Source organism: Kitasatospora sp. NPDC059088 (assembly GCF_042738155.1).
In the GTDB taxonomy this organism is placed as follows: domain Bacteria; phylum Actinomycetota; class Actinomycetes; order Streptomycetales; family Streptomycetaceae; genus Kitasatospora.
Window position 1 is genome coordinate 1 of sequence record NZ_JBHYGR010000039.1, and the last position, 48,395, is coordinate 48,395.

Sequence of the window (48,395 nt, forward strand, 5' to 3'; positions counted from 1 at the left end):
GGCCGCGGCGCGCCGCCCCCGCCGCCCCCGCGCCCCCCGTCGTCCCCCCCGCGCGGCCCCGCGCCCCCCCGGCCCGTCGGCGGACGATGGGCGCCATGCCGCACAGCTTCCTCGGCGTCCCCGCCGTCCTCTGGCCCTCGATCGGCTACCTGGCCGGTTACCTGGTGATCGCCGTCGCCGCCGCCCGCGAACTGCGCGGCGGGGTGAGCGCGGCCAACGCCGTCCGGCAGTGGACGGCGGTGGTGTGGACGATGCCGGGGTTCCTGCTCGCGATGGCCGCCAACCCGTTCCCGGACGGCACGGCGGCCCGCTTCCTGTCCGCCACCGCGCTCGGCGCGGCGGGCAACGCGGCCCTGCTGGCGCTCACCGCCCACGCCTTCGGGCTGCGCTGACACCTCCCGCCGAAGTCGGCGCTACCGCGCCTCGACCGGCTCGCCGGTGTCCTGGTCGAGGTTGAACACCCGCCGGTAGGAGTCGGTGACCACGGTGATCCGGGTGCGCCCCGTCCAACTCGCCGTCACCAGCCGGGCGTCGTCCGGGCCGCCGCCGACGTCCGCCAGCAGCCAGCGCCGGGCCGACCAGCCCTGCCCGCTCTCCAGCAGCACCTGCCAGTGCTCACCGGCCTGCGGCCCGGAGCCGTACGAGCGGTGCACCACCACCAGCGAGCGCTCCGCACCGGCCGGCGCGTCCTCCCGGCTGCGGCTCTCGGCCGCCGACACCTTGTGCGCGGCCAGCACGCCGAGCAGGAACACCACCCCGGCGGTCACCGTGACCGCCCGGGTGGCGGCCCGTACGGCGGTGCGGCGGTCGCTCAGCCAGGCGGCCGCGATCAGCGCGCCGAGCGCGCCGCCGAGCATCAGCTCCGGCCGGTTCAGCAGGTCGGCGACCAGCATCAGTCCGCCCGAGCGGCTCTCCCACTGGCCCTCGGTGTACAGCAGGACGGCCGCCGCCCCCGCGGCGAGCAGCAGTCGGGCCAGCAGCCGCCTGGCCCGCGGCGACCGGCGGCGCCGGTACCGTTCGGTCCACTCGTCCATCGTCCCCCCGGTCATGTGCTCACAGCTCCATGAGGAGTTTCCGGCCCTCCGGCCAGTCGCCCAGCCCGGAGTCCGCGTTGAGGTGCCCGTACGCGCCCGGCTCGACGTAACGGGAGCCCCAGGCCCGGGCGAACTCCCGGGCCCGCTCCGGGGTGATCCACGGGTCGTCGGTGGAGGAGACCACGACGGTCGGGAACGGGAGGCGCTCCAGCCTCACCGGCCGGAAGCCCGACACCTCCGGCACGTCGGCGTTGTCCACGTCGGCGGGGGCGACCAGCAGCGCGCCCCGCACGGCGGCGGTCCGCTCGGCGGCCGCACCGGCCGCCCAGTCGGCGGCGGTGACGCAGCCCAGGCTGTGCGCCACCAGCACCACCGGCCCGTCGGCGGCGGCCGCGGCCACCGCCGCGTCCACCCGCGCCACCCAGTCCGCCCGGTCCGGGTGGTCCCAGTCGGCCTGCTCGACCCGGCGGAAGGCCTCCGGGTCGGCGGCCTCCCAACGGGTCTGCCAGTGCTCCGGGCCCGAACTCTGGTACCCGGGGAGAACGAGGTAGGTCGTGCGATCGGTCATGAGCTCCTCCGGGGCGGTTCCGGCCGCGGCCGGTGGACGGCCGGTGGACGGGTCGTGGACGGTCGGTGGGCAGGCAGCACGAGAGTCTAGGCCTCGCCCGCAACCTCCCCACAGCCGGGCACCGCACCCACCGCCCCACCTACCCCCGCCCCGGCGCGCACGGCTTGCGGCCGGCGCGCGCGCCGGGTGGTGCGCCGCCGTACGCCTGGTGCGCCCTGTTGCCAACGGCGCGGCCGGTACGGGAGGTTGGTGCGGGCCCGGGTGCGGCGGCCACCGCGCCCGGGCCCGCACCAGGACCGAGGTTCGATCACGTGGAGGGATGTCGGCGATGACATCGAAGATCCTGCTCGTCACCGGGGACGCCGCCGAGTCGTTGGAGGTGTTCTACCCGTACCAGCGGTTGCGCGAGGAGGGCTACCAGGTCGACATCGCCGCCCCGACCAAGAAGCGCCTGCAGTTCGTGGTGCACGACTTCGTGGACGGCTACGACACCTAGGACGCGTAACCAATCGTGCACCTCCGGGGTGCGGGTTCGCTCCGCACACCGGAAGGTAGAGGTATGGCGGACCAGGAAGCCAAGCTTGTCGACCTGCTGCTTCGGAAGTCGCAGGTCGTCACAGGCGTTGCTACTCAGGAGATCCTCTCGCTGAAGTCTCAGGAGGTGAGAGGCCGGGCCTGGGCGAAGCGCAACGGCTACACCGTGCGCCAGGTCTGGCGGGAGAACCTGTCGGCCTATAGGGCGGGGGTCAAGCGCCCAAATTTTGATGCAGCAGTTCATGCCCTGCTTGAGGGTGAAACGGACTGCCTTTGGGCATATGACACCTCGCGGTACAGTCGAAAAGGTGCCGGGGATGTGTTGAAGATCCTTGACAGTCCTGGCAAGCGTCTGGTCTTCGACCTGAACAGGCTTGACACTGAAATCCCTGAGGATCGCGTTCGGATCATCAGTGACGCCGAGAACGACCGTGAGTACAGCCGGAAGCTCTCGCAGAAAGTCAAGGACACAAAGTCGACGCAGCGCGACGAGGGGAAGTGGCTCGGGACCGCCCCAGACGGCCTCAAGCGCACGAAGAAAGGCAAGCTCAAGGCCGGCAGGCGGTGGCCATATATTGAGCGCATTCACGAGGAAGCGGCGGCAGGGCGATCTCGCGCAAAAATTGTGGAGGGTTTGAACCTCGACGAGATCCCTGCTTATCGGGGTGGCCCCTGGCGCGAGCCGACTGTGGGGAAGATTCTGCGAAACCCTGTTTATCTTGGATGGCAGACGGTTTCGGTTAGGGGAAGGCCGCAGCTTTACCTGAACTCCAAGGGCAAGAAGGTTCGCGTCTTCGCCAAGGGATTTGATGGGATTCCAGAAGAAACGTGGAACGCGCACCGCAGGATCGCCGCTTCTCGATCCGCAATCCCTGGGCTCGTTGCAGCGGTCGAGGCGGCTTCTCGTGTCGACGGCGAGGAGCTGAGCCGACACCCCCTGGCTGGGATCATGTGGTGCCATGGAGGTGGCGTCGATCCCAAGAAGGGCCACCGCGCAAGCTCCAAAGGGAAATCCTTCAAATGCGTTAAGGCATCAAGCGGTCTCGTCTGCGCCAAGCCTTGCAGCACAACGCGCGTGGGGGTGTTGAAGGTAGTTCTTGCGGCTTGGAAGGCAAGGCTTGCCGCGAACGATCCGACCGATCCCACCATGCTCGCGGTCTCTGAGGGATGGGTCGCGCTTTCGCAGCCGGACGAGACTGCCGCGGAGGCCGATGCGCGGGCCCAAATTAAGATCGCGGAGGAGGCCGTTGCCAGGCTCGATCGATTGAATGCTGCCGGAGCCTACCCGGGCCGCGACGGAGAATTCACGTTCGCCAAGCTTCGCAGGGCTGCCATGGAGGATGTGGCGGCTGCACAGGAGATTTGGGAAAGCGTGGCTCAACCGCTCGGAGATATCTCCATCCTGACCGACCCTGAACGGTGTGCGAAGCTCTGGGAATCCTCATCGGACAACTATCGTGGGCAACTCATTCGGCTCGCCATTGAGAGGGTCTTTATCAAAAAGGCTTCCTATACCGGCCAGCGAGTGACACCTGATCGTGTCGTCATTGTATGGAAAGAGCCGCGGGGATGGCAGTCGTCACAGGAACACGATCAGCAGGTCGGGTAGATGGCTTGAAACGCAGAAATGGCCCCCGGCCAGCACTGTTCGCACAGTGCTGGCCGGGGGCCTTCGTGGTGGGTCAGGTGGGGCTCACCATCCGATGTTCTCTATGTCGGTGGCGAGGCCGAGGGCGACGGGCTTTGGGATGGGGACGATCGATCGGGTGAGCTGGCCGGGCGAGGAGTGCTCGGTCTCGATGACGATGACGCCCACGCCTGCGGGGGTGCGGGCTTCGTAGGCGCGGGCGGCCTGGTGGACGATTGCGTGGATCACGGGAAGGGTCACGACTGTCCGCCTTGGAGCAGGTAGTTCGCCATCGCGATGCGCGCGGCCACCCCAGCGTCCGGGCCGAGCAGTTCGGAAGCACGCAGGAACGCGCGCTCGCGGTCCACGGTGCCGTTCTGCGGGAGCATCACGTCCGCGAAGGTCGACGGCTGCGGGGCAGGCGGATGGCCGGCGACAGCCGACTGGGGGGCGGTGAGCAGGTCGGCGAGGACCGGCTGCGGGACGGCGCTGGGCGAGGTGGAGCCGCCGGCCGTGAGGTAGGGCTGACCGGCCTGGCGGGCCTGCTCGGCCTGGCGGGCGGCCTCCATCTCCCCGAGGCGCAGGGCGGCCTCAGCCTCCTCACGGCGCACGCGCTCGATCTCCTGGACGGTGGCGCGGGAGTGGGCGGCGACCTGGGTCAGGGTTTCGCCCAGGGATTCGGCGGTCTCGGGGCTCAGGTAGATAGAGGCGGCGGTCTGTCCGCAGTGGACCAGGAGGCCGATGTCCCCCTCGCCGTCCACGTGAGTGCGGGCGTAGTCGCGGGGCCCGTCGTACTTGCAGGAGAAACGCTGCTCGTCCAGGTGGACGGTGAACTGCTCAGGTGCGGTCGTCATCGGTGTTTCCTCCGGTGGTGGTCAGGTTTTTGGCGATGCACGGGACGGCGCTCACCCGGGCGTCGAAGGCTTGCTTCTGGCAACCCCGGGCCTCGGTGCGGGTCGCCGTGTCTCTCAGGTGAACAGGCCCAGAAACGCCTGGACTTCGCGGGCGGAGTGCCCGCCGTCGTAGCGGACGGTTCGGTCGCCCCGCGTGATCTCCAGGCAGTAGCCGTCGCCGTCGCAGTGGTCGGCGTAGACGCGCAGGGTCGCGCCGCTGCGCAGCTCGTAGGTTCCGACTGGGCTCTTCATCGCGGGGTCCGCTTCCTTCCGTGGGGGTTCGGAACGGTTGAGCCGGGGCGGTTAACAGCGCTCCTCACGCGGCACCGCGGAGCTTCTTGCGGGCGCGCGACCAGGTGGCCTTGACGGTGCCGGGGGTCTTGCCGAGTGCTTCGGCTATCGCGGTGGCGTCGAGCCGGCCGTCGTCGGTGAGCATCGGGGGCTCGCCGTCGAAGCCGAACGCTGCGCGGGCGATGGCGGCCTCGGTCGGGGACATGGCAGCCAGCATCTGGTCGGCCTTGACCTTGGCGGCGCTGGTGAAGCGGGCGGTCGTCTCTGCGTCCGCGGCCCGGTCGATGATCGCTCCGCTGGCGTGCTTGCCGCGCTTGCTGCCGGTGACGCGAACACCCTTGCAGCGCACGGCGTCCCGCGAGATGGCGATCGGGTTGAGGGCCAGGGAGGGCTGGAGGTCGGTGCACCAGCCCGCGGTGGTCGCTGCGGCGACCACCGGCCGGCCGTCCTTGACGGCCACACGCAGGCGGGCCGAGCGGGGAGTGCTGCCGAGCGGGGTGTATTCGACCAGGTGGTCCGGGTCCTGCGCGGTGGAGGCGTCGAGCGTGTTCTCCGGGACGCTGTCCAGAGGCAGGGGCCGGGTGAAGGCCGCGGCGGCGAGGTCGGCCTGCTCGGCAGAGAAACGGCGCTTGGTGACCGGGTGGTTGACCAGTTCGTCCTTGGCCGCCTCGAAGTCGCCCGCGGAGCGCATGAGAGCACCCATGAAGGCTCCTGCGGCATCACGGGATGCGACGGGGGCGATCTCGCGGGTGGCTGCTGCCAGGCCGTCCAGCTTGGCCCGCTGGTACGCGTAGCTGGTGAACTCGGCACGGTTGTCGGCGTCGACGTCCCAGGCGTGGATGGCGCGCCAGAACGACAGGCGCATCTCCTGGGCGATGTCCTGAGCGGCCTGGCGGCTGTCGCCCTCCATCTGCTGGGCGCGCTTGCGGGAGACGGACAGGGCGATGCCCTCAAGTCCGTTCAGGATCTCCTCCGTTGCGACCCGTCCCCGGTCGAGCTTGCCCATGCCGGTCAGGGCGGTCAGCGGCTTGGGGGTCTGGGCCTGGGTGATCAGGGCGGGGGTGATGCAGGAGGAAGGCATGGAGGTTCCTTGGCATGTGCAGAACAATGACCCAGGCGTCGCGCATCGCGGACCGGCGAAGGCGACACGTCAGGGCAGGGCGAGGCCCGCAGTCGGCAGTGCCGACCGCGTCAGGGCATGGAAAAGGCCCCTGTCGAACTCCGGATCAACCGAAGGGCAGGGGCCTGGAGCGACCTGGCGCTAGGTCAGGTCGACATCAGATTCCGCGTCCGCTTCGGCGGAAACCCGAAGCGGAGGCGATGGCGACGTGGCGCGTGAGCAGCGCCATGCAGCTGTCGAGCAGTAGGTGCAGGGCCCGCTCGAAGCGGGCACGAGCCGGTTCGGGGCTTACGACCCTGTGGACGTGCAGCTCCGCCAGGGCCCGGAGTTCGAGCCGGGAGACCTCGCGCGGATCGGCCGCGTGGAACAGCACTCGCAGCCGCACTCCTATGGCGATCGAGAGGCCGAGTGCGGACCGCAACTCCCGCTCGAAGCAAGGGCTTGCGATCGCGGCGACCTGCCGACGGACCCGGGTCAGCCGGCCCAGGAGTCGGCGGGCGCCGACAAGAGCAGCCCACTTCTTTGTAGACACTTCCCGCTCCATAGCTTCACGGAATGCACACATTTGGCGTGATGACGGTACGTGGCGAGCCCGACACGAACAACGCCACTCTCGGGACTTCTGGTCTAGGTCAAGAGTCCTGGTTAAACCAATAACCAGCGGCGTTTACGCAAAGTGAAGGCAAAATGTGACTGAGGCCTCACTTGCTGTACGCGCGAAGATACGCAGCCCCTTTGTCGAGCCGGGTCGAGGAGTCGCCGAAGTGGCCGAGCGCGGAGTTCTCGCCTCGGCACAGCAGCCGTCTGACCGCCTGCCCCTTCGGCTTGTCGTGGTCGTGGTCCACCACCAGGCGGTCCCCCAGGGCTGCCTTCCGCCCGCAGATCGCGCAGCGCCAGCGCTGCGCGCGGCCCATTCGCTCGTACTCGTCCAGGGTGATGCCGTACAGCCTGCGCAGGCGGGAGTCCCGCCTCTTGCGGACCACCTGCGGGTCCTTGTTCGCATTGTTGTTCGCGACCTTCACGCAGGCGCGGCAGATGTTCGCCCGGCCGTTCGGTGTTCGCTTGCGCCGACCGAACCGGACCAACGGCTGCTCGTCGTCGCAGACCTCGCAGAACTGGGTGAACTCGCTCTCGGGAATGCGTACTTCACGCTGCATAGGCCCACTCCTTCGGCAGGCCGTAGCCGTCCGCCCAGCTCGGCCCGTAGACCTCGGCGTCGGTATCCAGTGGGACGCCGAGGAGGTTCATCTTCATCGCGTCCGCGCACGCCTGGGCGACGTCCGCGGTCTCCCTCTTCGGAGCCGTGCCCACCACCTCGTCGTGCACCCACATGGTCAGGTACGGAGTCAGGCCCTGGTCGTCCATCGTGATCAGCGCCTGGCCCATCGTGTCCCGGGCCGTGGACTGGCAGGCGTAGGCGACGGACTTGTACAGCTTGTCGCGGTCCAGGTGCAGCCGCCGGCCGACGACCGTGGTCATCGTGCAGCGCTCGGCGAGGGCAACTCGCTGCATCTTGCGGGCCCACCGCTTGATCCCGGGGAAGGCCCGGCCGTAGCGCTGGAGCGTGTCCCGCATGACCTCGACCGGCTGACCCGTCTGCTTGGCCAGCGTCGCCGCCCCACCCTGGTATGCGGTCCCAAGTCCGGCGATCTTGGCAAGGGTGCGCTGGGCCTTGGTGTAGTCCTCGCCGAACATGAGCTTGGCGGCGTAGCCGTGCAGGTCGTGGCCTTCGGCGATGGCCCGGACCATCCGCGATTCGCCCGACAGCGCGGCCAGCACCCGCAGTTCGACGGCCTGCTGGTCGACCGAGAAGTACGCGTGCCCGCTCTCGGCGACCACGCAGCGGCGTACCTCCCAGCCGTGGGAAGGGAGTTGGGCCATGGCGGGGTCGGAGTGAGAGGCCCGGCCGGTCTGCGCCCCCAGCGGATTGATCTTCGGGTGGATGCGATCGAAGGCGTCGCGGTTGTTCAGCATCGCCTCGGCGTAACTGGTGGACCACTTCCCGGCGCGCTTCGCCCTCAGCACGGCGTCGGCGAGCACGTTGGGCTCGCGCATACCGAGCCGCTGCCAGTCCTGGTCCAGGTCCGCCAGCGGCAGCAGCACCTCCTTGGCCACCGACAGCGCGCCGCTGTCGGTCTTCTCGATCAGCCGCTCGCCCATGCCGAGCAACGCGCCGGCCACCTGGTCGGGGCTGTTCACCGAATCCACGCCGAAGCGGGCCGCCACATCGGAGAAGAGCTTCTTCTCGTCCGCGAGGCGGCCCACCAGGCCCTTGGTGTAGGCCGGGTCGATCAGCATCCCCCTGCGCTGGATCTTGGCGCAGATCAGAGCGAGCCGGTGTTCGTACGGCAGCAGGGCCGAGCGCAGGCCCTCGGCCTTGTACCGGTGCAGCAGCTTCGGCAGTAGCCGGGCGACGAGCAAGGCGTCGAGACCGGCGTACAGCTCGTAGACGGGATGCGAGAGGCTGATGCCGGCCCAGCCGGTCTCCTTGGTCAGACCGAGCCCGTTGAACACCCTGGTCAAGTCGCCCTGTGTATCGGGCGCCTGGGGGTCGACGTACCAAGCGGACAGCGGTTTGAGGGACAGACCGACGCCGCCCTCGTAGTCGTGGCGGCTGTCGAGGAGATGGGCGGCCACCCGGGAGTCCTGGGCGCGGGGGTAGAGGTCTTCGAGCCGGATGCCCAGCTCGGTGTCGACCTTGAGCGCGTCGAACGCCAGGTTGTGCGCGACCAGGTTCGGCAGCTTCGCCAGGGCCTCGATCGTGGCCTCGCGGAAGGCGTCGCCGAGTTCGACAGGGATGACCCACGCGGTGTGGGTGTCGCCGAACTGGGCGAGCCGTATTCGGTCGGTCCAGGCCAGGCCGGTGGTCTCGGTGTCGAAGCCGATCAGCGTGCCCGCGTTGGCGTGGGCGGTCCACCAGGTGCGGAACTCCCGCAGGTCGTCACCGTTCTCGGCGACCTTGATCTCGACTGGCTCTCCGGCCAGCCGGTACGGGTGTACCCGCATGTGCTCATTCCTCGTCGGTGGTATGGAAGATCCCGGGGCCGGCGGCAGCGGTCTCGGCGGCGAAGCGCACGCCGAGCAGCATCCGGCCCTTGTTCATGCGGTGCTGACGGATACCGCGCTCGTCCAGGGCGGAGACGAATCCGCGGCGGGTCCACGCCTTCTCTCCCTGCGCCTCGCACCAGTCGCGGTACGCGTTGTAGGCGTCCTGAGCCGGGACGTACTGAGCGTCGTCGCCGGTCTTCACCAGGACGTCCGTCAGGAACTCCGCCAGGGCGTCCGAGTTCTCCTTGAACGCGCTGGTCGCCGTCTTGATGCAGTCGGGCTCCTTCAAGCCCTCGGCGTACCACTCGACCGCGCCCGCGACGGCCCACGCGGCGATCCCCTCGGCTTCCTCGCGCAGCGTGGCGAAGATCGAGTGGTCCCGCTCCTCCGGCTTGAAGTACCGGTCGAAGCGGATCAACTTCACGCGCCTCCACAGCCCTTCGTCCTGCGACCGGAAGCTGGGCGTGTGGTTGGAGGCCAGCCACAGCAGGAAGGTCGGCTGGTAGGTGAAGAAGTTCTCCCGCATGAAGCGCGCGGTCAGCCGGTCCGATCCGGTCGCCCGCTTCAGCACGGACTCCGACATCGGCTTGCCGGCCTCGCCCTCCGAGGCCATCACCATCCGGGCCCCGCGCAGCGCGGCCAGGTCAGCGGGGATGGAGCTGCCCCGGTCCTCGAACGTCTCGAATCGCGTGGTCTCCGACAGGTCACCGAAGACATGGCTGAGGGTGTCCAGGAACACGGACTTGCCGTTGGCCCCGGTGCCGATCAGAACGGCGAACGCCTGCTCCGCGGTGGACCCGGTGATGCCGTACCCGCACAGCCGGCGGATGTAGTCGACCATCGACGGCTCGGTGGGGAACACCTCCGTGAGGAAGCGACGCCACCGCTTGGCCTTCGCCAGCCGGTTGTAGTTCCAGGGCAGCGACTTGGTCAGCATGTCCGCCGGGTCGTGCGGGCGCATGATTCCACTTGCCAGGTCCACTGTCCCGTTGGCGAACGAGAGCAGGTGCGGCCTGTTGTCGAAGTCGTCCACGCTCACGTGCACTCCGCGCACCGAGGCGAGTTCGCGGATCAGGTCGTCGATCCTTCTCGCCATCGTGAAACCCTTCGCGGCCTTCGCCAGGGGCAGGGCCGAGATCTGCTTCTCGTACTCGGCCTCCAGCGCGTCGCCCGCGAGTTTCAGTGTCAGAGCCTCGCGGATGACCGCCTTCTCTCGGGCCAGCGTCTCGACCATCGCGGCCCCGAGGTCGTGGGCGGCCTGGCGCACCAGCACCTCGTTGCGCACCCAGTGTGTCCCGCTCCACACATGGAAGCCGACGCCGTCGGCGTAGCGGATGCCGCCCTTCATGAACTGCACGAGGGCGTGGGCGTTGACGATGTCGCTCGCCCCGTAGCGGGATGCCGCCTCGCGGTAGGCCGCGACCGCTTCGGCCGGGGGCAGCGTCAGCGCGGGCCGGTCCGGCTCGTAGGGCGTGGTCAGGCTGTCGATGGCGTAGGCCGTCATCGGTTCTCTCTCCATACTGCGTAGTCTGTGAAGCCCTCGGGGAGGGTCAACTGCCGGGCTTGCAAATCCCGTTGGTGGAGGGCACCGAGGATGGTGCGGCTGAACTCCCGCCCGGAGCGGTCGTTGTCGCCGCATACCCGCACGTCGCGCCCCGCCAGTCCGGCGGCGAGGACGTCCAGCGTGGCGGGGTCGTTGTTGAGCAGCGCGGCCCCGCGCACACCCACCGCGTTGTATCCGTCGGCGACGACCGCCAGCGGGTCCGACAGGCCCTCGGCGACCACCCACGGCGCGTCGGGGTCCGGTCCGGGGAACACCCCGTAGCGCTGCCACTCGAAGCCGTCCGGGTTGGCGAGCGAGATCCACCGGCCGGGGCAGCGCCCCGAGAGGTCCCGGCCCTGCGCGCCCCTGGCCACTCCCGCGAAGTCGGCCATCGGCACGACGAGACGGGGATGCCGGACAAACGAGGTCGGGACCCACTCGGGGCAGGGCTGCGGGCCCGGCCACCAGCGCAGGCCCAGCCGGTCCTGCTCGGCCGCCGTCAAGCCGAATCGTTTCTGCGCGTAGCTCACGGCCGGGGCCGCGTCGTCACCGGTTGGCAAGCTGTCCAGCCACACCCGCAGCGCCGCCGTCAGGTACGGGGAGACGGGCTCCGGGCGGGCTTCGGCGACGACGACCAGGCCCTCGGCGTCCACGTTGAACAGGTGCCGGGGCAGCAGGTCCATCCCGGCGACGATGTCCTCGAAGGCGCACCCGGCTCGGCAGGCCAGGCCCACCATGCCGGACGTCTTCAGGTTGATCCACAGCGACGGCTTCCCGTCGTCGTGGGCCGGGCAGCGGGCGACCCACTCACCGGGCTGGTAGTCCCGCCACTCCTCCAGGCGGTCCAGGATCTCCTGCATCCGCACGGCCCTCTCCTTTCCTAGGACGAGCCTCGACTTCCAGTCAGCAAAGCTGCCAGGTGACGAGGCTCAACTTCACTCGTTAGTTAAGACATGAAGATCGTTACACGCCTGATTACCACTGCCTTGGCTACGACGACTGCCCTAGCCGCAGGCAGTGCCAGCGCCTATGCCGCTACCACGTCGGCAGCCGACCTGTACAGGCAGTCACATGTCCATCGGCAAGGCGAAGTCGTGCCTTCAGACGGGCAGGAGCCGAGCGACAGCAACCCGCTCGGGAAGAACCCGGGCGACAAGACCCCGACCGACGAGATGAACCCGGGCAGCATCCCGAGCGCGCCTTCAGACGGGCAGGAGCCGAGCGACAGCAACCCGCTCGGGGAGAACCCGGGCGACAAGACCCCGACCGACGAGATGAACCCGGACGGAACCCTGAGCGGGAAAGACCCAGGCAAATCAACTCGCTAGCCGCTGGGGTGCCTCATCGAGTGGTCAGCTCCCGTGTATGGACTCGTCGCCATGGCAGGTCCACAGGCTGACTGTCTCGCTATGCGCTAGTAACCGGCCTCCCGCAGGGCCTTGACGATCGCCGCGTGGGTGCGGATCGAGGTGATGGCGTACCCCTCCTCGGTTCGTGCCCGGGGCTTCTTCACGTACGCGACCCCGAAGGGCATGCCGGCGTTCCTCGCCTCGGCCTCGGCCTGGCGGACGTAGGCGGCGAGGTCGTACGACTTCTCGGCCTTGCATTCCCCGGCGAAGGGGCGCACCCCGAGGTCGCCGATGTCGTTGACGCCCTCCTGCACCTGGCGGCGGACGTTGTCCGGGTCCAGGGGGTCCTTCCAGCGGACGGCGCGGTCGCCGTCCGTCCAGAACTCGCGGTACTGGCCGAGCTGTTCGTTCAGGTAGTCGGCGACCGCGGTCTCCCACCCGGTGCCTTTCGCCTTGTTGCGGTTGGCCACTACGCGGTCACCACCGTCACGGCCGCACCTCGGAACACGGCGACCGCCGCGGCCTCCCAGTAACGGGCGAAGTCCGGGCGGGCGCGGGCGTCGTGCAGGAAGAGCAGGGTGTCCCTGGGACCGGCGAGGCGAAGGTCGCCGAGGGCCGGGGCGATGCCCAGCCCGATGCGGTAGGTCATGTGTCGCCCTCCCCTTGGCGCGGCTCGCGGAAGTCCGCGGTGTGCGCGGCGTCCGAGGCCCGCAGCAGACGGCGCGGGGACGCGCCTTCGGCGGCGAGCACCCGTGCTCGGGCGTGCAGGAAGGCCCGGCGCTGCTCGGGCGGGACCTTCCACAGCGGAGTGAAGGGGTCGGTCAACGCTCAGTCCCTCTCCGGGAGATGGGCCCAGGAGGTCCGGCGGGCGATGTGGCGGCAGGCGCGTTCGGAGATGTTGAACGCCTCCGCGAGCGCGGACAGGCCGGCGCCCAGGTCGGCGGAGCGGCGGATGGCGTAGACCTTGCGCTCGGTGAGCTTGGCCTGCGAGTTGCGGGTGCCGGCCGATGGCGGGCGCGGCGGCTCACGGAAGGCGGAGCGCATGATCTCCTGCGCCCGGTCGGTGCCGGCCAGGGGGTTGATCAGGCGTGCCGGGATCGGCTCGGCGATGGTCGGGGTGTGCACGGGGTTCTCTCTCCGGGGTATGCAAAGCGGGACCGGCCCCGAAGGACCGGTCCCGCTGGTGTGCTGCTGGTGGCTGGAGCGCCGGTTAGAACGGCGGCTCCTCCTCGACGGCCGAAGCCGGGGTGTCGGTGATCGCCAGCTCGTACGCCTTGATGACCTTGGCCGTGAGCTTCTGGTAGTCCACGTCCCGGCCCGCCTTGCTCGTGTACTGCACGCGCTCATTGATCAGGTGGACCAGGGCCGGGCCACCGACCTTGGCCAGCGCGTTCTTCAGCGCGGGCAGCTCGCTGATCAGGGTCCAGCCGGACGACTTGTAGCGGAAGACGCCCAGGTCCGGGTCGTGCGCCAGCTTGAAGCTGATGCGGATGTCCGGCTTGGGGCCCCGCTCGTCCTTCGCCCGTGCCCGCAGCTCCGCGATGGTGCGGGGGCAGCGGCAGGGCACGCCCGCGTCCTCCGGCGGGCTGAGGAAGGCGCGGGTGTCGCAATGGTGGGCGAGCTTGCCGTTGACCCAGTGCTTCATGTCGAACTCGATCGCCTCCGGGCCGTCGATGACGACCTCGACGCGGTCGGTGTCGGTGTCCACCGCGATGGCGTCCTCGGCCTCGGTCTCCAGTTCGTGCGGCGTGCCGCCCAGCAGCTCCGCCACCGCCTCCGCGGTGGCCGGTATCGCGCTGGTGACGCGCCACTTGTGCAGGGCCCGGGGGAAGCCGCCGGCCGGGTCGGGCTCGTAGGCCCGGAAGGTTCCGGCCACGTCCGGGCGGGCGTTGGCTTCGGCGCGTTCCGCACGCTCGGCCAGGTCGGGGTCGCTGGCGAAGATGTTGTCGAGTGCGTTGCTCAAGGTCTCTCTGTTCTCTTGGGGACGGCGGGCCGGACGGCGGGCCGGGCGGCCCGCCGGGTTCACTGGTGTTGAGCCGGGGCGGTTAACAAGCCCTGGTCAGGCAGCGCGGCGGGCGGTCCCGGTCTGACGGCCGGCCTCGTTGGACCAGGCGACGCGGCCGATGATCCCGGCGTCCGAGGCCCGGTCGTCGGCGAAGCGGCGGCGCAGGGTCAGGAACCGGTCGAAGATCGGCCGGTCGATCTTCACCGGGCGGAACTCCGCCCTCTGCGGGGTGATGTGCAGCACCGCCCCGGCGTCCACCTTCGGGAACACCTGGATCTTGCGGTCCACGGTGATCAGATCGTCCGCGTGGGCGTAGGCCGCGAGCTGCGAGGCGACCGAGGTGTACACGCTCTTGCTGGTCTTCAGGTCGCCCAGGATCGTCTTGCCGTTGATGCGGACGAGGAAGTCGAAGCTGCCCGCGTACTCGTGCTCCCGCGACCAGGCGACGTCTTCGGCGTGCAGCAGCTCGGGCTGGTAGCGGTCGAGCCACGCCTCGATGTGCGGGACGTACGGCTCGACGTCGTGGTGCGGATAAGGCACCTCCTCGCCGCGTAGCCGCAGCTCGAAGTAGTCGTGGACCAAGCTGCCCACGTCGGCGCGGACCTTGGTGTACCTCTTCGCCGCGAACTTCAGGAAGTCCACGGCGGCCTGGCGGTCGCGGGCGGCGATGCGCTGGACCACCTCAAGGTCGGTCACCGCGCACTCGGCTGCCATGCCGGCCGACCAGTCCTGCAAGAAGGGCTTCGCCTCCATGTTCAAGATGGACGTCACCGACGGCGCGAGGTCGCCCGACTCCGGGTGGACGTAGTAGCGGGAACCCCGCTGGTGGACAGTGCGGACGCCTTCGGACATGTAGTCCTCTCTGTTGCGGGGCATGCAAAAGCCCCGACCGTCTCGAAGACAGCCGGGGCTGATGGTTACTTACTTACTTCACCCATGGTCGGATGGATCTATCGCCGCCGGAGCATGGACCACAGCATCGGGCCCGTCATGCCGACCGTCATGGCGGTTTCCATCGGCCAGCCGAGCTGGTGGTGCAGTGATGCGGCGACCAGGGCCCCGTGGCCGTACACGGCGGCGTCCTTCCAGGTGATCGGGCGGTCACCGCGCGAGGGGGAAGCGGGCGGAGGCTGTGACATGATGAGGTGTTCCATTCTGTGGATGCCAGTCCGCACGGAACTCGCGGGCCACTCCCATTGCACGGGGGTGGCCCGTTCCGCTTGACGGCAGCCTACGACCCGTCAGGCCCTATTCCAAATCACACTTGTTCGGCCACGTATTGAGCCAGCTCAGAGGCCATGACAAGGTAATGGGTACCATGAAAAAGACATCGAAGTGTCTTGTCCTCGCCCGGCGGGCCAGCATGCTGGCGCGCCAGCGTGTCAACATGCTGACGATCCATCCATTTGAGCAGGTCAGCCGCCTAGTCGACATCAACTCTGCCCATATTGCAATGAAGCACTATGGGTCAACTCATAGAGTTAAGCAATGCGCAGCGGAAGTTATATAACTTCCGCTCGAATAGCGTCTATGTACCAATGCTCAAAGAGCTTTTCTTGCCGCTGCCAGATAAATCCGACAGCGTCCAAAATAGCAGCTTCTGAGCCATCGGGCGACAGTTATCGGAACAGTGGCAGGGTTTCCGAGAAGCCGGGCACCTCCGCCTCGACGCGGGCGTGCGCGGCCTGTTCGTCGGCCTCGCGCTCGTCCGCAGTCAGCAGGTCCGGCACGGGGGTGTAGATGAAGACGACGTTCTCGATCGCGGTTGCGGTGCGGTCGATCGCGTCGAAGCGCTCGCGCAGTGTCATTGGGCCTCCAGGGCTTCGCGGACTCGGGCGTGGAAGGCGGCCAGGGTGCTGGTGTTCGCCACGATGAGGTCGGCGTGCTCGGGTCCGAGCTGTTCGCTGGGGTGGTCGCCATCGGCCCCGCACCGGTCGATGAACCAGACCGTGAACCCCGCCTGCCGCAGGCCGGCCACCTCGTTGACGAAGCGTACGTCGGTGACCACGACCGGCCCCTGCGAGGCGGCGGCGGCACGGCGGCACTGGTTGATCCAGAAGTTTGGGTCCACGTGGTGGCGGATGCCCTCGGTGCCGAGCCGCTGCAAGAGCCTGCGGGCCTCCGGGAACCTGTCCTTGACCTCCTCCCAGCCGTGCCGATCCACCGCGTCTGCCAGGTGCACCAGGGCCGGCGCGTCCACGCCCATCAGCTCGGTGCCCACCACCGGGTCGATGTCGTACGCCATGTGCTTGAGCGGGTCTGCCAGCGCGAGCCGCACGTACCCGTACTCGGCCAGGACCCCGGCCGTCGTGTCCTTGCCGGATCTCGCCCGGCCGATCAGTGCAATGTTCTTCACGGTCGCCTCCTCGCAACCGTTAAGCCGCACCGGTTAACAACCACCCGAACAGCACCGGAACGCGAAGAGGCCCCGCCCTCCCAAGATCGGGAAGGCGGGGCCTCTGGGGGGTACGGGTGTCAGCTCAGCGCGTTCTCCAGCACGAGCAGCGCCGCGCGGGTCTCGGCGAGTTCCTGGCGAAGCTGGTCACGGGTCTGCGGGTCAAGCCCTTCGAAGGACCTCGGGGTCAAGGCCGCGATGGCGCGGTGAACAGCGCTGACTACCTCGGGGCTGCGGGCCGACGAGGCCTCTCCGTCGGATGCGAGCACGGCCGCGCCGATCCGCTGAAGTTCTGTTCGCCGCTGGTAAGTCTCCGCGCGGATCTCGCTCTGAGCCTTGGGGATGATCTTGAAGTGGGCGAAGATTTCGTCGGCGGACGAGAGACCCGGAAAGAGCCGGTTCCGCTCGTCAGGGCGGTGGTCAAGCTGCTGGATGTAGGCAACCCGGACCGGGGACAGGGCTTCCCGGATTGACTGCGCGAGGCTCTGTCGCTCCTTGGTGACCCGCTTGCGCTCCTCCGCCGTGCACAGGGGCGGCGGGGCTAGGCCGACGGCATCCAGGAGATCGGCCATCCACCCCTTCATCCTTCCTCCGCTGCGCCGGAGGTCGGGCAACCCTTCCGACGTGGTGAGGATCAGCATGGCCTGGAGCACCACGTCCGCGACGGGGCCGAACTCTCGCGTCTCCTTGGCAGAGATGGTCAGGGGCAGCGCCTTGTCCATCAGCTCCTGTGCACCAGGAACGTCGCGCCAGTCCTGCACGGGCCGTCTCAGGGCCATCGGGTCGGGTCCTCCTCTTGGTGGACAGTCGGTCCACCACATTCGCTTGCGTCGGAGCGTTGTGTAACCAATGACGCTCCGCCCCCATTCCACCACGCCGGCCTCGGGAACGACGAAAGGCCCCGACCCGCCCGAAGGCAGGCCGGGGCCAGGTTCACCGCTTGCTCTTCATCCCGTCGCTCTGCGGTGGGACGGCCGTCTGGTCAGCGTGGGGGCACGTGCAGCACTGGGCAAGCGCTTGGACGCGGGCAGCCTCGGTGTTGGCGGCGTCGGTCTCGTGGGTGACAACGCGCTTACCCGCGGAGTGGCCGGCGGCCATCGTGGCAATGGTCAGCAGCAGGCCGATGACGGCTTCGTTGGTCTCGATGCCCGCGAGCCTCGGCACGACGGTGCCCAGTGCCGTCAGCGCGGCGACGAGGGCCGACCGCGCCTTCACGGGGTTCTCCGTGATCCAGGACTTCAGGTCTTCGATGGTGGTCAGCCCTTCAAGCGCGCGACGACGTCGGTGATCAGTGCGGTTCCGCCGGCGAGGCCGGACGCCACGACGCCGTAGCGCCAGCGCTCCAGCGCGCGGACGCGGTCTTCGTGGTCACGGAGTGTCTGGTCGACCGCATCGCTGCTCTGGGCCAGCGAGCGGACGTCCTCCCGGACCTCGACCAGGGTGTCGTAGATCTCGCGGGGGCCGATGACCACGCCGCCCAGGCGCTCGTCCTCGTTGGCCATCAGTACCCCCCGCTGTTCCAGGCGATCGACTCGAACGAGCCGTAGGTCGCGTTCGCGTAGCGGACCCCGGCGATGATCGAGTCCACGGGGTTGATGATGTCGCGGTGGCCGGGCAGCGAGTAGGCGTCGAAGGTCGGCCGTATGCACTGGAGGAGGCCGTACGTGCCTCCGTAGAGCGCTTCGTTGGAGTCCCAATGGTTCTCGGCCTTCGGGTTGCCGCCGGACTCGACCATGGCTCGGTGCTCGATCGCAGCAGCGGACGGGACGAGATCGCCGTTGGCCCGGAGGATGTCCCGAGCCTTCTCGATCCATCCGGTGAGGTCGTTCGAGTAGCCGCTGCTCTTGGTGACCGGAATCCCCACGGCGGCTGGCCGGATCTTCGGCTTCGGCTCAGAGGCCACCGGGGCCGCGGACTTCGGGGCCGGGCGCGGGACGGGGGCGGAGCCGTCCGGGATCACGATCCCCTGGCCGGGGAAGATCAGGTCTGGGTTCGCCACCGTGGTGGTGTTGGCGGCGACCAGGGCCTCCAAGGTGACGCGGCGGCTCGCGGCGATGTCCCACAGGGTGTCGCCGGGCACGACGGTGTGGACCGGCGTGGCGCTGGCTCCGGCGGTGGCGGTCGGCAGGCTGATGACCTGGCCGACCTCGATCCGGTCCGGATCGGCGATCTGGGGGTTGGCGTTGACCACGGCGTCCAGGGAGACGCCGTAGCGGGTGGCCACGGCGGACAGGGTGTCTCCTGCCACGACGGTGTGGATGGTCGCACCGGTGACCGGGGTCGGCAGCGGGTCCGGATTTGGAGCGGGCTGCTCGGGCTCGGCCGGAGCGGGCGTCTCGGTCGCTTCCGGAGCCGGTGCCTCGCTCGGCGATGCCGTCGCAGACGCGGTGGGGACGGTGATCTGCTGGCCCTCGGCGATCCTGTCCGGGTCGCTGATCTGGGGGTTGAGCGAGAGCAGCCCGGCCACGGTGGTGCCCAGGGCCACAGCGATGCCGCGCAGGGTCATGCCCCGGCGGATGGTCATGGTGTGGGTGGCCGGCGGCTGCGGCGCGGGGGCGTCGCCGAACTCCGCGAGGAGGCGGGCGAGCTGCTTGGGGCCGGGGATGCCGTCCGTGTCGGCGGTGTCGCCGATGCGGAGCTGGTAGGCGCGGAAGCTCTCGGTGTCCGCGCTGCCCCACACCGGGCCGGGGCCCTCGGTGTAGCGGGAGCAGCCCGCGCGGAGGAGGGCTCGGCCCATGGCGGTGATGTGCTCGCCGCGCGCACCGGGGCCGTACGCCAGGCCGTTGATGGTGACGGCCCTGCCGGTCGACGGGGTGCTGGTGCCGCTCGTGGTGAAGGCGGGTCGGCCGACGCCGAGCACGACGGACCGGGGGCGGGCCTTACGCACGACGCAGCCGCCGGAGCCCTGGCCCGCGCCATCGGTGCGGGCGGTGTTGCCCTCGACGGTCTTGACCTGCTGCCCGGGAGCGGAGTCCTCCAGGACGATGCCCACGTGGTCGGCGGTGGGGCCGCCGTCCCAGGTGAAGAAGATGATGTCGCCGCGCTTGAAGGCGGCGTCCCGGCCGTACCACTGGCCCTTGTTGCGGAAGAACTGGACGTGCGAGGGGCAGTAAGCGAACTTGCCGACGACTGCACCTTCGCCGCGCTTGTCGGCACACCAGCTGACGAACATGTCGCAGTACGGCTCGTGGTTCAGCCCGTACCAACGGCCGAAGGGGGTGTCGTAGCACTTGCCGTTCGGGGAGAGGCCGCCCTGGTAGTTCTGGTCAGCCCACTTGGTGGCCTCAGTTATGAACGCTTCGAGAGAGATCAGGAATCCTTTCGGGCACGCCAGAGCACCTACGAAATTTCGTAAGTGCTCTGGCGTGACCACATACGCGATCGCGTAGGTGCTTGGGGAGATAGAGGTCAGGCGTAGCCGGGCGGGAGGGGCACGGGGGTCCAGGTGCCGGCCTCGGTGGCGGCAGGGGCCTGGTTGAACGGGAGGGCCATGGCCACGCCGGGGTCGACGGTGCCGCCTCCGGTCACGTCGGTCTTGGCCTGGAGGAGGAGTCGCTGCCACTCGCCGGGCTGACCGCCTCCGGTGGGCACGGCCCAGTCCAACCTGACCCAGCCGTTGTTGAGCGCGCCGCCGGTGTACTGCCACTCCGCGGTGACCGCGTGGGCCTTGTCGACGTCGAAGAGCCTCAGCCAGACGTTGGCTCCCTGCTTGGCGGAGACGCGGCAGTCCAGGCGGATGACCGGGTGGGCGATGCCGGCGGTGGGGATGGTGGCGGCGGCGCGCCAGGCGGTGGCGACGTCCAGGCCGGGCCGGTAGGGCGTCATCGGCAGGACCGCGCCGAGCGCGCTGGCGGTGCGTTCCATGCTGGACAGGCGGGTGTCGATTCCGCGGAACTCGTCCGCCAGGGTTGGGCGGCCGTAGACGGTCATTCGGCGAGCTCGCCCTTCACCCAGTCGTCCACGCGCTCGAAGACGGTCGTCGGGACGAGCGCGAGGGTGGTCTCCTCGCCACTGCGGGAGACCTTGGTGTTGATCTCCTGGATGACGTACTCGGCGTCGATGCCGGGCCAGCGGGCGGTGCGGGCGCGCACGCGGATCTTGTGGCCGACGCGCAGCTCGGCGGCGGAGTACTCGCCGCCGGGGTGGAGGGTGACCTCGGGGACGATGATGGGGAACGCGCCGACGGCGGTCATGCGCTCGGCCTGAGCGGTCAGGGTCTCGACCCGGACGACGGAGTTGTTGGTCTCGACGGCGGCCAGGCGCGGGATGCGGCGGCCGTCCTCGGTCTCCAACTGGCCGTTGTACCACCAGGATTTGAGCTGCGACCAGCCTTCGCCCGCGCCGTTGACGCCGGTCTCGGTGCACATCCGGTCGCCGTCCGACGTGACGGTGGTGACGGTGCAGTTGGTGCCGTGCTCCAGCACGATGCCGGTGTCCTCGCCGCCGGCTGGGTAAAGCCATCGCATCCGATTGCGGATCACGCGGGCGTCCACGTCCCAGTCGTGATCGATCCGGAAGTCAAACCCGCGGATCACCGCGCCGAGCTGTTCGACGGCCTCACCGACGGACTTCCACTCGAACCACATGTATGTACGCTCGCGCTTCATCGTGTCCAGGTCGGGGCCGAAGGTCAGTGCGCCGGGACCGTTGCTGCCCCAGTAGCCGTTCTGGCCGGGGGAGACGGGCGAGGGGGAGTCGGCGAACTGCTGGATCAACTCGCGTGCGATGGTGGTCTGTTCGCGCGGCGTGGTGCCGGTGGAGTACCCGAGATTGATCATGTTCCTGCGGTAGTACTCCCACAGGCCGACGCAGTCGAGCGTCATCGTCTCGGCGGACAGGTCGACGGACCACGAGAGCAGCGGGCCGCCCCACAGCACGCGGCTGCCGCGCTGGACGTGGGCGGTGATCCGCCACGGCGAGATCAGCGACCAGTCCAGCCCGGCGAGGGGTTCTGCGGCGAGCGGCACGGTGAAGGTGGCGGAGCCGGGGGCGTTGAGGATGGAGCGGTAGCTGAGCCCGGAGACGGGCAGCTCGGCGAGCAGCCGGCCGCCCTTGAACTCGGAGAGGATCACCCGGTAGTCGTCCGCCATCAGGCCGCCACCGTGACGATGGCCTCGGCGTAGGAGGTCCACGCGGCGGTGAACTTGATGTTGTTGCTCATCGTGTTGCCCGGGGCGCAGGTGGTAAAGACGTTGAGCGGGGTGCCGGCCGGGACCTTGACGGTGGCGCATCCTCTGGCGTCGTGGCTGTCGCCCGCGCGGGTGTACTGCGGGCGCCCGGCCTGGCGGCGCTCGCCGTGTCCCACGACGACGGGCGTGATCCAGCCTTCGCCGAACTCACCCCGGTAGGTGACTTCGAAGGAGACGGTGACCAGGCGCGGGTACGGGGCGGCCGGGGCCGTGAACTGGTGCCAGCCCTCGTTGCCCCACGCCCCGTCCCCGGCCTGGTACGAGGCGTCCAGCTGGACCGCCCCAGGCACGAGCGGGGCGGTGGTGCCTGGGCCCGTGACCTTGTGCAGAGCAGTGGTCGCTGAGTCGTAGACCAGGGAGCCGGCCGGGGCTCCGGCGGCGGCCTGGGCAACGCCCTGAGCGCCCCCGGTCCGGACCTGGCGCAGCGGGGTGGTGTCGAGCTGCCCGGCGGCGACGAACCGGACGTCCTCGATCCCGGTGATACCGGTCTGGGCGATGTTCACCAGAGCCAGGCGGATGCAGTTGGACGGCACGGGCCAGTCCTTCGCGCCCGGGGTGGACTCGGCGAGCACCGCGATGGACCAGCCACGCGCACCTTCCTTGGTTACCTGCGTGCCCGCGGCCGCCGGGGTGGCGGGTGCGTACGGGGTTCCGTCGGCGGCGAAGGAGACGGACTGCATGTAGCGGTCCGCGGTGGTGCGGATGTCGGCCAGCTGGGGACCGGCCGGGGCGCTGTCGGGGTCGGCGAAGGCGACGACGAGGTCCTGGCGGGCGGCCTCACCAGGCTTGGGGGTGGAGCACTGGAGCTGCACGGAGGCGTCCAGGTTGGCGAGGTGCACGGCGCCCGTGTGGGACACGGCCACGTCGTCCGGCAGCCACACCGACCCGGCCGCCACGGACACGCGCGGGGTGGGGTTGTCGACCTTCTCGACCAGCAGGGCGGTGGGCCCGGCGACGCCGACGTGGGCGCCCCGGGTGCCGCCGATCATCGTGCGAAGATCGAGTGCGTCGTACCTCCCCTGCTGAATGAAAAGTGGGGCGCGGAGTTCAACTGCCAAGGGAGAAGGGGTCCTTACATCCAGGCGGAGCGCCAGTACACATCCGCGGTGACCCCGGCGGGGCCTTCGAGTACGTCGAGTTGGACGGTGCTCGCTCCGGGCGGCAGGGCGAACCAGGAGGCTCCCGGGTCGACCTGGCCGAAGCGGCTGGCACCGTTGAGGGTGATGCGGCGACGCCCCATGTCGATCACCAGGGCGTCACCCCGGCCGACCCGCAGTCCCCGGCAGGCGAAGCGCTTGCGCTCGCCGTTGTGGACGAGGGCCAGTGACGGGTCGCGGATCTCGCCCGTGCGCGGGGTGAGCCGGATGACGGGCCAGGTGTCCACCGAGCCCGTGTTGACGATGTCCGGGGCGGCCCGGGTGCCGGGGCCGTTGCCCATGTCGAACGGGAACGTCAACGGGAAGATGGGGCGCCCGCCCCGGGGGACGTCGACCGCGACCGTCGCCGAGGCCTGGTCGGCGGCGTACAGGCGGGGGTCGGTGGCCAGCAGCTCGACCGTGACCCGGCGGCGGCCCGCGTGGAAGTCGCGGTCCACGGTGACGGCGCGCTTGCGCACCCGGGCCATGATCCGGGCCTTCCCGCCCGCCACCCCCGGGAACGCGAACGCGAAGGGCTGCTCGTCCCCACCGGGGGCGAACGCCGCCAGCAGGTCCGGGACTTCGTGATCGTCCAGGGCGAGCATGGTGAGCGTGACGGTGCGCGCTCCCATGTAGTCGGTGCCAGGGGTCAGTCCGTCGCGCTGGAGCAGCTCGGCGTCCGAGGTCCGCACATCCGGGGCGTCCAGGAGGCCGGCCACCTCCTCCAGGACGACGGAGGAGTCCTCACCCAGCAACAGCCCGCCCCACGAAGCCGTCCACGGCTCGCCGGTGTAGGGGTTGCGGGCACTGGGCTGGGGGCCCGGGTCCGGCCTTCGCGGCGCGGGCAGGTCGGGCAGCGTGCGGAACGTGACCGGCTCGGACCACTCGTCGACGTCCGCTCCGCCACGGTGGCAGCGCACCCGGTACTCGGTGCCGGGCTCCAGCGGCTCCCGGCTCCCGAGCAAGGCGGTGCCCGGCCAGTCGGGGTCCTCGGCCTCGAAGCGCGTCGTGCCCGTGGCCGTGTCGATGGTCTCGGTATCCGTCCAAGCGCCGTGGGCCAGGGTGAAGAACACGCGGGCCGTGTGGGCGGTGACGTCGCCGACAATCGGCGCGGTGACGTGCGTGATGGCAGCTACCTCCCGGAGGTCTTCAGCTCCCACGCGATCTGCTTGCCGATCTCGTGGGGGTCCGCGTTAGTGGTGGCGTTGACAGTGATGCGCGGCCCGTAGCGCTCGCTGGCTCCGCCCTTGGACGGGGTGTCCGGGTGGCGCAGACCTGCGGCGGCCCGCTGGCCGTAGCCGTAGGAGTCGAGCGAGCGAAGGCCCGAGGCGACCGGGCGAAGGGCCTGCTCCAGCGGGCTCGCGTACACGGCGGCCGGCATCGCGGCGAACGCCATGACCGGTGCGGCCATCAGCGAGCGCGGCGCGGCGGCCGGGGCGGACGCGGGAGCTGAGCTGAAGGGGTTGATGCTGCTGACGATCCCCGAGACGATGCCGCCGACGCTGATCGACTTCATGCCGTTGACCAGGCCCTGGATCGCTGACTTGCCCTTGTCGAACAGCAGCGAGCCCAGGTCGCCGATCGCCGAGAGGATCTTGCCCGGCAGTGCGGCGACGAACGAGACCGTCGCCGTGATCCCTGACTGGACGCCGCTGGTGATGCTCGACCAGGCCGAGGTCACCGCGTTGACGCAGGTCTGCCAGGCAGACGCCGTCCACGACGTCACGTTCCGCCAGGCCGTCGACACGGCCGAGCCCACGGACGAGGCCGCCGACGAGACGGCCGAGGTCACGGACGACCAGCACGATGCCGTCCACGACGTCACCGACGCCCAGGCCGACGACGTCCATGAGGAAACGTTTCTCCATGCGGCCGAAGCGGCAGAGGCCGCGGAGGATGCCGCCGACGAGACGGCCGACGTCACGGACGACCAGGCGGAGGACGTCCACGAGGTCACCGCGGACCAGGCTGCGGAGGTTGCGGACGTCAGTCCGTCCCAGGCGGCCTGAACTGCGTGCCAGGCCGCGACGGCGGCGATGGCCAGGGCGTTCCAGGCGCTCATCGTGATGTCGAAGCCGACGACCAAGGCGCGAAGCCCGAGGTCGACAAGCCGCATCATGGAGGCCGTGGCCTGCGCGTTGTCCTTGAAGACCTGGAAGAACTGGCGCAGGGTGTCCGCGAACCACGAGACCGACGCGGCGATCTCGGGCGAGAACTGGACCGCCAGGGAGGCCAGCCCCTGAAGGACGGCATCCAGGACGCCGACCAGCGGGCCCAGGATCAGCTTGAGCCGGGCGCCCCCGTTGGAGAGGGTGAGGAAGAAGTCGCCGAAGGCGGCTCCGATGCCGACGAGCGCAACCGGCAGCTCGTCGGTGAACGCCCGCATCCCGGGCGTCGACATCGCCCCCGTGAGCTTCGGGACAAGTGTGTCGCTGAAGTCGGTGACCGACTTCACCATGGGGCGGACGAACTTCGACCCGGCGTCGAAGAACGCCTTGAACTGCGGTTCCGCCTGGCGGAACCAGCTCGTGATGTCGCGGACCGCGCCCCCGAACTCGGAGCGCATGGCGGCGGTGGCGGGCTTCAGCGCCGCCGACGCCTTCTGCATCGCCTCCTCGGCCTGCTTGCCGAGGGTCTTCATATCGCCCGCCGCAGCGATCGCGGCGAGACCGATCGGCAGGACCGGCAAGGCCGCCAGCGCCAGGACGCCGATCAGCCCGGAGGCGACGACCGTCACCCACGAGGCGATGGCGATGACCGCGACCAGCAGCGGCGCTGCCGCAGCGGCGGACTGGGCGAAGCCGGCCGCCATGCCCAGGGTGCCCTGGGCAGCCGAGCTGATGCCCGAGCCGATGCCCTGGAGGGCGGTGGCCGTCTGCTCGATCGAGAGCGTGAACAGCCGCCCGAAGGACCGGGCGACCACCGCGGCCCCCGAACCGACCTCCCGCAGACCGGACTTGACCCGGTCCAGTCCGCCTCTGGCGAGGTGGACATTGATGCCCAGCCGCCAGCGGCGGCCGGTGAACGCCCGGATGCGGACCTCGGCCGGCGCGGTGTCCGCGTCGGCCCGCACCCGCGCTCGTCGTTCGCGGGTGAGGGCGGCGATCCGGGCGGCGGCCTCGCCGGTGTCGGCGACGACGTTGACCCGGACGCTGCGGTCGTGGGTCAACTCCCGCAGCCGGGCGTTGACGCCCGTGGTGTCAAGGTCCAGCTTGACCTTGAGCTTGGTGTAGCGCTCCAGCATCTCCAGGTACCGCTTCAAGCGGTCCCGGAAGCCGTCGGTGTCCGGCAGGACGCGCACGTGGACGCGCCCGGCCTCCTTGCCGCCGGGGCCGGCCATCGGCTCACCTCCTACGTGAGTCGGACCGGTGCGGGCCGATCAGGCGCGGCGGAGCGCGCGAGCACGGCCGCCGGTAGGCGGAACGTTTCTGCAAGGGGGGCTGACGCCTCGGCGAGCACCGGGCCCCCACCCTCGCCGACCTCACGCTGGAGCGCGGCGACGAACGGGCTGGTACCGGCAGCTCGGCGGACCTTCTTGGCGTACGGGCGGGGGTAGGGCGTCGGCCGCTCCACGCTGCGGGGGTTCTTCGAAGCCTTGGTGACCTGGACGTGGGTGAGCGCCTGGACGGCGTCCACCAGGTCCGCGAGGACGTACGTCCTGGCGTCCCAGCCCAGGGCCTCACGGCCACCGCGGAGTGCGGCCAGCGTCGCGGAGTCGTCGGGGAAGGTCCCGATCAGGGCGAGGATCAAGCGGGCGGAGTGCCGGCCCCGGACGAAGTCCAGAATGTCCACGCCGCAGTAGCGGCGCAGGTCGGCGGTGATCTCCGCGCCGTGCTTGTCCAGCAGCCTGATCAGGCCGCCGCTTCCCCCGGCGCGGCCTCCTCCATCCACCGCTCGACCACGGTCATGGTCTGCTCCAGCGGCAGCGCGTCCACGGACTCCCGCATCGCCTTCTTGTCGGAGGCGACCGCCACCAGCAGGCCCGTCATCGCATCGATCCGCTTCTCGTTGCTGACCTTCTGCGACTGCACGATGTCCAGCAGGGCGAGCGCGGTCCTCAGGTCACCGCCGGGCAGGGCCTCGATCCGACGCAGCCGCAGCGTCTTGCCGTTCTTGGCGACGAACTTGGTGCCCTTGCCGGTGTGCTTGCGCTCGGCCTCGGCGGCGAGGGCGGTGAAGTCCAGGGTGGTCAAGAGGGATGCCTCCAGGCGGTTTGACAGATCTGACAGAAAGTCATGAAACTACTACTGAGAGGTTGGCACCTCTCGGTACGTCGCAACCCTGGGTGGGCGGGAATCCCCCTGGGGTTACCCCTCGTGTCGTCGTCTGAGTACCGGTGTACTGACAACGGCGTTGCGAGGGTTGACGCTCAACCCGCACCCACCGAAGACCTCAGCGGCTCGAAGTAGCGCGAGTTCCCGAGCACCTGCACCGGCGGGTCTCGATTCATCTACCGCTTGCGGTAGGTCGGATCGGGCCTGCCTGAAACAGGTCGACTCCCGATCCGCCGCCAGAGCTGAGGAGTTGGTGGTGCAAGTTCCTGGGTGGTTGGCACCTGTGATTCTCGGGGCCCCTACGGTGTTCGCCGTCCTTCGAGTACTGCTGAGGCGCTGGATTCCATCGCTGAGCGAGGACGTGATCATCTCGATCCGTGCGATTCGCAAGGTCCAGGCGGAGCTGCGAAGGGGTCGGGAACCGGTGCAGTCGGCGGTGCCGCCCAAGAGGATCAGGCGGTGAGCTGAAGCCCCACGGCCAGGTCGAAGACCGGGGTCACGGTGCCCAGCGGTGCGGACTGGTTGAGGGCCACCACGGTGGCCTTCACCGGCATCTCGCCGAGCGCGGCCGGGTCCATGGTCACCGAGTCCGCGCCGATGATCGACGTCTTCGGGTAGTGCCAGGCGACGCACTTCGTGCCGTCCACGGCTGCGATCATCAGCGCGCGGTTCTGCGCGGTGGGGCTGGTCGGGATGGAGAACAGGCCCTTGCTGTCCAGACCCCTGTCGGTACCGTAATAGAGCTTGTACGACTCCGCGGTGAAGTCGGACAGGTTGATGGTCACGGCGTAGGTCTTGCTCGGGTCGGTGGTGCGCAGGCTCTTGTTCTGCCACGACCCCAGCACCTCCGGCTCGTCGCCGTCGACGCTCATCTCGATGCCGTTGTCCAGGCTGGTGTTGCCGATGGACTTCCAATTCAGCCCGACAGGGCCCCACTTGGTCGAGTCCTTCGGATCGAACCCTGCCTTCAGGTCCGGCAGCGCGGTACCCGGAGGGGCGACGAAGATGTATCCGGTGCCCGGTACAAGAACCGGGGAGTCGTCAGCCACGCTGACTCCTTTCCGGCCCTCATCGGGGCCGTGTAGCGATCATGTAGTTGCCCGAGAACCGGTAGAAGCCGGTCTGGGCCTCGGTCATCGGGTCGGTGGTGGCGAACGGGCCGGTGGCCTCGCGGAATCGGCTGAGGTAGCCGTCGGGGTTGCCCCACTGCTCGAAGGTCAGGCGGACCAGGCCGGCGCGGGCGCGGCGGGCGAGCAGGGAGGCGTCGGCGCGGCTGGTGGCGTAGGTCTGGATGGTGAACATGCCCTCGTCCACGTACCGCTTGTCCTTCATCACCCCGCCGACTCGGCGGGCGATCACCAGCCCGCCCGTCGTGCTCAGCGCGAGCTGCCAGTCGGTGGGCAGGTAGACCGCGCAGCGGTGCTCCGGGAGCACGGTGCGCAGGGCCTCCAGGACGATGCGCTCGGAGTCGGGCATCAGGTACGGCTCGCGGGTCACCACAGGGCGGCCTCCATCGCGTGGATGCCGTCCACGGGCCGGTTCGCGCGGTGGTTGAAGCCGCCCCAGTTCTTGTGTGCGGCCAGCGGGTCTTCGTTGACGATGGCGTAGCCCTTGGCGTGCCGCTTCACCTTCAGCCCGGCGATGAACTCGCCGGTCTCGACGTGCAGCAGCGCCTTCGCGGCGACGCGGGCCTTGCGCTCCTCGGCCTCCAGCTTGAGGGCGCCCATCACTCCCGGGAGCCCGGCGACCAGGGAGTCCAGGTCAGGACGGATCTCCGCCACTCTGGCCACCGCCCTCCACGATCACGGTCACGAACCGCATGCGGTCGGAAGCGCCGTGGTGGGCGCGCGGGGCGTCCACCACAGCCCAGCGGGTACCGGGGTCGCCGTCGTCGGCGAACTCCAGCGACGACCATTTGTCGATCACCACGTCCGGCGGGAATACCACCTTGCGGCGCACGGGCGGGGACCAGCCGACCTGAGCGCCGACCGGGGCGCGCCAGCCTGCGGCATCGCCGACCGGGGCGACCCAGGCCGAGTAGGTGGTGCTCGGCCCGGGTGCCGGTCGACGGTCGCCGTAGCCGTCATCGACCATGACCACGGTATGGACGCTCACGCGGGTGCGGCCCCGCTCCAGCAGGCTCACGCGGCACCCCAGGAGTCCTCGGGGTCCGGGAACGGGTAGCCGGTACGCAGGCCTCGTGAGGCGACCTCACGGCGGGCGGACACGGAGCGCAGACCACCGCGGCCTGCCACCCGTTCGATCAGCGCTTGCTCGCCCCGGGTGAGGGCGAGTCCCATCGGGGAGCCGTCCGGCATGCGGTAGGAGACCTCGCCGGCCTGCTCCTGCACGTACGACTCCGGGTTGCGGAAGCGGCGGTCGGCGACGGCCAGGGCCAGCGTGCGGATCACCTGGGGGTGGCGCTGCGGGGTCCACGCGGGGTGGCCGGTGGCGGCGATGACCCAGAAGGCGTCTTCGATCGCGGCGTTGGCCCGCTCCCAGTCCGGGGTGCCGATGGCAGGAGCGGGCTTGCCCAGGCGCTTGAACAGGTCGGAGACGTCGAGCGCCACGCACGGCCCCTTACTTCGCGACGGTGGCGGTCGGCTCACCGGTGAAGGTGACGCGGATGCCTCGGACCTTGACCAGGTTCTTCGGGTCCTGCCAGTTGGTCTCGCCCTTCTTCAGGTCGGTGACCAGGGTGGCGCCCCAGTACGAGCTGAGGAAGGAACGCTCCATCGCCGCACCGGAGTTGTAGTCCTTGATCCAGCGCAGCGAGAAGCCCTCGGCCGACTGCCGGCCGCCCTTCGCAGACTCGGGTACGCCCGGCGCGCCGGATACGAGCTGGATCGCGGAGCGGTGGAAGGCGTACACACCCAGCGGGTTGAGCGTGTCGCTGGTGGACTCCACGAGGTTGAAGCCGTGGATGCGGCCGAGGGTGCTCTCCTTCAGGGCCGCGCCGCCGTCGGCGTGCTCGTTGGCCTTGAGGATGTTCGGGTCGTTCAGCAGGTAGAACGCGGCCTCGCTGCCCAGGACGGCCGTGCGGCCCTCGGCGGGAATGTTCTCCTTGTTGAGCTGGACGCGCAGGCGGGCGAGGGCCTTGCGGATCATCCGGCCGGCCTCGTCGTCGGACGCGGCCTTGGTGAGGTCGACCGGGATCTTCGCGGCAGTGGCCACGTCCGTGAAACCGTTCATCGCGGTCGCGACCTTGCGCTCCAGGCGCTCGGTGATGCTGTCCACCTGCGGGACCATGACCTGCTCGCCGAAGCTGAACAGGTCAAGCGACAGCTCGGCATCGCTGAGGTCCACCGCGGAGTAGGCGTGGGTGTCCAGGCGGACGGCCAGGAGACCTTCGTTCAGGGTCTCGGACTGAATCCAGGTCGCGGTGTCGTTGAACTTCCGCTTGGCGTCGATCGCCTCCTCTGCACCGTGCAGGCGGGCGGGACGGCGGATGTTGATGACCTGGCCGGTGGCGTTGACGAACTCGGACGCCGCTCGGCGGTCGAACATGCCCGCCAGGACCACGGAGTCCTTCAGGTTGGCGAGAGCTTCGGTGACGAGCTTGTCAGGGTTCTGGAAGGCGTTGGCACGTGCGGGGTTGAGAGAGATAGCGCTGTTCCTCGGGAAGACGGAAGGCCGCCCACGTACGGGGCGGCCTCAGGTTCAGGGGGTGGTTTCAAGCCGATCTTCCGGAGTCTCGGTGTCATCTCCTCGTGCAGCAGCCCCGGATGGGAGCATGCCAGAGAACGGATACACCGGACACAGAAGATGGAGACAGGACATGGCGCAGGGGCAGCAGCGGCTGGAGACCAAGCAGATCACCGGGTAGGTCATCACGCACACCATCGTCAAGCCGACCAACGACCTTGGCTACTCCAGGAAGCAGGAGGCGGAGATGGTTGATGCGCTGGACGCGGCGGAGGCTGCGGACAAGGCGAAGACTGCCTCGGAGTGACGGTGGGTGAGGACTGACCCTTCACAGCCGCCCGGCTCATCGGTCAGATGCCGTAGCGGCGCTGGCGCAGCTTCGCGGCCAGGCCCTTGTACGGGTCGGGCTCGGAGTGGGGGGTCAGCCCACCCGCGCCCAGCAGCGGCTTCGGCGCGGCGACGGCGGCCAGTTGCTCGGCGTGCTGGCGGACGGCAGCCTCGTCGGCACCCTGGACCAGGGCGGCGAGGACCGGCGGCAGCGCGTACTCGGCGGCGATCCGGTCTCGGAGTGCCTGCTCCTGGAGCTGGGCCACCTGGGCGCGCAGCTCGTCCGCCTCGACGCCGGCCTCGACGGAGCGCTCGCGTGTGGTGTCCAGGTCGGCCTGCATCTTCTCGTACAGCGCCTTGTAGTCCGGCTCGACTGGGGCGGGGGCGGCCGGGCTCTGCTCGCCGCTCTCCACAGCGGGGGTCTCGGGCTCCGGACTTGCGGGCGGGGTGGCCGGGTTCACCACGCCGCCGGGGATCGCCTCGGCCGGGGTCGGGGTCTCGCTCTGCTGTTCGGACAAGTTTCTCCTAGAGGTCGTCCGCAATCGATCTTGGACGGAACGTGGGCTGATGCCCCTTCTGTCATCGGTCGGCGGATCGGCTTCGGTGTTCCGTCAAGCGCGGTCCGCAAGGAACGCCCGAAAGTGATCTTGCCAACCCGGCACCCCTCGTGGCTTTCTGGAATCGATCGATGACCGTACGTAGCGGACGGTCGGAGTGCGATGAATGGGGACGACGATGAGCACTTCCAACGAAGCGACCGCGGGTGGCGAGGAATCCACCGCCGCGAAGGCCGCCGGGCTGCCCGAATCGGGCACAGTGGTCAGCTGGGCCAACGCTTCGAGCAGGCTGCGGATGGCAGTCCAGCGTGAGTCCACCAAGGACGGGGCCGAAGTCCACCAGCTTCTCGCCACCCCTAGGGACCACATGCGATGGCGACTGGTCGTGGTGGGCCAGGACAACGGCGACGTTCTGTACAAGATGGAGAACGTACGCAGCGGAAAGGTCCTGGAGGTCTCCGGAGCCCAGCAGCGGGAAGGGGCGGTGGTAGCGCAATGGGCCGACGAGGGTGACGACGCGCACCACCAGCAGTGGAAGCTGATCCGGGTGGGCGACACGGTCAACCCCGAGGTGTACGAGATCGTGAACCGGAACAGCGGGTTGTTCCTGCGAGTCGACGGCAAATCCCAGACAGTAATCAAGCAGCGCGCTGCGGAAGGCGAACCCCAGGAACGGCAGTGGCAGTTGCTCCCGGTTTGACGCAGGAGGGTCAGGCGAGGACGCCCCTCAGTGCTCGAAGCCGGATAGTTCCCGGAATCGAACGGGTTGGAGCCGCCCCTTGCCTGACCCGCCGGCTCTCGTCTCACCCAGGGGCCTTGTCGCTGTAGTAAGTGCGCCAGTCCGCCAGCGACCCGCCTCCGAAGTCCCGCCACATCCGGCTGAACCGGCCGTTCTCGATGGGCAGTTGGTAGCGGCGGGAGAAGATCGGGATCGGCTGGCAGTGGCAGTGCGGGTGAGCGCCGAACGCGGCCGTGCGCTTGGACTTGTAGATCGCGCCTCGGCCGGCCATGAGCGCGCAGAAGTAGCAGGGGCTTGCGTCGGTCTTGCGGAAGTAGCCGATCGCCCCGGGGTCGTCTTGGAGAGCGGTGTGGATCGCGTCCCGGCCGCCGTCCTGGACGAGCATCCCGCCCGCCCCGGTGCTGCCGGTCTTCAGCGAGTCCAGGAACTCCTTCTCCCAGGCGATCAGCTCCGGGTCGTTCAGCTCGGCCGAGCCCTGGCCGGCGTGCTCGCTCTCGTGCTGGGCCACGCGGTCGGCGACCTGGTGGCGGAACGCTTCTTCCGCCCTGAGGGCCTCGTGGGCGAGGTCTTCGACGGGGAAGGGATTGCGGGTGTCGACGGCCAGCTGCTCGTGCGGGCCGGTGCCGGTCCGCTTGCCGGTGGCCTTGTTGAAGTCGGCCCACAGGGAGCCGAGCGAGGCACCCGGGCGGTAGTCGGGGCCGCCGATCACGCGGCCGGTCTCCAGTGCGCGCACCAGTCGGTAGAAGGCGATGGACAGAACCCGGGAGGCCGCCGCGGATTCGCGGATGGCCGCCGTGTACTCGGCTTCCAGCTCGGTCAGCGAACCGGCGATCTCGCGGGCCTCGACGGCGGCCAGTACCTCGGCCCAGCGGGCGGCGAAGTCAGCGGCCAGCGCTTGCTGCGCGAGCTGGTACGCGGCCACCGCCCGCAGGATCTCGGCCGTTCTTGGAGTCCACGCCACCGGCCGTCGCCTCCTTCTGCTGCTTCATGGCCTCGGCCTCGGCGGCCTCCGCCTTACGGGCGGCCTCCTCGGCGGCCTTGACCGCCTCGTCGATGTCTGCCTGGCTGAAGCCGGGCACCTTGCGCAGCGCGACGCTGAGCGGGACTCCCTGCTGCATGAGCTTGACCATCGCATCGGCAGCCTGGGCCAGCGAACGCGTTGCCTTCTCAGCCCACTCGACCTGGCTCTCGTCCTGCTCGATCTCGCCCCGGCCGGCCGCAACGGCGCACAGCCGGAACACCGACTCCCACGACTCGCCCAGCGAGTCCTGGAGCGTGGACAGGAACCGTTTGAACGAGGTCTCCGCTGCCGCGAGGGCGTCCGCGCTGAGGTTCACCAGGTTCGACCCGGCCAGGTAGTGCGGCGGCACGTCGGCCAGGCCCATGATCTCCTCGACGGTCTGACGGCGGGAGGCCAGCAGGTCCGAGGTGGGCATGCTCGGGAGCTGCCCGAACTTCGCATCCGAGTTGGGCGCCATCAGCAGGGTGGAGGGGTCCAACGAGGGGACGTCGTAGAGGGGTTCGCCGGTCTCCGGGTCGCGCAGCGGGTCACCCGTCTCCGGGTCTAGCCGCTCCGACGGAGCCAGGCCGGTGGCGAAGCGGATCGCGTGCGCGCCCCAGTGCTCGGTGAGCAGCAGGGACAGCGTCTGCTGGTTGAGGCGGTCCTGCGAGACGAGCAGCGGCTCGATCAGGCCCCGGGTGCGGCCCCTCAGGTCCACCGACGGGGAGAACCGCACCACCGGGCAGACGTTCATGCCGTGCGGCTCGGTGGCGAGCACCGCGGCCTCCGGCTCGGCGTCCAGGTCCACGGTGTGGCGGGCGACGTCGTCCCACAGGTAGGCCAGCGTGCGGTGCTCGTCGGGCTGCTGCTCGGGCACGTGCAGCGCGTACACCGGATGCTCGTCCCAGGCCGGGTCGACGTAGACGGCCACGGTGGTGATCGCGTCGTACGCGCGGATCAGCGGCTCGCGGCGGCCCTTGCGAGGGTCGGGGGTGACCACGACGTACGCGGCCCCGCTGGTGAGGGCGGCGCGGTGGACGGCGTTCTGCCGCTCGTCCAGCCGGCTCTGCTGCCAGTACTTCCACTCGAAGGCGTTCTCGCCGCTGCCCGGCTTGCGGAAGCCCTGGACGCGCAGCGCGTTCAGCGGGGCCTCCACCGCCAGGCCGGAGACGTTGACGATGGACCGCTTGACCAGGTCCTTGAACTCGGCGTTGGCCTTGGCCGGCATCCACGGAGCGCGGTGCAGGCCGCGGGCATAGCGGTCGACCAGGTTCAACCGGTCGAAGTCGCGGTCGACCAGGCCCTTGGCGTGCCGGGCACGCTGGAGTACGACGGGGAGGGACATCAGAACCCTCCTCTGGTCTGGAGTTGTCCGGGCTGCTTCGGGGGCTTGAGCTTGCCGCTCTCGGCGAGGCGGCGCAGGGCGATCCAGGCGATCACCATCGTGGCGTACAGGTCGATCTTCAGCTTCGACTCGCGGCTCTCCTTGCCGAAGCCGATGCCGTACTTGTTCGGGCGCCTGCGGGCGTTCATGGTGTGCCGGGTCAGCGAGTAGTCACGTACGTGCGGCAGGGACGCCGTCTCGATCGCGCCGACCATCGCCATGTGCTCGGTGGTGATCTCGCGCTGGTTGGCGCGCATGTCGAACCCGACCGTGGACTTGCCGGACGCCTTGATCAGCAGGTGCTTGCCGTAGGTCTCCGACCAGTCCGCGATGTAGGACTCCCAGCCGTTCACGTCGGCGAAGAACGCGGTGACGGTGTACTTCTGGAAGACGTGGCCGACCATGTCGTTGACCTCCTGGCCGTCCACTTCCCAGTTCTTGCCGGCCGGGCCGTCCGGCTTCTCCCACAGCGCGAGCGGCTGCACCAGCTTGTCCCGAACTCTCATGGCCAGCAGGGCAGTCGAGTCGTCGGTCTTGCCGCCATCGAAGGCAAGGACGATCCGCTCGCCGGGCCGGATGCCGTCCTCGGGCTCGACCGTCGCCAGGTCCCAGGTGTCACGGTCCACCAGCGCGTCATCGTGGCTGGAGAGCTGGTTGAGGTACTTCCGCCGGGACTCGTCCTCGGACGTGGACGCCGACCAGATGTCCTTCATCACTCGGGAGGGATTGATCCACACCGAGTCGCCCCGCGCGCACAGGATCGCCGCGAGCAGCTGGTCCTCGTCGGCGAGATCGACCCCGGGCGGGGCCTCCACCGAGTCGTAGTAGATACCCGCGTCGCGGTTGATCCCGTCGCGCTGCTTCTCGAAGGCGTACCAGGTGCCCTCGGCGACGCTCTCCTCCCCGATGATCGGCGCGTTGGTGATCTCCATTGTCCGCCCGCCGACCTTGGTCGCGTTGGGACGGATCGTGGCTGCGAGGCGGGGGCCGTGGTTGCCTTCGACCCAGTGCCAGGTTTCATTCAGCAGCGCGAAGCTCGGCCGGCCGCCCTCGGCGGCGCGGAAGCTGGACGCCTTGGCCTCCAGGCGGCACTGGCGGCCGTCAGTGTCGGTCTGGCTGGCGTAGCAGACCTCTTGGCCCAGCTTGATCGCGTACCGGTCGATGGCGGCCTGGGAGAAGATCGTGGACAGCGCCGACATCGTGTTGACGTTCTGGCCAGCCGCGGTGGCGAAGATCTGCACCCAGGCTTCCTGCGGCGGGCCGCCGATCGGCGAGCCGTCGGCGCGAAAGCCGACCAGGCGGCACGGGCCGACGAACTCCATCGCGGCCACCGACGCCATCGTCGGGTCCTTGCCCCACCCCTTGAGGCGGCGCAGGGTGCCGGACTCGTAGCGGAAGGACCGACCCCAGGTCTCGGGGTCGTTCGGGTCCTCCGGGACGGCATCGTTGCGCAGCTCGTACCAGCGGGAGAGGATTCTGACCTGCTCGGGGGTGTACTTCCAGTCTGGCCGGAAGGCACGCGCCGACCAGCGCAGCAGCTCGCCCGCGAGGGTGCGGTGCGGGTGCGGAACGGTGTCCGCGATGGTGCGGACAGGTTCGTAGGTGAGCAACGAACCTCCTGCGCACTACCGATCTACCGCTTTCGCGGTAGAAGAATCCTGAGAACGGAAAGAGCACGCTTCCGCGTCTCGGAGCTTCGGTGTAGTACCGCAAGAATGGCGGTAGTCCCGACAAGGCCGACGTAGGCAAGGGCGGCGTAGCCCGTCGTCTGCAACATGAAGGCAGTAGAGCACCGCTTCTACCGATCGCACATTCCCCTCTATGAGCAGCGCTCATAGAATGTGACGAACACTCATAACTGTGGCAGATGTCACACTTGAGATGCCCCGAGGACAGCGCGATCCTCCAACAGTCGGGCAGCGTCGACGGAGACGTGCTCACCGGCTACGAAGGGCGAGTTCATGTTGTGGGCCCACAGTTCACGGGCCATGGCGTGCGGGACCTCGGAGTCCAAGCACGCCTCGTAGTAGACGATCGTCCGCGCGATACGCAGGGACTCGTCCGAGGGGCCGACGCCCCGTGCTGCCTTGCGGCGTGCCACGGCGGGCTCCTCTCAGACTCGATTGCCCCAGCGGGCGCCCACGGCGTCGCGGGCGTTGTGACCCCGCCTCGGGCCTTCGCCTTCACCGCGGACCTTGGCGAGGTAGCCGGCCGCGCTCGCCCGGTTGGTCTGGGCCTGCGCGATGCCCGGGTGGAGGACCATCATCCCGGCGCGGTTCCCGCCGGGGATCATCTGGCCTTCGCGCTTCACCACGGCGTCGAGCTGGGCGGCGCGGGCGAGCATCGGTGTGGCGATGTCGATCAGCGCGAGGTCGGTCGGCTCCAAGTCCAACTCGGTCTCGTACAGCGCGATCAACGCGGCGCGGATCGCCGCCGGGTTCTTCTCGGTCGGATCGACGTTCAACGGACCTCCCCGGGGTGGCGTCGGCGGGTTCGGACGGGCTGCCAACGGTCCGCGGTGGCTCGTCGGCGGGCCCGGCCAGCGTCGGCGGCGTCCTTGCGCAGGACGTGCCAGTCGCACAGCGCGCGCAAGTTGGCGGGGTCGTCGGAGCCGCCCTCGGAGGCGGGGGCGATGTGGTCGCAGTGGCGGGCGGGCTCGGCGCACAGTTCGCCGGTGTCGTAGCGGATGTGCTGGCACATCCAGCCGTCGCGGTTCATCACCGCGCGGCGAAGGCGGGCCCAGTGCGGGGGAAGAGGGATCGTCCGGCGCGAACTCGCGGACACGGAGACCTCCTTGAAGCGCAGGACCCCGCCAGGTGCTCGACCACGACCGGGGAGAGAGGGCCGATCGGGGAGCGTTGCCCTGGCGGGGCTGTGGGAGGAGGCCGGCTGGGGTGCCGCAGCAACAGGTGCGCGCACGCGCGCGGAGCGGCCTCCACATGTATTAAGCCGGGGTGGTTAACACCACCAACGCCCGTGGCCTCACTCTCCGCAATCAGTGCGTGGCAGAGTGTTCATCTCTGCTGGTCACGCTGCGTAGATGATCCAGAAGAAGGAGTCGGTTGGCGTTCGTATCGGATCTCGGCTGCTATGACGCTCCGGGCAACAAAGGAACGCGCGCGGGAGGCACCCCCCGGGTCGCCCCGCAGCAAGCGCTGAACGGCCGCAACGCGACCACCAATTCCGCTGAACAACAAGGGATTTCAAGCTCCTTCGCGTGCGCGCGCGTCTTCCAACTTGGCGCGAACGAGCAGCCTCGTTGACTGTGGCGACGAACACACCTCTCGCATTGGACAACCAATGCGGTAATGCCACAGTGTTGGACACACAACGCCGTGCCGACCGAAACGAGATCACGATGCGTAACTACCTCGCCCCCGCCGCTCTGGGGCTGGCCATGCTGCTGGCCGGGTCGCCGTGGCAGACGCACAACTGGGGCGGGGGGCTCGCGGCGGCCCTCCTGGCGGCCCTTGTCACCCACTGGGCCCGGCAGCTGCCCGGCCTGGTGAAGCGGGCCGCACAGGGCCCGGCTGTGGCCGCCGAACCGGAGCGGGTGGCCGTCGTCCCCGCCCCGGTGAGCAGCTACGACCGCGAGCGCGCCGAGATCACCGGCCGCCGCCCGCGCCGCAACCGCCGCAACGCCCGCTAACCGCCCCGGCTCAACCAACGGAGAACCCGCGATGAACCCCCGCCGCACCCTCGCCGTGCTCACCCTGTCCGCCGCAACCGCCGTCGGCGGGTGGCTGGTCGGCCACACCACCGCCACACCGGAAGCGCCCGAATCCGTGCTGGTCGAAGCCTTCAACGACGGGTGGACCGAAGGCATGCAAGACGCCTGCGATCAGGGCAGCACGTACGCCTGCGACTGGCTCAACCCCACCCGCTGACCGGCCACCCGAACCACCGCAAGGAACGCACCATGAACGCCACGCTCACCCCCGAACTCACCGACGCCGTAGACAAGTTCGGCGCGCGGTACGACACCGCACAGAACCTGCTCAATGAGTGCGCCGCCCACGACTGGGCACGCATAGCCCTGGTGATGGACGTCTCCGGGTTCCTGGAGGACGGGGACCACTGGTACTCCACCGAGGCGGAACAGGTGCTCGCGGCATCCAACTACGAAACCGCCAAGCGCTGGTTCACCGAGGAGTGCGGGCCGATCGGCGAAGCGTGGGACGACACAGGGTGGCTCATGTACGACGCGGACAACCCGGCCGCCGTGGCGGTAGCCGAGCGCGTGACCGCGTGCCTGCACGGATACCCGCTGCTGGACGAGACCGACCACGGCGAACGCGAGTGGGAAGCCATGGTGGAGGAGGTGGAGGGGTCGCCCCTCACCCTGCCCGACGGGGTGGACGGCGCGGACGTGCTGCGCGAACTGCCCTGCCCCCAACTCGGCTGCATCACCATGGACATGGTGGAGGACGCCCTGTCCGGCATGGGGTACGCGCAGTGCTCGGACTGTGACGAGTGGCTGACCCCGATGACCGCCCGGAGCGGCGAACCCCTGTGCCGTGACTGCGCCCTCGAAGAGACGCGCCCGGTTGAGATGTCTGTCTGGGTACCGGCGGACGGCGACGTGACCCGGGCCCGCACCGTGTACGGGCAGGGCAAGCCGCTGACGGCCGTCCTGACGCCCTACCTCGACGGCTACGCCACGCAGCAGGGGGCCGCGTACCGCGAAGACGTCCGCGCCATCGTCCGGGGCTCCGCGCAGGGATACCGCGCCGTGTACGGCCGCGCCGCGTAGGCACCAGGCCCCGCCCCCTCCAACTCCCGCACCACAGAACGGAAGCACCACCATGACCCGCACCACCGCCCTTGAGCTCTCCGGCTACTGGCCGCGCCTCGCCCGACTCGGGATGGACCACCCGGAGAACGTGGCCGCGATGTTCGACGCCTTCCGTGACATGCGCCGCGACGCGGAGTTCGGCCGGGGGCTCGACCTCCTGCTGGACGACCTGTTCGACGCCCCCGACACCGTCTGACCACCCCCACCCACCGCGCCACCGCACCGACCCGAGAGAGACCCCACCGTGAGCCGCACCGCTGACTACCTGACCGAGCTTGCCGAGGACGCCGGAGTCGTCGCAGAGCTCGAAGCCCTCACCGCCTACGCCGGGTACGTGGGCAACGCCGAGTACGCCGTCGCCAGCTTCGAGGACGCGTACGAAGGCGAGTGGGACAGCCTGGAGGACTTCGCCCATGACCGGCTCATGGAGACGGACGACGAGTACCGCGCGGCTGTCGAAGGGTGCCGGGGGTGGCGGCCCGAGCTGGACATGATCGCGTGGGGCTGCGACTACTTCCACGCCGCCAGCGGCCACGTCTTCCGGTCCCTCTGAGCTGTGCCCCCTTGGTGAGGGCCCAGCGCCCCCGCCGGGCCCCGCCATGGGTGCACAGACACCAGGCCCCACCCCCTCACCCCCAACCGCCACCACGGAGGCACAGCCATGCCCGAGAACGCCCCGAACCCCGCCTTCGACGCCACGTTCGCCACGCTTGTCGCGGACCTGCCCGACCCCGAAGTGACCGCCAGCGAAGACGAGTTCGGCTGTGAGCTCTGCGGCGGGGTGCTGGAAGCCACCGCGCCCCTGTGGTTCGAGGTCTACCGGCGGGCCGACGGAACCCCCGGCGTCTACGTCCACGGGATCGGCATCGAGTCGGCCACCGTCAGCTGCAAGGAATGCAACCAGGCCCCCGGGGACCACCTGGACCGGATGATCACGGACGCCATGTACCCGTGGGACAACGCGCTCACCGGCATGGAGGTCTGAGCCGCTTCGGTGGCGGCCGGACCACTCCGGCCCCTGCCGTGGCCGCTCAGGCACCAGGCCCCACCCTCACCCGTACCGAAGGAACAGCGCAATGACCACCACCCCCACCGAGACCACACCCGAGAGCAACGGCGACCTGTTCGAGTGCGAGTACTGCGGCGGCCGGATCGAAGCCTATGCCCCGCTGTGGGCCCGGATTCGCCGCCGCCCCGACGGAACCCCCGCCCTCGAAGCGCTCGGGGCATGGCACGAAGACGCCCGGGTCAGCTGCGCCGACTGCGACATGCCGAGCGAACTCGCCCAACTCATCTCCGACGTCATGCGCCCGGTCTGGAGCGCCGTATCCCGCATCAAGGTCTGAGCCCCTACCGCGCTGGCACCAGGCCCCGCGCGGTCCCACCCCCGCCACCGCACCATCGAAGGAACAGCGCCACCGTGACCACCACCCCCGCCCGTCTGCAAGCCCTCGTTGACCGCGTCCACAGCCACGAAGCCGGTTGGGAAACCACATTCGTGGAGAACGTCCCCTCCTACGACCCCGCTTGCTTCCTCGACCAGCCCGCCGACGACAAGGACATGGACAACTGGGACGAGATCGACAACGACCGCGCGTTCCACAGCCGAGAGCTGTTGTTCACGATGACCGCCGAACTCGAAGCGCTCATTGCCGAGTTGGAGAACGTCACCCCGGGCCCCCCGCTGGCCAGCGCCCAAGAGTTCAAGGTGCTCACCGCCTGGGCCGTCTACGACAGCCACAGCGCCGACCACGCCGACCCGGACCGCCTCACCACCGCCCGACTCACCGAGGCCGGATACCTCACCCCCGGGTACGTGATCGGCAGCTGGCGAGCCACCCGCACCGGACACGCCGCCCTCACGGCGTACACCAGGGCCCACCCCGTCGGCAGCGGCGTCGGCATCCCGCTGTGACCGACCCCTCTGGCGCCAGACCCCACCCCCACCCGCACCATCCGCAGGAGCCCCCCATGCCCCACTTCGCCGTGCACATTGACGAGACCGTGTCTTACCGCTTCGAGGTCGAAGCCGACAACTACGAAGCCGCCGAGGCCGCCGCCGTCGCCCTCTTCGAGAGCGACGCCCGCGAGGACGGCTACAGCCACTCCAACGAGATGCAGGTCTATGACCCCGAACTGCTGGACGCGCCCCCGACCGCCGCGTGACTGCGCGCCGCTGACACCAGGTCCCACCCCCGCCGCAGCCCAGGAGACCCCAGTGCCCACCCCCCATGACGAACGCGTTCCGCTGCGCGCTGAACTGCTGATGCTCGCCGAAGGGCTCGCCCAGGCCCTCGGTGCCGCCGAGTGGACCGTCGACCCGCGCCGGATACCCGACTGGCACCCCTGCGTCGAACTGGTCCGCACCGAAGACGGAGCCCACATCCTGATCCAGCAGGAACGGCTGCGCCCCGGCCGGTGGTGGGTGCACGGCGTCCTCCCCGACGGCGGCACCTACTACTACCGGCACGACATCGAATCGGGGGACATCACCGTCACCCGGGCCAAGACCCCCGCCCAGGTCGCCCAGGACGTGCAACGGCGACTGCTGCCCGCCCTGGACGCGGCGGTCGCCGAGATGAGCGCCAGGCAGCACCAGCACCTGACCGACGTGCACGAGGTCACCGCCGTGGCCCGCCGGTTGAAGGCCGTGCCGCTCACCACCGGCCAGCCGCCCGGCGAGGCGAACGGGCGAAATGGCGAGGACACCACCCGCACCCTGCGCTGGAACCAGGGCCCTGGGACCTCTTGGAGCTCGCCCCACGCCGTCGTCAAAGTTGGCCGTGCCCGGTTCGGCGGCGTCGAGATCGCGTGCTCGCACCTCACCCCCGACATGGCCGAGGCCGTGCTGCTGGCCTTGGCCGCCTCGCTGCCCGCCGAGAAGCCGGTTAAGGCCGCGTAGGCACCAGAGCCCACCCCCGCCAGCGGCCGGCTGCTGGCACCAGGCCCCACCCCGAGCACCCCAGGAGAACAGCAGCATGCCCAAATACATCGTCGCCGTGGACGTGATCGACGTGCACCTGGTGCCCGTCCTCGCCCCCACTCCCGAGGCCGCCGAGGCCGAGGCCGAGCGCATCATCACGGCCGATCGGACGATGTGGTTCGACCACACCGAGCCCGTGGTCGTTAGTGACGCCCTGACCGAAGCCGAGTGGGACGCCCAGGAAGAGGCCATCAACCGTCGCAACAACGGGCACCAGGTCCCGCCCCGGTCCCGTCGGCCGAAGGAGAACGCCCCCGCGGCCAAGTTCAAGGCTCCCCGCACCGACCACCACGCCGACGGCTCCGAGTGCCCGCCCGCCCACAAGCACACCAGCACGGGCAGGCCGCTGACCGAGGGGTGCCCCGGGCGGGCGTACTCCACGGCCACCTGCACCTGCGGCTGGACCACCCGCAACACGGCCAAGGGCTACACCGACGAGTGCCGCCGCCGCCACCTGGCCACCGATCACGGCTGAGCCCCACCGACACCAGGCCTCACCCCGCCCCTTGGAGACACCAGTGCCCGCCCCTGCCCTCCCCGCCACCGGCTACACCCTCACCTACCCGAAGGCCCGCCCCGAGCAGCCCCCGATGGCCGTTCGCTTCACCGTCGCGCCCGACACCAAGGGCACCTGGACAGTGGAGAGGCAGCCGTACGGAGCGGCCGACCAGAGGTTTGCTGGGGGCCAGCCCCGCCACTACTTCGGCGACGATGCTCAGGCCCGAGCCGAAGCCGCATACCGGGGGCTCGTCGTCCGGGAGTGCCTGCACCTCGGGCAGATGCTCGGCATAGAGCTGGAACCGCGGGACTTCCACTTCCGCAACGGCCACCCCACCCTCGACGGCATGGACGCCGGCCAGTGGCTCGAAGCCGTCGGCACCGACTGACCCGCCCCACTGGCACCAGGCCCAACCCCCTCACCCGGGATGGGGCCTGGTGTCGAAGTGCCGGGTGTCGGAGCCCGGTTGGCATTGAGTCCGACCGTAGGAGTGCTGTTTATAGATCTTTTTAAGAGTGTCAAAAAAATGACACTAATGACACCACTCTTCCGCCGTCCCACCCCTCCACCACCCGGCCTGACCACAGGCCCCACCCCCCAGGAGACCCCAGTGCCCACCCCCGCCCGCGCCCTCTGGATACCCGGGGGCGGCACCGCCCTGGAGTGGGGGCTGCGCAACCCCTGCTCGGTCGGCGTCGGCCCCGGCGGCTACCGGGGCGAAGGCGGAAAGGTGTGGTGCCTGGACTGCGGCGACCACTACACCGGCCTCCCCGCCCAGGTCGGCGACGAGCACGCTCACCGCGACGACGCACACCACGCCGCCCGCCTCCACGCCGACGACCACGAAGCCGACTTCCGCCGCTTCATCACAGCCGCACGGACCCGAGAGGCCCGCGAGAAGTCCGGGTGGACCACCCGCGTCTACGCCCTCGTGGCGGCGGCCTGCGGGGAGGACTACAGCGGCGTGTGGTGGAACGGCACCGGCTACCGCCTCGTGCCCGCCGGGGCCCGCCTCGACGCCAAGGGCCGCCGGGTGCGCCGCCGCGTGGTCGAGCTGGTCATCAAGGCCGGGTTCCTCCAGCAGGACGAGCGCGGCGACGTCGTCGCCACGGCGGACGGCCGCGCCATGCTCCGCATCTGGCAGCACCACCGCGCCGACCTCGCCGAGCCCTGGGCCGCCGGCCACGAGCCCGAAGCCCTGCCCCCGATGCCCGGCGGCCAGGAAGCCGCCCGCCGCCGCGAGGCAGCCCGCCAGCGCATGCTGGAGCTGGAGCGCCAGGCCGCCCGCAGCCGCGCCGAGTTCCTGCGCCGCAGGGAAGAGGCCGAGCAGCGGCACCAGGCCGAGCTGGAAGCCGCCCGCCAGCGCCGGGCCGACGAGCAGGCCGAACGTGAGCGCGCCCAGCGGGCCCGCACCGGAGCGGACATCGACCTGACGTGGTCCGCGGTGGGTGCCGGCCGCTGGAGCGTCACCGGCTCGGGTCACGACCGCCGCTTCGAAGTCGTCCTCAACGACCGCGACTTCGCCCACGACGCGTACGAGATCCGCGAGAACGGACAATTCCACTCGCGGCACCCCTACAAGCACCAGGCTGAGACCACCGTCCGCCAGCTCCTCGCCGATGGCGTCGAGATCGGCGAGCGGACACCAGAGCCCACCCCCGCGGCCTCCACCCGCCCGCGCCCGCCCAGTCCCGCTGGCCGATGGCACCAGGCTTCGCCCCAACCCGCCCGCACGGAAGGAAGCACCGCTGCAACCTCACCCCGCCAACCTGCTGCCCAACGGCCAATGGGACGATCGGCTCTTCGACCTCACCTACGAGGGACGCCTCGGCCTCTACCGGGTTGTACGCGGCCTGGGCGAACAGATCGGAACCGTCGAACTCCGTGGTCGCGTGTGGATACCGAAGACCATCGAAGGCACCCCGCCGGGCGACCTTCCACACGGGTACGGCTACCAGATTCGAGCAGTCGCCGGCATCGAGCTGTCCATCGCCATCCCACTGGCCCCGCCGGAAGACGAGGAGAAGTACCGGGTGGCCCCAGGCCCCGCCTCGTCGTAGCCGTGGGTGCCAGGCCCGTGCCCTAACGCCGGAGGGTCGCGTGTCCTCCCCTCAAATCGGATGAGGGCACGCGCCCACGGCCGCAACAGTGTTACGGGAGATAGACCTTCTGCCATTCCAGAGAAGTCATCGTCAGTGCAGCTTCGGCGAGGATGCGCGCCGATTCGGTCTTGAGGTTGCTGAGGCTGCTGTCGATCCACGACTGGACGTTCTGGTAGCCCTGCTCGCGGTACTCCACGGCCTGGAGCAGACACTCCAGCTTGTCCGCGTCGTGGGCGACGATGACTTCCAGACTCTCGGCGTTCTCGTACTCCTCCACGATGGCCTGCACTCCGGCAACGACAGCCGGGTGAGCGGCGCTGACCTGGTCGGCGGTCACGCGTTCGTTCGAGGCAGCGGTGAGGTAGCGCCGGCCAATGTGCGGGATGTCGCTTACCCGGGTCTCCTGGGTGTCGTGGAAGAGGCACAGCAGGGCGACCTTTGCCGGGTCAGCACCCTCCATCATGGCGAGCACCGCGCCGACGATGCCGGTCCGGAACGAGTGCTCTGCAATCGTCTCAGGGTCTTTGACTCCCACAATCCACCAGCCGGAGCGCTTCGCCCGCTTGAGCATGCCCGCCTCGAACAGGTAGCCCGCGGTGCCCCTCGCCTGCGTGTCGTCCGTCATTGATGTCCTTCGCTGTTGGATCGGCTGTTGCTGTAACCGCCTACCCGCAGACCGTAGTGCACAGACTCCAACTCGCGGCGAGACTGTGGTGAAAGGCCACCACCATCGAGCAGAATGCGCGCTTGTGCGGCCAGACCGCGAGCCGTACGCGGGTCCGCGTCGGCCAGGCCGCGCCGGGAGAGCATGAGCGCCCAGATCGAGTGGACATACAGGTCGGTGTACTCGCCCGCCCGGTCCAGCCTGGTGGCGAACTGTCGAAGCAACGCGGACGCGTCCCATGCTTGGTGTTCTTGTTCGGCCATGAAGTCATCGCTGGTTTGCGGGCGTGAGTCGAGCCCGAGCCAATGTGCCCAATAGTTCAGATTCGCGGTTTCGAACTCGTCGTTGTCGGTGATCGAGCGGGCGATGAAGTCTCGGAGCAAGTCGGGGTCGCCCTGTCTCGCCATGGCAGCTGCGACCGACCGCGCTTCGGCCCAGCGGGGCGACCACCCCGTGCCCGCCGAGGGAATCCGGCCTCGGCGCTGCACCCCACCGAACCACTCGACCGCATCACGGGTTCGGTCGTAGGAGGACAGGTACCAAATCTGCCTCCGGAGCAGTGCAGTCCGCTCGTCCCCAGCCTCCACCAGGTCGGCGGCATGCTGGAGGTTATCGAAGAACCGCGAGCGCATTTCCTGCCCGAGGATGGGCGCAGTGGAGACCGGTCCACGTCGGGGGACTGGAATCCCCAACTCCACTGCCACTGACCCTGGCAGAATCCCGCTGACCGCCCAGCCGATCATGTGCGTGGTGTCCCGAGTGAGCACCCAGCCGGCCAACGGATGCTCCAGGACCTCGGCCTTCGTAGGCCGGGACCGCAGTATCTCACCGAGTATGAAGTCCGCATCCATTGCCAGGTTGATGAGGCTGACCAGTCCAGTAGGTGCGCCAAGCAAGATCAGCTTCCGGCGCAACACCACAAGGTTCCCTGCCTTGGTGGAGGAGAGCGGCCGTCTACCAGACTCCCAACCCTGAATGGTGCTCTTGTCGATGCCAAGGTCGACTGCCAGCTCTTCCTGGGTCCTCGGGATCTGCTCCCGGATCGCCTTGAACAGGAAGCCGGAAATCACCCCTTCCGGGGCCCGTACAGGCTCAGGCTGACTGCCGGTCAGTGCTTGGGCCCGCCTCGGTGGCGTTCGACCAGGCATTTCAGGCCCCCCTTGGCCTCAACCGTCTAGGCAACTCGTACTGGCAGTCCGTCGAGCCCTGATTTCACTAGGCGTAACTTCATGGCTACGGCATCGCCGGGACAGCGGAAGCCTAGTACCGCGTCGGCCCCCCGCGTACAAGGTGCTGCCCCTGTCGCAGATTTTCCTTGCGGCAGCCTCAACACAGCAGGAGGGCCAACATGTCCCCCAGCACCATGGATGACTGATGCCGAGACGCACCCGCTCCCGGGTCTACCGCGAAGTCGTGACCGGCCCGACCAAGTTCGAGCTGGCCGCGCTTCCCGCGGCCTGGAACCCCCTGGACGACTACAAGGCGGAGCGCGCGGTCGATCGAGGATCGTCCCCCGCTGCCCTGCTTCAGGCATCGGCGATCAGGTCCACGTGCATCTGCCCTGATTGCTCGGCCCGTCGGCAGACCGCCTGACACGCGATCGCCCTAACAACTCGCACAACGACGCAACGGAGAAGCGCAACTGTGGAAAGCGTGATCCAGGGCGACCCGGTCCGGCACCGCACGGGCCGCTGGACGGGCACCGTCGCGGAGACCCCGAGCAGCCTCGCCAACCACGCCTGGGTGAACAGGGACAGCTCCAGCGACCCCTACCCGGAGCTGGTCCTGCTGGAGGACTTGGAGGCAGCGGATTGAGTACGCCGCACCGCACCCGACTCCCGGACGAGGAGTACGTGGGAGGCCGTCCGGACGGCTACCGGGAGGGGACCTGCTGGGTCTGCCGCCGGGACACGCTGGTCTGCGTCGGCAGCTTGCTCCAGGCTCCCGGCGAGGACCAGAGCACCTGCCACCCGATCTGCGACGACTGCATCGGCCACGCCCGCAGGCCCCACCGCCGCGCTGCGCTGCGGGCCGCGCTCGACAAGCAGACGGCGTAGGCCCCGTGGACGACCAGGACGACTATCGTGACGCAGCCGAGGAAGCCGCGCGCGGAGTCCCGACCCCGGTACCGGTCGCCGTCGCTTACACGCTGTCGCTCTTCGCGCTGATGGCGCTGGCAATTGCACTCATCGCCTCCGGCCGCTTCTAGCCGGCGCCCGCGCCTTCGGGCGCGCCTACAAGCCCCCGGCCCGTCGGAAAGGGTCTTTTCCCGGGCCGGGTCGCACCACCCCGCATGCCTGCCCACTCGCACCCGTGTGGGCAGAGCCAATCCGATTGGAGAAGTACGTGGACACCACCACCAAGCCCGGTGACCCGGAGGTCACCAACCTGACCCGCCGCCTGGACCACTCGGTCCCGGACGGTGACTTCGCCCCGCAGACGGGCATCGACACCCTGACCCGCCGCCTGGACCACAAGGTCCCGGACGGTGACTTCGCCCCCGTGGGCACCGAGGTCTGATCGCAGGTCCCCTCTGATGCCGGTCAGTTGACGGCATAGGCGGGGGGGGGGGGGGGGGGGCACCCCCCCCCCCCCCCCCCCCCCCCCCCCCCCCCCCCCGCCGGAGCGGAGGGCGGGGGGGGAACCCCCCGCGCGGCGCGCCCGGCCGCCCCCGGGGGCCGAGGACCCCCCGCC

68 protein-coding genes and 1 pseudogene are annotated in these 48,395 nt (G+C 69.5%); 22 read left to right on the forward strand and 47 right to left on the reverse strand.

Features of this window, described 5'->3' with window-relative positions:
* Positions 1–95 precede the first annotated feature (95 nt).
* Positions 96–392: a hypothetical protein gene (locus ACFWXO_RS19105; RefSeq protein ID WP_380525028.1), complete on the forward strand. Its 297-nt coding sequence runs from the start codon at positions 96–98 to the stop codon at positions 390–392.
* A 21-nt stretch (positions 393–413) separates the two neighbouring features.
* Here ACFWXO_RS19105 and ACFWXO_RS19110 read toward each other — a convergent pair whose 3' ends face one another.
* On the reverse strand, positions 414–1,049 hold the full coding sequence (locus ACFWXO_RS19110) for a hypothetical protein (protein ID WP_380525029.1): 636 nt from the start codon (positions 1,047–1,049) through the stop codon (positions 414–416).
* Positions 1,050–1,053: 4 nt separating this feature from the next.
* The gene (locus ACFWXO_RS19115) at positions 1,054–1,602 is read right to left on the reverse strand and encodes an RBBP9/YdeN family alpha/beta hydrolase (RefSeq protein WP_380525030.1); all 549 of its coding nucleotides are present in this window, start codon (positions 1,600–1,602) and stop codon (positions 1,054–1,056) included.
* A gap of 328 nt (positions 1,603–1,930) precedes the next feature.
* Between ACFWXO_RS19115 and ACFWXO_RS19120 the strand changes: the two are divergent.
* Together ACFWXO_RS19120 and ACFWXO_RS19125 are read left to right on the forward strand one after the other, a co-directional pair.
* A pseudogene (locus tag ACFWXO_RS19120) lies at positions 1,931–2,095 on the forward strand (DJ-1/PfpI family protein); the annotation flags it as partial.
* 66 nt (positions 2,096–2,161) lie between these two features.
* Positions 2,162–3,745 carry a recombinase family protein gene (locus tag ACFWXO_RS19125; protein WP_380525031.1) on the forward strand — a complete coding sequence of 528 codons (1,584 nt, stop codon included), beginning with the start codon at positions 2,162–2,164 and terminating at the stop codon, positions 3,743–3,745.
* Positions 3,746–3,829: 84 nt separating this feature from the next.
* Here ACFWXO_RS19125 and ACFWXO_RS19130 read toward each other — a convergent pair whose 3' ends face one another.
* The 9 genes from ACFWXO_RS19130 to ACFWXO_RS19170 form a co-directional block, all read right to left on the reverse strand.
* Entirely contained in the window at positions 3,830–4,024 is a 195-nt protein-coding gene (locus ACFWXO_RS19130; protein ID WP_380525032.1) for a hypothetical protein, read from the reverse strand.
* Positions 4,021–4,617, reverse strand: a complete 597-nt coding sequence (locus tag ACFWXO_RS19135; protein ID WP_380525033.1) for a hypothetical protein — start codon at positions 4,615–4,617, stop codon at positions 4,021–4,023. The genes ACFWXO_RS19130 and ACFWXO_RS19135 overlap by 4 nt, the downstream gene beginning before the upstream one ends.
* Positions 4,618–4,731: 114 nt before the next feature.
* Entirely contained in the window at positions 4,732–4,908 is a 177-nt protein-coding gene (locus ACFWXO_RS19140) for a hypothetical protein (RefSeq protein WP_380525034.1), read from the reverse strand.
* 64 nt (positions 4,909–4,972) lie between these two features.
* Positions 4,973–6,028: a hypothetical protein gene (locus ACFWXO_RS19145; protein WP_380525035.1), complete on the reverse strand. Its 1,056-nt coding sequence runs from the start codon at positions 6,026–6,028 to the stop codon at positions 4,973–4,975.
* 196 nt (positions 6,029–6,224) lie between these two features.
* Positions 6,225–6,599, reverse strand: a complete 375-nt coding sequence (locus ACFWXO_RS19150; RefSeq protein WP_380525036.1) for a hypothetical protein — start codon at positions 6,597–6,599, stop codon at positions 6,225–6,227.
* A 169-nt stretch (positions 6,600–6,768) separates the two neighbouring features.
* Positions 6,769–7,224 (reverse strand): endonuclease domain-containing protein, encoded by a 456-nt coding sequence (locus tag ACFWXO_RS19155; RefSeq protein ID WP_380525037.1) that lies wholly within the window; start codon positions 7,222–7,224, stop codon positions 6,769–6,771.
* A complete protein-coding gene (locus tag ACFWXO_RS19160; protein WP_380525038.1) occupies positions 7,214–9,073 on the reverse strand; it encodes a DNA polymerase in 1,860 nt (619 codons plus the stop codon). The genes ACFWXO_RS19155 and ACFWXO_RS19160 overlap by 11 nt, the downstream gene beginning before the upstream one ends.
* A 4-nt stretch (positions 9,074–9,077) precedes the next feature.
* Positions 9,078–10,634, reverse strand: a complete 1,557-nt coding sequence (locus tag ACFWXO_RS19165) for a phage/plasmid primase, P4 family (protein ID WP_380525039.1) — start codon at positions 10,632–10,634, stop codon at positions 9,078–9,080.
* Positions 10,616–11,524 (reverse strand): hypothetical protein, encoded by a 909-nt coding sequence (locus ACFWXO_RS19170; RefSeq protein WP_380525040.1) that lies wholly within the window; start codon positions 11,522–11,524, stop codon positions 10,616–10,618. The genes ACFWXO_RS19165 and ACFWXO_RS19170 overlap by 19 nt, the downstream gene beginning before the upstream one ends.
* Positions 11,525–11,611: 87 nt before the next feature.
* Here ACFWXO_RS19170 and ACFWXO_RS19175 point away from each other — a divergent pair, with 87 nt between their 5' ends.
* On the forward strand, positions 11,612–11,986 hold the full coding sequence (locus ACFWXO_RS19175) for a hypothetical protein (RefSeq protein ID WP_380525041.1): 375 nt from the start codon (positions 11,612–11,614) through the stop codon (positions 11,984–11,986).
* An 86-nt stretch (positions 11,987–12,072) separates the two neighbouring features.
* On the opposite strand, the gene ACFWXO_RS19180 is transcribed toward ACFWXO_RS19175, so the two are convergent.
* The 27 genes from ACFWXO_RS19180 to ACFWXO_RS19310 form a co-directional block, all read right to left on the reverse strand.
* Positions 12,073–12,477: a hypothetical protein gene (locus tag ACFWXO_RS19180; RefSeq protein ID WP_380525043.1), complete on the reverse strand. Its 405-nt coding sequence runs from the start codon at positions 12,475–12,477 to the stop codon at positions 12,073–12,075.
* Positions 12,477–12,656, reverse strand: a complete 180-nt coding sequence (locus ACFWXO_RS19185; RefSeq protein ID WP_380525045.1) for a hypothetical protein — start codon at positions 12,654–12,656, stop codon at positions 12,477–12,479. The genes ACFWXO_RS19180 and ACFWXO_RS19185 overlap by 1 nt, the downstream gene beginning before the upstream one ends.
* Positions 12,653–12,832, reverse strand: coding sequence for a hypothetical protein (locus ACFWXO_RS19190; protein WP_380525046.1), 180 nt, complete (start codon positions 12,830–12,832; stop codon positions 12,653–12,655). Before ACFWXO_RS19190 ends, ACFWXO_RS19185 begins: the two co-directional genes overlap by 4 nt.
* A gap of 3 nt (positions 12,833–12,835) precedes the next feature.
* A complete protein-coding gene (locus ACFWXO_RS19195; protein WP_380525047.1) occupies positions 12,836–13,132 on the reverse strand; it encodes a hypothetical protein in 297 nt (98 codons plus the stop codon).
* Between the two features lie 85 nt (positions 13,133–13,217).
* Positions 13,218–13,970 (reverse strand): hypothetical protein, encoded by a 753-nt coding sequence (locus tag ACFWXO_RS19200; RefSeq protein ID WP_380525048.1) that lies wholly within the window; start codon positions 13,968–13,970, stop codon positions 13,218–13,220.
* 96 nt (positions 13,971–14,066) lie between these two features.
* A complete protein-coding gene (locus ACFWXO_RS19205) occupies positions 14,067–14,888 on the reverse strand; it encodes a hypothetical protein (protein WP_380525049.1) in 822 nt (273 codons plus the stop codon).
* A gap of 74 nt (positions 14,889–14,962) precedes the next feature.
* Positions 14,963–15,151, reverse strand: coding sequence for a hypothetical protein (locus ACFWXO_RS19210; RefSeq protein WP_380525050.1), 189 nt, complete (start codon positions 15,149–15,151; stop codon positions 14,963–14,965).
* A gap of 480 nt (positions 15,152–15,631) precedes the next feature.
* Complete coding sequence (locus tag ACFWXO_RS19215) at positions 15,632–15,820, reverse strand: hypothetical protein (RefSeq protein ID WP_380525051.1); 189 nt, start codon at positions 15,818–15,820, stop codon at positions 15,632–15,634.
* A complete protein-coding gene (locus tag ACFWXO_RS19220; protein ID WP_380525052.1) occupies positions 15,817–16,368 on the reverse strand; it encodes a hypothetical protein in 552 nt (183 codons plus the stop codon). The genes ACFWXO_RS19215 and ACFWXO_RS19220 overlap by 4 nt, the downstream gene beginning before the upstream one ends.
* 119 nt (positions 16,369–16,487) lie before the next feature.
* On the reverse strand, positions 16,488–17,129 hold the full coding sequence (locus ACFWXO_RS19225; RefSeq protein ID WP_380525054.1) for a hypothetical protein: 642 nt from the start codon (positions 17,127–17,129) through the stop codon (positions 16,488–16,490).
* Between the two features lie 211 nt (positions 17,130–17,340).
* Positions 17,341–17,622, reverse strand: coding sequence for a hypothetical protein (locus tag ACFWXO_RS19230; RefSeq protein ID WP_380525055.1), 282 nt, complete (start codon positions 17,620–17,622; stop codon positions 17,341–17,343).
* 41 nt (positions 17,623–17,663) lie between these two features.
* Positions 17,664–17,909, reverse strand: coding sequence for a hypothetical protein (locus ACFWXO_RS19235; RefSeq protein ID WP_380525056.1), 246 nt, complete (start codon positions 17,907–17,909; stop codon positions 17,664–17,666).
* On the reverse strand, positions 17,909–19,780 hold the full coding sequence (locus ACFWXO_RS19240) for a LysM peptidoglycan-binding domain-containing protein (RefSeq protein ID WP_380525057.1): 1,872 nt from the start codon (positions 19,778–19,780) through the stop codon (positions 17,909–17,911). Before ACFWXO_RS19240 ends, ACFWXO_RS19235 begins: the two co-directional genes overlap by 1 nt.
* 35 nt (positions 19,781–19,815) lie before the next feature.
* Entirely contained in the window at positions 19,816–20,337 is a 522-nt protein-coding gene (locus ACFWXO_RS19245) for a hypothetical protein (RefSeq protein WP_380525058.1), read from the reverse strand.
* Positions 20,334–21,497, reverse strand: a complete 1,164-nt coding sequence (locus ACFWXO_RS19250; protein ID WP_380525059.1) for a hypothetical protein — start codon at positions 21,495–21,497, stop codon at positions 20,334–20,336. The genes ACFWXO_RS19245 and ACFWXO_RS19250 overlap by 4 nt, the downstream gene beginning before the upstream one ends.
* A complete protein-coding gene (locus ACFWXO_RS19255; protein ID WP_380525060.1) occupies positions 21,497–22,585 on the reverse strand; it encodes a hypothetical protein in 1,089 nt (362 codons plus the stop codon). Before ACFWXO_RS19255 ends, ACFWXO_RS19250 begins: the two co-directional genes overlap by 1 nt.
* 83 nt (positions 22,586–22,668) lie before the next feature.
* Positions 22,669–23,892 (reverse strand): phage distal tail protein, encoded by a 1,224-nt coding sequence (locus ACFWXO_RS19260; RefSeq protein ID WP_380525061.1) that lies wholly within the window; start codon positions 23,890–23,892, stop codon positions 22,669–22,671.
* Positions 23,865–26,072, reverse strand: a complete 2,208-nt coding sequence (locus tag ACFWXO_RS19265) for a hypothetical protein (RefSeq protein WP_380525062.1) — start codon at positions 26,070–26,072, stop codon at positions 23,865–23,867. Before ACFWXO_RS19265 ends, ACFWXO_RS19260 begins: the two co-directional genes overlap by 28 nt.
* Positions 26,073–26,083: 11 nt before the next feature.
* The gene (locus tag ACFWXO_RS19270; protein WP_380525063.1) at positions 26,084–26,623 is read right to left on the reverse strand and encodes a hypothetical protein; all 540 of its coding nucleotides are present in this window, start codon (positions 26,621–26,623) and stop codon (positions 26,084–26,086) included.
* The gene (locus tag ACFWXO_RS19275) at positions 26,584–26,925 is read right to left on the reverse strand and encodes a hypothetical protein (RefSeq protein WP_380525064.1); all 342 of its coding nucleotides are present in this window, start codon (positions 26,923–26,925) and stop codon (positions 26,584–26,586) included. Before ACFWXO_RS19275 ends, ACFWXO_RS19270 begins: the two co-directional genes overlap by 40 nt.
* 533 nt (positions 26,926–27,458) lie before the next feature.
* Complete coding sequence (locus ACFWXO_RS19280; protein WP_380525066.1) at positions 27,459–28,055, reverse strand: hypothetical protein; 597 nt, start codon at positions 28,053–28,055, stop codon at positions 27,459–27,461.
* Between the two features lie 19 nt (positions 28,056–28,074).
* Complete coding sequence (locus ACFWXO_RS19285) at positions 28,075–28,503, reverse strand: hypothetical protein (protein WP_380525067.1); 429 nt, start codon at positions 28,501–28,503, stop codon at positions 28,075–28,077.
* Positions 28,500–28,787, reverse strand: coding sequence for a DUF5403 family protein (locus tag ACFWXO_RS19290; RefSeq protein WP_380525068.1), 288 nt, complete (start codon positions 28,785–28,787; stop codon positions 28,500–28,502). The genes ACFWXO_RS19285 and ACFWXO_RS19290 overlap by 4 nt, the downstream gene beginning before the upstream one ends.
* Entirely contained in the window at positions 28,768–29,151 is a 384-nt protein-coding gene (locus ACFWXO_RS19295; RefSeq protein ID WP_380525069.1) for a hypothetical protein, read from the reverse strand. The genes ACFWXO_RS19290 and ACFWXO_RS19295 overlap by 20 nt, the downstream gene beginning before the upstream one ends.
* Complete coding sequence (locus tag ACFWXO_RS19300) at positions 29,148–29,576, reverse strand: hypothetical protein (protein ID WP_380525070.1); 429 nt, start codon at positions 29,574–29,576, stop codon at positions 29,148–29,150. The genes ACFWXO_RS19295 and ACFWXO_RS19300 overlap by 4 nt, the downstream gene beginning before the upstream one ends.
* A gap of 10 nt (positions 29,577–29,586) precedes the next feature.
* Positions 29,587–30,612 carry a P22 phage major capsid protein family protein gene (locus ACFWXO_RS19305; protein ID WP_380525126.1) on the reverse strand — a complete coding sequence of 342 codons (1,026 nt, stop codon included), beginning with the start codon at positions 30,610–30,612 and terminating at the stop codon, positions 29,587–29,589.
* 389 nt (positions 30,613–31,001) lie between these two features.
* The gene (locus ACFWXO_RS19310) at positions 31,002–31,496 is read right to left on the reverse strand and encodes a hypothetical protein (RefSeq protein ID WP_380525071.1); all 495 of its coding nucleotides are present in this window, start codon (positions 31,494–31,496) and stop codon (positions 31,002–31,004) included.
* 217 nt (positions 31,497–31,713) lie between these two features.
* Here ACFWXO_RS19310 and ACFWXO_RS19315 point away from each other — a divergent pair, with 217 nt between their 5' ends.
* Positions 31,714–32,235, forward strand: coding sequence for an RICIN domain-containing protein (locus ACFWXO_RS19315; RefSeq protein ID WP_380525072.1), 522 nt, complete (start codon positions 31,714–31,716; stop codon positions 32,233–32,235).
* Between the two features lie 103 nt (positions 32,236–32,338).
* Here the strand turns inward: ACFWXO_RS19315 and ACFWXO_RS19320 are convergent, their stop codons facing one another.
* The 6 genes from ACFWXO_RS19320 to ACFWXO_RS19345 all read right to left on the reverse strand — a co-directional run bounded on the left by ACFWXO_RS19320 (position 32,339) and on the right by ACFWXO_RS19345 (position 37,442).
* A complete protein-coding gene (locus ACFWXO_RS19320; RefSeq protein WP_380525073.1) occupies positions 32,339–33,196 on the reverse strand; it encodes a hypothetical protein in 858 nt (285 codons plus the stop codon).
* Positions 33,156–34,619, reverse strand: a complete 1,464-nt coding sequence (locus ACFWXO_RS19325; protein ID WP_380525074.1) for a phage portal protein — start codon at positions 34,617–34,619, stop codon at positions 33,156–33,158. Before ACFWXO_RS19325 ends, ACFWXO_RS19320 begins: the two co-directional genes overlap by 41 nt.
* Positions 34,619–36,268 carry a terminase gene (locus tag ACFWXO_RS19330; protein ID WP_380525075.1) on the reverse strand — a complete coding sequence of 550 codons (1,650 nt, stop codon included), beginning with the start codon at positions 36,266–36,268 and terminating at the stop codon, positions 34,619–34,621. The genes ACFWXO_RS19325 and ACFWXO_RS19330 overlap by 1 nt, the downstream gene beginning before the upstream one ends.
* Positions 36,269–36,528: 260 nt before the next feature.
* Positions 36,529–36,759, reverse strand: a complete 231-nt coding sequence (locus ACFWXO_RS19335) for a hypothetical protein (RefSeq protein ID WP_380525076.1) — start codon at positions 36,757–36,759, stop codon at positions 36,529–36,531.
* Between the two features lie 12 nt (positions 36,760–36,771).
* Positions 36,772–37,122: a hypothetical protein gene (locus tag ACFWXO_RS19340; protein WP_380525077.1), complete on the reverse strand. Its 351-nt coding sequence runs from the start codon at positions 37,120–37,122 to the stop codon at positions 36,772–36,774.
* Positions 37,119–37,442: an HNH endonuclease gene (locus ACFWXO_RS19345; protein ID WP_380525078.1), complete on the reverse strand. Its 324-nt coding sequence runs from the start codon at positions 37,440–37,442 to the stop codon at positions 37,119–37,121. Before ACFWXO_RS19345 ends, ACFWXO_RS19340 begins: the two co-directional genes overlap by 4 nt.
* Positions 37,443–38,016: 574 nt before the next feature.
* On the opposite strand from ACFWXO_RS19345, the gene ACFWXO_RS19350 reads away from it, so the two are divergent.
* The 12 genes from ACFWXO_RS19350 (at position 38,017) to ACFWXO_RS19405 (ending at position 43,323) form a co-directional block, all read left to right on the forward strand.
* Positions 38,017–38,307, forward strand: coding sequence for a hypothetical protein (locus ACFWXO_RS19350; RefSeq protein WP_380525079.1), 291 nt, complete (start codon positions 38,017–38,019; stop codon positions 38,305–38,307).
* 31 nt (positions 38,308–38,338) lie between these two features.
* Positions 38,339–38,545, forward strand: a complete 207-nt coding sequence (locus ACFWXO_RS19355) for a hypothetical protein (RefSeq protein ID WP_380525080.1) — start codon at positions 38,339–38,341, stop codon at positions 38,543–38,545.
* Between the two features lie 32 nt (positions 38,546–38,577).
* On the forward strand, positions 38,578–39,411 hold the full coding sequence (locus ACFWXO_RS19360) for a hypothetical protein (protein WP_380525081.1): 834 nt from the start codon (positions 38,578–38,580) through the stop codon (positions 39,409–39,411).
* Between the two features lie 52 nt (positions 39,412–39,463).
* A complete protein-coding gene (locus ACFWXO_RS19365) occupies positions 39,464–39,649 on the forward strand; it encodes a hypothetical protein (RefSeq protein ID WP_380525083.1) in 186 nt (61 codons plus the stop codon).
* Between the two features lie 48 nt (positions 39,650–39,697).
* Positions 39,698–40,006: an antirestriction protein ArdA gene (locus ACFWXO_RS19370; protein ID WP_380525084.1), complete on the forward strand. Its 309-nt coding sequence runs from the start codon at positions 39,698–39,700 to the stop codon at positions 40,004–40,006.
* A gap of 108 nt (positions 40,007–40,114) precedes the next feature.
* Positions 40,115–40,438 (forward strand): hypothetical protein, encoded by a 324-nt coding sequence (locus tag ACFWXO_RS19375; RefSeq protein WP_380525085.1) that lies wholly within the window; start codon positions 40,115–40,117, stop codon positions 40,436–40,438.
* 91 nt (positions 40,439–40,529) lie between these two features.
* Complete coding sequence (locus ACFWXO_RS19380) at positions 40,530–40,799, forward strand: hypothetical protein (protein ID WP_380525086.1); 270 nt, start codon at positions 40,530–40,532, stop codon at positions 40,797–40,799.
* Positions 40,800–40,873: 74 nt separating this feature from the next.
* Positions 40,874–41,368, forward strand: a complete 495-nt coding sequence (locus tag ACFWXO_RS19385) for a hypothetical protein (protein WP_380525087.1) — start codon at positions 40,874–40,876, stop codon at positions 41,366–41,368.
* Between the two features lie 56 nt (positions 41,369–41,424).
* Positions 41,425–41,619, forward strand: a complete 195-nt coding sequence (locus ACFWXO_RS19390) for a hypothetical protein (RefSeq protein ID WP_380525089.1) — start codon at positions 41,425–41,427, stop codon at positions 41,617–41,619.
* Positions 41,620–41,671: 52 nt separating this feature from the next.
* Positions 41,672–42,355, forward strand: a complete 684-nt coding sequence (locus ACFWXO_RS19395) for a hypothetical protein (protein ID WP_380525090.1) — start codon at positions 41,672–41,674, stop codon at positions 42,353–42,355.
* 76 nt (positions 42,356–42,431) lie between these two features.
* Positions 42,432–42,911: a hypothetical protein gene (locus ACFWXO_RS19400; RefSeq protein ID WP_380525091.1), complete on the forward strand. Its 480-nt coding sequence runs from the start codon at positions 42,432–42,434 to the stop codon at positions 42,909–42,911.
* A gap of 43 nt (positions 42,912–42,954) precedes the next feature.
* Complete coding sequence (locus tag ACFWXO_RS19405) at positions 42,955–43,323, forward strand: hypothetical protein (RefSeq protein WP_380525092.1); 369 nt, start codon at positions 42,955–42,957, stop codon at positions 43,321–43,323.
* A gap of 144 nt (positions 43,324–43,467) precedes the next feature.
* Here ACFWXO_RS19405 and ACFWXO_RS19410 read toward each other — a convergent pair whose 3' ends face one another.
* Positions 43,468–44,499: a hypothetical protein gene (locus ACFWXO_RS19410; protein ID WP_380525094.1), complete on the reverse strand. Its 1,032-nt coding sequence runs from the start codon at positions 44,497–44,499 to the stop codon at positions 43,468–43,470.
* Positions 44,500–44,827: 328 nt separating this feature from the next.
* On the opposite strand from ACFWXO_RS19410, the gene ACFWXO_RS19415 reads away from it, so the two are divergent.
* On the forward strand, positions 44,828–44,995 hold the full coding sequence (locus tag ACFWXO_RS19415) for a hypothetical protein (protein WP_380525095.1): 168 nt from the start codon (positions 44,828–44,830) through the stop codon (positions 44,993–44,995).
* A gap of 91 nt (positions 44,996–45,086) precedes the next feature.
* Here the strand turns inward: ACFWXO_RS19415 and ACFWXO_RS19420 are convergent, their stop codons facing one another.
* Both ACFWXO_RS19420 and ACFWXO_RS19425 read right to left on the reverse strand, forming a co-directional pair.
* Positions 45,087–45,662, reverse strand: coding sequence for an HD family hydrolase (locus tag ACFWXO_RS19420; protein WP_380525096.1), 576 nt, complete (start codon positions 45,660–45,662; stop codon positions 45,087–45,089).
* Positions 45,659–46,771 (reverse strand): helix-turn-helix domain-containing protein, encoded by a 1,113-nt coding sequence (locus ACFWXO_RS19425; RefSeq protein ID WP_380525097.1) that lies wholly within the window; start codon positions 46,769–46,771, stop codon positions 45,659–45,661. The genes ACFWXO_RS19420 and ACFWXO_RS19425 overlap by 4 nt, the downstream gene beginning before the upstream one ends.
* Before the next feature lie 574 nt (positions 46,772–47,345).
* On the opposite strand from ACFWXO_RS19425, the gene ACFWXO_RS19430 reads away from it, so the two are divergent.
* The 4 genes from ACFWXO_RS19430 to ACFWXO_RS19445 all read left to right on the forward strand — a co-directional run bounded on the left by ACFWXO_RS19430 (position 47,346) and on the right by ACFWXO_RS19445 (position 48,221).
* Positions 47,346–47,516 carry a hypothetical protein gene (locus ACFWXO_RS19430; protein ID WP_380525098.1) on the forward strand — a complete coding sequence of 57 codons (171 nt, stop codon included), beginning with the start codon at positions 47,346–47,348 and terminating at the stop codon, positions 47,514–47,516.
* Positions 47,513–47,758 carry a hypothetical protein gene (locus ACFWXO_RS19435; protein WP_380525099.1) on the forward strand — a complete coding sequence of 82 codons (246 nt, stop codon included), beginning with the start codon at positions 47,513–47,515 and terminating at the stop codon, positions 47,756–47,758. Before ACFWXO_RS19430 ends, ACFWXO_RS19435 begins: the two co-directional genes overlap by 4 nt.
* Before the next feature lie 5 nt (positions 47,759–47,763).
* Positions 47,764–47,910: a hypothetical protein gene (locus ACFWXO_RS19440; RefSeq protein ID WP_380525101.1), complete on the forward strand. Its 147-nt coding sequence runs from the start codon at positions 47,764–47,766 to the stop codon at positions 47,908–47,910.
* Positions 47,911–48,047: 137 nt separating this feature from the next.
* Positions 48,048–48,221 (forward strand): hypothetical protein, encoded by a 174-nt coding sequence (locus tag ACFWXO_RS19445; RefSeq protein WP_380525102.1) that lies wholly within the window; start codon positions 48,048–48,050, stop codon positions 48,219–48,221.
* Positions 48,222–48,395: the final 174 nt, after the last annotated feature.

Bases quoted from the DNA above. Each gene is read 5' to 3' on its own strand.
- ACFWXO_RS19325 (WP_380525074.1), bottom strand. From the start codon at position 34,619: ATGTCCCTCCCCGTCGTACTCCAGCGTGCCCGGCACGCCAAGGGCCTG.
- ACFWXO_RS19390 (WP_380525089.1), top strand. From the start codon at position 41,425: ATGCCCCACTTCGCCGTGCACATTGACGAGACCGTGTCTTACCGCTTC.
- ACFWXO_RS19105 (WP_380525028.1), top strand. From the start codon at position 96: ATGCCGCACAGCTTCCTCGGCGTCCCCGCCGTCCTCTGGCCCTCGATC.
- ACFWXO_RS19125 (WP_380525031.1), top strand. From the start codon at position 2,162: ATGGCGGACCAGGAAGCCAAGCTTGTCGACCTGCTGCTTCGGAAGTCG.
- ACFWXO_RS19205 (WP_380525049.1), bottom strand. From the start codon at position 14,888: ATGCCCCGCAACAGAGAGGACTACATGTCCGAAGGCGTCCGCACTGTC.
- ACFWXO_RS19185 (WP_380525045.1), bottom strand. From the start codon at position 12,656: ATGACCTACCGCATCGGGCTGGGCATCGCCCCGGCCCTCGGCGACCTT.
- ACFWXO_RS19380 (WP_380525086.1), top strand. From the start codon at position 40,530: ATGACCACCACCCCCACCGAGACCACACCCGAGAGCAACGGCGACCTG.
- ACFWXO_RS19210 (WP_380525050.1), bottom strand. From the start codon at position 15,151: ATGTCACAGCCTCCGCCCGCTTCCCCCTCGCGCGGTGACCGCCCGATC.
- ACFWXO_RS19315 (WP_380525072.1), top strand. From the start codon at position 31,714: ATGAGCACTTCCAACGAAGCGACCGCGGGTGGCGAGGAATCCACCGCC.
- ACFWXO_RS19135 (WP_380525033.1), bottom strand. From the start codon at position 4,617: ATGACGACCGCACCTGAGCAGTTCACCGTCCACCTGGACGAGCAGCGT.
- ACFWXO_RS19265 (WP_380525062.1), bottom strand. From the start codon at position 26,072: ATGGCCGGCCCCGGCGGCAAGGAGGCCGGGCGCGTCCACGTGCGCGTC.
- ACFWXO_RS19245 (WP_380525058.1), bottom strand. From the start codon at position 20,337: ATGACCGTCTACGGCCGCCCAACCCTGGCGGACGAGTTCCGCGGAATC.
- ACFWXO_RS19140 (WP_380525034.1), bottom strand. From the start codon at position 4,908: ATGAAGAGCCCAGTCGGAACCTACGAGCTGCGCAGCGGCGCGACCCTG.
- ACFWXO_RS19355 (WP_380525080.1), top strand. From the start codon at position 38,339: ATGAACCCCCGCCGCACCCTCGCCGTGCTCACCCTGTCCGCCGCAACC.
- ACFWXO_RS19115 (WP_380525030.1), bottom strand. From the start codon at position 1,602: ATGACCGATCGCACGACCTACCTCGTTCTCCCCGGGTACCAGAGTTCG.
- ACFWXO_RS19215 (WP_380525051.1), bottom strand. From the start codon at position 15,820: ATGACACTGCGCGAGCGCTTCGACGCGATCGACCGCACCGCAACCGCG.
- ACFWXO_RS19160 (WP_380525038.1), bottom strand. From the start codon at position 9,073: ATGCGGGTACACCCGTACCGGCTGGCCGGAGAGCCAGTCGAGATCAAG.
- ACFWXO_RS19165 (WP_380525039.1), bottom strand. From the start codon at position 10,634: ATGGAGAGAGAACCGATGACGGCCTACGCCATCGACAGCCTGACCACG.
- ACFWXO_RS19175 (WP_380525041.1), top strand. From the start codon at position 11,612: ATGAAGATCGTTACACGCCTGATTACCACTGCCTTGGCTACGACGACT.
- ACFWXO_RS19350 (WP_380525079.1), top strand. From the start codon at position 38,017: ATGCGTAACTACCTCGCCCCCGCCGCTCTGGGGCTGGCCATGCTGCTG.
- ACFWXO_RS19225 (WP_380525054.1), bottom strand. From the start codon at position 17,129: ATGGACAAGGCGCTGCCCCTGACCATCTCTGCCAAGGAGACGCGAGAG.
- ACFWXO_RS19235 (WP_380525056.1), bottom strand. From the start codon at position 17,909: ATGGCCAACGAGGACGAGCGCCTGGGCGGCGTGGTCATCGGCCCCCGC.
- ACFWXO_RS19360 (WP_380525081.1), top strand. From the start codon at position 38,578: ATGAACGCCACGCTCACCCCCGAACTCACCGACGCCGTAGACAAGTTC.
- ACFWXO_RS19400 (WP_380525091.1), top strand. From the start codon at position 42,432: ATGCCCAAATACATCGTCGCCGTGGACGTGATCGACGTGCACCTGGTG.
- ACFWXO_RS19420 (WP_380525096.1), bottom strand. From the start codon at position 45,662: ATGACGGACGACACGCAGGCGAGGGGCACCGCGGGCTACCTGTTCGAG.
- ACFWXO_RS19155 (WP_380525037.1), bottom strand. From the start codon at position 7,224: ATGCAGCGTGAAGTACGCATTCCCGAGAGCGAGTTCACCCAGTTCTGC.
- ACFWXO_RS19365 (WP_380525083.1), top strand. From the start codon at position 39,464: ATGACCCGCACCACCGCCCTTGAGCTCTCCGGCTACTGGCCGCGCCTC.
- ACFWXO_RS19375 (WP_380525085.1), top strand. From the start codon at position 40,115: ATGCCCGAGAACGCCCCGAACCCCGCCTTCGACGCCACGTTCGCCACG.
- ACFWXO_RS19145 (WP_380525035.1), bottom strand. From the start codon at position 6,028: ATGCCTTCCTCCTGCATCACCCCCGCCCTGATCACCCAGGCCCAGACC.
- ACFWXO_RS19255 (WP_380525060.1), bottom strand. From the start codon at position 22,585: ATGATCGGCGGCACCCGGGGCGCCCACGTCGGCGTCGCCGGGCCCACC.
- ACFWXO_RS19110 (WP_380525029.1), bottom strand. From the start codon at position 1,049: ATGACCGGGGGGACGATGGACGAGTGGACCGAACGGTACCGGCGCCGC.
- ACFWXO_RS19250 (WP_380525059.1), bottom strand. From the start codon at position 21,497: ATGGCGGACGACTACCGGGTGATCCTCTCCGAGTTCAAGGGCGGCCGG.